At 56.2% G+C, this 57,671-nt stretch carries 50 protein-coding genes and 2 tRNA genes (1 of these 52 running past the window's edge); 24 read left to right on the plus strand and 28 right to left on the minus strand.

Annotated elements, in window-relative coordinates; translation table 11 throughout:
* Positions 1-467: 467 nt before the first annotated feature.
* Complete coding sequence (tyrS, locus tag A6R74_RS12970; RefSeq protein WP_064234891.1) at positions 468-1,667, minus strand: tyrosine--tRNA ligase; 1,200 nt, start codon at positions 1,665-1,667, stop codon at positions 468-470.
* A 152-nt stretch (positions 1,668-1,819) separates the two neighbouring features.
* On the opposite strand from tyrS, the gene A6R74_RS12975 reads away from it, so the two are divergent.
* The gene (locus tag A6R74_RS12975; RefSeq protein WP_064234892.1) at positions 1,820-2,959 is read left to right on the plus strand and encodes an anhydro-N-acetylmuramic acid kinase; all 1,140 of its coding nucleotides are present in this window, start codon (positions 1,820-1,822) and stop codon (positions 2,957-2,959) included.
* Between the two features lie 46 nt (positions 2,960-3,005).
* Here the strand turns inward: A6R74_RS12975 and A6R74_RS12980 are convergent, their stop codons facing one another.
* A complete protein-coding gene (locus A6R74_RS12980; protein ID WP_064234893.1) occupies positions 3,006-4,040 on the minus strand; it encodes a type IV pilus twitching motility protein PilT in 1,035 nt (344 codons plus the stop codon).
* A 32-nt stretch (positions 4,041-4,072) separates the two neighbouring features.
* Here A6R74_RS12980 and A6R74_RS12985 point away from each other — a divergent pair, with 32 nt between their 5' ends.
* The 6 genes from A6R74_RS12985 to A6R74_RS13010 all read left to right on the plus strand — a co-directional run bounded on the left by A6R74_RS12985 (position 4,073) and on the right by A6R74_RS13010 (position 8,723).
* Positions 4,073-4,789, plus strand: a complete 717-nt coding sequence (locus A6R74_RS12985; protein ID WP_064234894.1) for a YggS family pyridoxal phosphate-dependent enzyme — start codon at positions 4,073-4,075, stop codon at positions 4,787-4,789.
* A 64-nt stretch (positions 4,790-4,853) separates the two neighbouring features.
* A complete protein-coding gene (gene proC / locus A6R74_RS12990; protein WP_064234895.1) occupies positions 4,854-5,678 on the plus strand; it encodes a pyrroline-5-carboxylate reductase in 825 nt (274 codons plus the stop codon).
* Positions 5,679-5,734: 56 nt separating this feature from the next.
* A complete protein-coding gene (locus A6R74_RS12995) occupies positions 5,735-6,328 on the plus strand; it encodes a YggT family protein (protein ID WP_064234896.1) in 594 nt (197 codons plus the stop codon).
* 86 nt (positions 6,329-6,414) lie between these two features.
* Positions 6,415-7,641 (plus strand): homoserine O-succinyltransferase MetX, encoded by a 1,227-nt coding sequence (gene metX / locus A6R74_RS13000; RefSeq protein ID WP_064234897.1) that lies wholly within the window; start codon positions 6,415-6,417, stop codon positions 7,639-7,641.
* Positions 7,641-8,234, plus strand: a complete 594-nt coding sequence (gene metW, locus A6R74_RS13005; protein ID WP_064235091.1) for a methionine biosynthesis protein MetW — start codon at positions 7,641-7,643, stop codon at positions 8,232-8,234. The genes metX and metW overlap by 1 nt, the downstream gene beginning before the upstream one ends.
* A gap of 27 nt (positions 8,235-8,261) precedes the next feature.
* Positions 8,262-8,723 carry a DUF4426 domain-containing protein gene (locus tag A6R74_RS13010; protein ID WP_064234898.1) on the plus strand — a complete coding sequence of 154 codons (462 nt, stop codon included), beginning with the start codon at positions 8,262-8,264 and terminating at the stop codon, positions 8,721-8,723.
* A 7-nt stretch (positions 8,724-8,730) separates the two neighbouring features.
* On the opposite strand, the gene sfsA is transcribed toward A6R74_RS13010, so the two are convergent.
* Both sfsA and A6R74_RS13020 read right to left on the minus strand, forming a co-directional pair.
* Positions 8,731-9,474 (minus strand): DNA/RNA nuclease SfsA, encoded by a 744-nt coding sequence (sfsA, locus tag A6R74_RS13015; protein ID WP_064234899.1) that lies wholly within the window; start codon positions 9,472-9,474, stop codon positions 8,731-8,733.
* Positions 9,474-10,634 carry an aminotransferase class I/II-fold pyridoxal phosphate-dependent enzyme gene (locus A6R74_RS13020; RefSeq protein WP_064234900.1) on the minus strand — a complete coding sequence of 387 codons (1,161 nt, stop codon included), beginning with the start codon at positions 10,632-10,634 and terminating at the stop codon, positions 9,474-9,476. The genes sfsA and A6R74_RS13020 overlap by 1 nt, the downstream gene beginning before the upstream one ends.
* Before the next feature lie 231 nt (positions 10,635-10,865).
* Here A6R74_RS13020 and dksA point away from each other — a divergent pair, with 231 nt between their 5' ends.
* The 11 genes from dksA to A6R74_RS13070 all read left to right on the plus strand — a co-directional run bounded on the left by dksA (position 10,866) and on the right by A6R74_RS13070 (position 23,313).
* The gene (dksA, locus tag A6R74_RS13025; protein ID WP_007111809.1) at positions 10,866-11,303 is read left to right on the plus strand and encodes an RNA polymerase-binding protein DksA; all 438 of its coding nucleotides are present in this window, start codon (positions 10,866-10,868) and stop codon (positions 11,301-11,303) included.
* Positions 11,304-11,390: 87 nt separating this feature from the next.
* Positions 11,391-12,302, plus strand: a complete 912-nt coding sequence (gene gluQRS, locus A6R74_RS13030) for a tRNA glutamyl-Q(34) synthetase GluQRS (RefSeq protein WP_064234901.1) — start codon at positions 11,391-11,393, stop codon at positions 12,300-12,302.
* A 1-nt stretch (position 12,303) separates the two neighbouring features.
* The gene (locus A6R74_RS22805) at positions 12,304-12,480 is read left to right on the plus strand and encodes a hypothetical protein (protein WP_165603383.1); all 177 of its coding nucleotides are present in this window, start codon (positions 12,304-12,306) and stop codon (positions 12,478-12,480) included.
* A gap of 1 nt (position 12,481) precedes the next feature.
* Entirely contained in the window at positions 12,482-15,430 is a 2,949-nt protein-coding gene (locus A6R74_RS13035) for an ATP-binding protein (RefSeq protein ID WP_064235092.1), read from the plus strand.
* Positions 15,408-16,796, plus strand: coding sequence for a sigma-54-dependent transcriptional regulator (locus A6R74_RS13040; RefSeq protein WP_064234902.1), 1,389 nt, complete (start codon positions 15,408-15,410; stop codon positions 16,794-16,796). Before A6R74_RS13035 ends, A6R74_RS13040 begins: the two co-directional genes overlap by 23 nt.
* An 895-nt stretch (positions 16,797-17,691) precedes the next feature.
* On the plus strand, positions 17,692-19,074 hold the full coding sequence (gene pcnB, locus A6R74_RS13045; RefSeq protein ID WP_064234903.1) for a polynucleotide adenylyltransferase PcnB: 1,383 nt from the start codon (positions 17,692-17,694) through the stop codon (positions 19,072-19,074).
* A complete protein-coding gene (gene folK / locus A6R74_RS13050) occupies positions 19,074-19,568 on the plus strand; it encodes a 2-amino-4-hydroxy-6-hydroxymethyldihydropteridine diphosphokinase (RefSeq protein ID WP_064234904.1) in 495 nt (164 codons plus the stop codon). The genes pcnB and folK overlap by 1 nt, the downstream gene beginning before the upstream one ends.
* A gap of 158 nt (positions 19,569-19,726) precedes the next feature.
* Entirely contained in the window at positions 19,727-20,518 is a 792-nt protein-coding gene (panB, locus tag A6R74_RS13055; protein WP_064234905.1) for a 3-methyl-2-oxobutanoate hydroxymethyltransferase, read from the plus strand.
* 98 nt (positions 20,519-20,616) lie between these two features.
* Entirely contained in the window at positions 20,617-21,489 is an 873-nt protein-coding gene (gene panC / locus A6R74_RS13060) for a pantoate--beta-alanine ligase (protein WP_064234906.1), read from the plus strand.
* 29 nt (positions 21,490-21,518) lie between these two features.
* Positions 21,519-21,899, plus strand: a complete 381-nt coding sequence (gene panD / locus A6R74_RS13065) for an aspartate 1-decarboxylase (protein ID WP_064234907.1) — start codon at positions 21,519-21,521, stop codon at positions 21,897-21,899.
* 235 nt (positions 21,900-22,134) lie between these two features.
* Complete coding sequence (locus A6R74_RS13070; protein ID WP_064234908.1) at positions 22,135-23,313, plus strand: acetyl-CoA C-acetyltransferase; 1,179 nt, start codon at positions 22,135-22,137, stop codon at positions 23,311-23,313.
* Positions 23,314-23,383: 70 nt separating this feature from the next.
* Here the strand turns inward: A6R74_RS13070 and A6R74_RS13075 are convergent, their stop codons facing one another.
* From A6R74_RS13075 to rlmE, 16 genes are all read right to left on the minus strand, one after another.
* On the minus strand, positions 23,384-24,553 hold the full coding sequence (locus A6R74_RS13075; RefSeq protein WP_064234910.1) for an MFS transporter: 1,170 nt from the start codon (positions 24,551-24,553) through the stop codon (positions 23,384-23,386).
* A 122-nt stretch (positions 24,554-24,675) separates the two neighbouring features.
* Positions 24,676-26,844, minus strand: coding sequence for a polyribonucleotide nucleotidyltransferase (gene pnp, locus A6R74_RS13080; RefSeq protein WP_064234913.1), 2,169 nt, complete (start codon positions 26,842-26,844; stop codon positions 24,676-24,678).
* Between the two features lie 177 nt (positions 26,845-27,021).
* A complete protein-coding gene (gene rpsO, locus A6R74_RS13085) occupies positions 27,022-27,291 on the minus strand; it encodes a 30S ribosomal protein S15 (RefSeq protein WP_007111823.1) in 270 nt (89 codons plus the stop codon).
* A gap of 158 nt (positions 27,292-27,449) precedes the next feature.
* Complete coding sequence (gene truB / locus A6R74_RS13090) at positions 27,450-28,370, minus strand: tRNA pseudouridine(55) synthase TruB (RefSeq protein ID WP_064234915.1); 921 nt, start codon at positions 28,368-28,370, stop codon at positions 27,450-27,452.
* On the minus strand, positions 28,370-28,831 hold the full coding sequence (gene rbfA, locus A6R74_RS13095) for a 30S ribosome-binding factor RbfA (protein ID WP_064234918.1): 462 nt from the start codon (positions 28,829-28,831) through the stop codon (positions 28,370-28,372). The genes truB and rbfA overlap by 1 nt, the downstream gene beginning before the upstream one ends.
* Before the next feature lie 18 nt (positions 28,832-28,849).
* On the minus strand, positions 28,850-31,444 hold the full coding sequence (gene infB / locus A6R74_RS13100) for a translation initiation factor IF-2 (RefSeq protein ID WP_064234919.1): 2,595 nt from the start codon (positions 31,442-31,444) through the stop codon (positions 28,850-28,852).
* A 27-nt stretch (positions 31,445-31,471) separates the two neighbouring features.
* Positions 31,472-32,986, minus strand: a complete 1,515-nt coding sequence (gene nusA, locus A6R74_RS13105) for a transcription termination factor NusA (RefSeq protein WP_064234921.1) — start codon at positions 32,984-32,986, stop codon at positions 31,472-31,474.
* 72 nt (positions 32,987-33,058) lie between these two features.
* Entirely contained in the window at positions 33,059-33,520 is a 462-nt protein-coding gene (gene rimP / locus A6R74_RS13110) for a ribosome maturation factor RimP (protein ID WP_007111828.1), read from the minus strand.
* 316 nt (positions 33,521-33,836) lie between these two features.
* Positions 33,837-33,913 (minus strand) — tRNA-Met (locus A6R74_RS13115).
* A gap of 193 nt (positions 33,914-34,106) precedes the next feature.
* Positions 34,107-34,193 (minus strand) — tRNA-Leu (locus tag A6R74_RS13120).
* Positions 34,194-34,240: 47 nt separating this feature from the next.
* On the minus strand, positions 34,241-34,600 hold the full coding sequence (gene secG, locus A6R74_RS13125; RefSeq protein ID WP_064234924.1) for a preprotein translocase subunit SecG: 360 nt from the start codon (positions 34,598-34,600) through the stop codon (positions 34,241-34,243).
* A 4-nt stretch (positions 34,601-34,604) separates the two neighbouring features.
* Positions 34,605-35,354 carry a triose-phosphate isomerase gene (gene tpiA, locus A6R74_RS13130; RefSeq protein WP_064234926.1) on the minus strand — a complete coding sequence of 250 codons (750 nt, stop codon included), beginning with the start codon at positions 35,352-35,354 and terminating at the stop codon, positions 34,605-34,607.
* 121 nt (positions 35,355-35,475) lie between these two features.
* Complete coding sequence (gene glmM, locus A6R74_RS13135) at positions 35,476-36,825, minus strand: phosphoglucosamine mutase (protein WP_064234928.1); 1,350 nt, start codon at positions 36,823-36,825, stop codon at positions 35,476-35,478.
* Positions 36,822-37,736, minus strand: coding sequence for a dihydropteroate synthase (gene folP / locus A6R74_RS13140; protein ID WP_064234931.1), 915 nt, complete (start codon positions 37,734-37,736; stop codon positions 36,822-36,824). The genes glmM and folP overlap by 4 nt, the downstream gene beginning before the upstream one ends.
* A gap of 105 nt (positions 37,737-37,841) precedes the next feature.
* Positions 37,842-39,842 (minus strand): ATP-dependent zinc metalloprotease FtsH, encoded by a 2,001-nt coding sequence (gene ftsH / locus A6R74_RS13145; RefSeq protein WP_064234933.1) that lies wholly within the window; start codon positions 39,840-39,842, stop codon positions 37,842-37,844.
* A gap of 257 nt (positions 39,843-40,099) precedes the next feature.
* Positions 40,100-40,747 carry a 23S rRNA (uridine(2552)-2'-O)-methyltransferase RlmE gene (gene rlmE, locus A6R74_RS13150; RefSeq protein ID WP_035582941.1) on the minus strand — a complete coding sequence of 216 codons (648 nt, stop codon included), beginning with the start codon at positions 40,745-40,747 and terminating at the stop codon, positions 40,100-40,102.
* Between the two features lie 114 nt (positions 40,748-40,861).
* Here rlmE and yhbY point away from each other — a divergent pair, with 114 nt between their 5' ends.
* The gene (gene yhbY, locus A6R74_RS13155; RefSeq protein WP_064234936.1) at positions 40,862-41,188 is read left to right on the plus strand and encodes a ribosome assembly RNA-binding protein YhbY; all 327 of its coding nucleotides are present in this window, start codon (positions 40,862-40,864) and stop codon (positions 41,186-41,188) included.
* 94 nt (positions 41,189-41,282) lie between these two features.
* Here the strand turns inward: yhbY and greA are convergent, their stop codons facing one another.
* From greA to carA, 3 genes are all read right to left on the minus strand, one after another.
* Positions 41,283-41,759 carry a transcription elongation factor GreA gene (greA, locus tag A6R74_RS13160; RefSeq protein WP_064234938.1) on the minus strand — a complete coding sequence of 159 codons (477 nt, stop codon included), beginning with the start codon at positions 41,757-41,759 and terminating at the stop codon, positions 41,283-41,285.
* Complete coding sequence (gene carB / locus A6R74_RS13165; RefSeq protein WP_064234940.1) at positions 41,756-44,986, minus strand: carbamoyl-phosphate synthase large subunit; 3,231 nt, start codon at positions 44,984-44,986, stop codon at positions 41,756-41,758. Before carB ends, greA begins: the two co-directional genes overlap by 4 nt.
* A 69-nt stretch (positions 44,987-45,055) precedes the next feature.
* Complete coding sequence (gene carA / locus A6R74_RS13170; protein ID WP_205634193.1) at positions 45,056-46,201, minus strand: glutamine-hydrolyzing carbamoyl-phosphate synthase small subunit; 1,146 nt, start codon at positions 46,199-46,201, stop codon at positions 45,056-45,058.
* Positions 46,202-46,629: 428 nt separating this feature from the next.
* Between carA and A6R74_RS13175 the strand changes: the two genes are divergently transcribed.
* Positions 46,630-48,042 (plus strand): DNA cytosine methyltransferase, encoded by a 1,413-nt coding sequence (locus A6R74_RS13175; protein ID WP_064234945.1) that lies wholly within the window; start codon positions 46,630-46,632, stop codon positions 48,040-48,042.
* A gap of 83 nt (positions 48,043-48,125) precedes the next feature.
* Here A6R74_RS13175 and dapB read toward each other — a convergent pair whose 3' ends face one another.
* Both dapB and A6R74_RS13185 read right to left on the minus strand, forming a co-directional pair.
* On the minus strand, positions 48,126-48,932 hold the full coding sequence (gene dapB, locus A6R74_RS13180) for a 4-hydroxy-tetrahydrodipicolinate reductase (RefSeq protein WP_064234947.1): 807 nt from the start codon (positions 48,930-48,932) through the stop codon (positions 48,126-48,128).
* 121 nt (positions 48,933-49,053) lie between these two features.
* Positions 49,054-49,335 (minus strand): DUF2218 domain-containing protein, encoded by a 282-nt coding sequence (locus tag A6R74_RS13185; protein WP_064234949.1) that lies wholly within the window; start codon positions 49,333-49,335, stop codon positions 49,054-49,056.
* A gap of 264 nt (positions 49,336-49,599) precedes the next feature.
* On the opposite strand from A6R74_RS13185, the gene A6R74_RS13190 reads away from it, so the two are divergent.
* Genes A6R74_RS13190 through A6R74_RS13200 form a run of 3 tightly spaced genes read left to right on the plus strand, consistent with a single transcriptional unit; the run spans position 49,600 to position 52,566 of the window.
* Entirely contained in the window at positions 49,600-50,733 is a 1,134-nt protein-coding gene (locus A6R74_RS13190; RefSeq protein WP_064234951.1) for an ABC transporter substrate-binding protein, read from the plus strand.
* Positions 50,723-51,823, plus strand: a complete 1,101-nt coding sequence (locus A6R74_RS13195) for a FecCD family ABC transporter permease (RefSeq protein ID WP_240488230.1) — start codon at positions 50,723-50,725, stop codon at positions 51,821-51,823. The genes A6R74_RS13190 and A6R74_RS13195 overlap by 11 nt, the downstream gene beginning before the upstream one ends.
* Complete coding sequence (locus A6R74_RS13200; RefSeq protein WP_064234953.1) at positions 51,817-52,566, plus strand: ABC transporter ATP-binding protein; 750 nt, start codon at positions 51,817-51,819, stop codon at positions 52,564-52,566. The genes A6R74_RS13195 and A6R74_RS13200 overlap by 7 nt, the downstream gene beginning before the upstream one ends.
* Here the strand turns inward: A6R74_RS13200 and A6R74_RS13205 are convergent.
* Positions 52,544-53,455, minus strand: a complete 912-nt coding sequence (locus A6R74_RS13205) for a DMT family transporter (protein WP_064234955.1) — start codon at positions 53,453-53,455, stop codon at positions 52,544-52,546. The two genes, A6R74_RS13200 and A6R74_RS13205, sit on opposite strands and share 23 nt — an antisense overlap.
* Positions 53,456-53,650: 195 nt before the next feature.
* Between A6R74_RS13205 and A6R74_RS13210 the strand changes: the two genes are divergently transcribed.
* Positions 53,651-54,598, plus strand: coding sequence for an HNH endonuclease (locus tag A6R74_RS13210; RefSeq protein ID WP_064234958.1), 948 nt, complete (start codon positions 53,651-53,653; stop codon positions 54,596-54,598).
* Positions 54,599-54,670: 72 nt separating this feature from the next.
* Here the strand turns inward: A6R74_RS13210 and dnaJ are convergent, their stop codons facing one another.
* Entirely contained in the window at positions 54,671-55,816 is a 1,146-nt protein-coding gene (gene dnaJ / locus A6R74_RS13215; RefSeq protein ID WP_007111846.1) for a molecular chaperone DnaJ, read from the minus strand.
* A gap of 163 nt (positions 55,817-55,979) precedes the next feature.
* A protein-coding gene (gene dnaK / locus A6R74_RS13220) for a molecular chaperone DnaK (protein WP_064234960.1) crosses the window boundary here: on the minus strand, positions 55,980-57,671 show its 3' portion. 240 nt of this gene lie beyond the right edge of the window; the window shows 1,692 of its 1,932 coding nt (coding positions 241-1,932); the start codon falls outside the window, past its right edge — the gene reads right to left on this strand; the stop codon is at positions 55,980-55,982.

Raw genomic sequence — 57,671 nt, forward strand, 5'->3', positions numbered from 1 at the left:
ATGATCAAACTCTTCAGTTTAATATCTATGCGGTTCTTACCCGCCACCCGAAAGTGACAGAAGCGAACCAAACTTGGCTCAAGGTTCAAACGAATTCATTTCAATTTACATTGTCATGACCGCTTGCCTTGATATTTGGTGATTTGTCACCAACGTCAGCAAGCGCCCACATGAATTACCTGATCAAATTGTTAAAGAGCTGTTTCGCTGCGATGACTGCTTGAGCCACCTTACAAACCGTTGAACTGGCTTGCCTCAGCGAGGAAGGCGTATTCTACGCATTTCCTGGTGTTTGTCAACCGCTGTTTTCTTTAGCGAGTGAAGCGAGCGATACAGACTACTCTAACCTCCTGACAAACCTAGGCTTTTACACCTTATGCACCGCTGGTAACGCTTGGCGCCCCCGGCAGCGGATGCGTACTTTACGGATTCGCTACCGAGTTGGCAAGAGCTTTTTGACAGAAAATTCAAATAAGTGTCACACGGGCGTAACGTTTCTTACCCGCTTGGATAACGTAGCTCTTACCTGTCGCCAGCATGGTGTCTTTGGCAACGACGTCGCCGTCGACTTTGACCCGGCCATTACCCAGCATATCTTTGGCCTGGGCGCTGTTGTTCGCAAGCTCAGCTCGATTGAGCACGGCCGCAATGGGTGCTTGTTCACTGCCTTCAAAATCGACCGTGACTTCCGGCAGGTCTTCCGGCAGTTCGCCATCGGCCAGCTGGTTACCCGCTGACTTGTGCGCATTGGCCGCCGCTTCATCGCCGTGGTAGCGGGCGATAAGTTCCCGCGCCAGCTCCATTTTGACGTCGCGCGGGTTGGCGCCCTGCTCAACGCTTTGCTTGAGCGCTTCGATCTCTTCGTTCGATTTCAAAGAGAGCAGCTCAAAGTAGCGCCACATTAAGCTATCCGGCATGGAGACCAGCTTGTTGAACATGGAACCCGGTGCTTCATCGACACCAATGTAGTTACCCAAGGACTTCGACATCTTCTGCACGCCGTCTAATCCTTCCAGCAGCGGCATGGTTATGACCACCTGGGGCTCTTGGCCGAAGTGCTTTTGGATTTCGCGCCCCATTAGCAGGTTGAACTTCTGGTCGGTGCCGCCCAGCTCCACATCTGCTTCAAGCGCTACCGAGTCGTAGCCCTGGACCAGCGGGTAGAGAAATTCGTGGATGGCAATGGACTGATTGGCTTTGTAGCGCTTTTCAAAGTCGTCCCGTTCCAGCATGCGTGCGACGGTACTTTGGGCGGCCAGCTCAATCATTTTGGCGGCGGAGAGCTCGCCAAACCATTCGGCGTTAAAGCGCACCTCGGTTTTTTCAGGGTCGAGGATTTTAAACACCTGTTCCTTATAGGTTTCGGCGTTGGCTTTAACATCCTCTTCAGTGAGCGGCTTACGCGTTACGTTTTTACCGGTGGGGTCGCCAATACGACCGGTAAAGTCACCGATCAGAAAGATAACCGTATGCCCTAAGTCCTGAAACTGGCGCATTTTGGTGAGCAACACGCTGTGCCCCAAGTGCAGGTCGGGGGCCGTGGGATCAAAACCCGCTTTAATACGCAGCTTGCGGCCTGAAGCAAGCTTCTTTTTTAACTCATCCTCTACCAGGATTTCATGCGTACCCCGCGACAGCAGCGCTAAAGCCTGATCCACCTCACTCATTGCCTCTCTCCACTATAATAAGAACCGCCCATACCGGGCTCAGGTGATAAATAGTCGACGATGTTACCATGCTCGTTCGCCCTGGTTGAGCCTTGGTTTAGCCTTGTTTTAGCCCTGGCTGGATATTAGCCACGCTTTGTACGAGTTTGCTTATGAAATCACCGACCGCTTCGCCGCTTTATTATATTGGCTTGATGTCCGGCACTAGCCTGGACGGTATTGATGCGGCGCTTATCGCTATCGAAGATGACTTACCACCGCGACTATTAGCAACCCACGCCGAACCGATGCCCGATGAGCTGCATCACCTACTGTTTAAACTGTGCCATGCAGAGCAGGTAAGTTTTGCGCAGCTCGCAGCCGCGGAGCACGCATTCTGCCAATGCCAAGCCCAAGCCGTGCACCAGTTATTAGCGCCGCTCTCAGTGGGTATAGAGCAGGTCAGCGCGATAGGCAGTCATGGCCAGACTATCGAGCACGCCCCCAAAGGCCACGAGGGCGGCCCGGCCTATACCCTTCAGTTGGATAACCCTAGCTTGCTGGCAGAACTTACCGGCTGCACGGTGGTGGCCGATTTCCGTCGCCGCGACCTAGCGGCGGGAGGCCAAGCTGCACCGCTGGCACCGGCGTTCCATCAGGCGCTATTTGGTCGAGCAGACGCGCATCAACTAGTGCTTAATTTGGGTGGCTTTGCCAATCTGACCTGGCTTTCGAGCCAATCAAGCGACCCAGTGATTGGTTTTGATACCGGGCCCGCGAATGTTTTATTGGATAGCTGGTTTGCCTTGCACCAGGGCGGCCGCTTTGACCAGGATGGCGATTGGGCCGCTAGCGGAAAGATAGATGACGGGCTGTTAGCTCGGTTGTTATCAGAGCCTTTTTTCCAGCAGCCGCCGCCAAGAAGCACAGGGCGCGAGTTATTCCACCTAGAGTGGCTACGACAACACCTCCGCGGCCAGGAAGCGGCTGCCGATGTGCAGGCGACGCTTGCCGAACTCACCGCCATCAGTGTTGCTCAAGGCGTAGAACAACTGCAGATCAATGACAGCCCCCTCACGCTGATCACCGCTGGCGGCGGCGCCCACAACAGCTACTTAATGCAGCGCCTTGCCTGCCACATTCCCTACGCAACGTTCACTTCGCCCGCGGCCCACGGCTGGCCTGAAGATTGGATTGAGGCAGGGGCTTTCGCCTGGCTAGCTCACCAGCGCCTGCATCACCTGCCCGGCAACCTGCCCTCGGTCACCGGCGCACAGGGCCCGCGGGTGCTGGGCGGCATTTATGCCAGCTAAAAGAAGAACCTGTTACCGTATATGGCGCGTTAAGGATTACTCATCCTTAAAGCGCCAGCGTGCCCTTCGCACTTAGCTGCGCCTCTTCTAAACTCACTGTGCCCTCTTTGACTAGCTGGGTGAGCGCAGCATCGAGGGTTTGCATACCCAAACTGCCGCCAGTTTGAATGGCCGAGTACATCTGCGCCACTTTGTCCTCACGAATCAAGTTACGTACCGCCGAGGTCGCAATCAGTACTTCGTGCGCCGCTACCCGGCCACCACTCTCACGCTTTAGCAGCGTCTGCGACACCACCGCCTGGAGTGATTCCGACAGCATTGAGCGCACCATGGCTTTTTCTTCGCCGGGAAACACATCAATAATCCGATCCACTGTTTTCGCCGCTGAAGTGGTGTGCAGCGTTCCCAGCACCAAATGACCGGTTTCAGCCGCGGTCAGCGCTAGACGAATGGTCTCCAAGTCACGCAGCTCGCCAACCAGAATCACATCTGGGTCTTCGCGCAGGGCGCTTCGCAGTGCATCGGCAAAGCTATGGGTGTCGCGGTGCACTTCGCGCTGGTTAATCAAGCAGCGCTTGCTCGCGTGAACAAACTCAACAGGATCTTCAATGGTGAGAATGTGCTCATATCGATGGTCGTTAATATAGTCGATCATCGCCGCGAGCGTGGTGCTCTTGCCTGAACCCGTCGGCCCTGTCACCAGCACCAGGCCCCGCGGCAACATCGCCAGACGCTCAAACACCTCACCCAGACCCAGCGTTTGCATGGAAAGAACCTGACTGGGAATGGTACGAAACACCGCCCCCGCGCCGCGCGTTTGGGTAAAGGCGTTGACACGAAAGCGCGCCACCCCCGGCACTTCAAAGGAAAAATCAATTTCCAGACGCTCTTCGTAGTCGCGCCGCTGACGATCATTCATGATGGCGTAGATCAATTTGCGCACATCGTTATTATCGATAGCGGGCACATTGAGCCGACGAATATCGCCATCAACACGTATCATGGGCGGCAAACCTGCCGAAAGGTGCAAGTCAGAGGCATTCTGCTTTGCCGAGAATGCTAGCAGTTCGGTAATATCCATCTCTCTTCCCAGCTGCGGTAAGGTGCTTGAGTATGACAGACATCGCGCTTAACGAGTCACTCGCCCGTTCATACGATCAGGCGCGTGAACGCTTACGTAATGCATTAAAAAGCGCGGGGCGCGCCCAGGATGCAGCCCAGCTACTGGCGGTCAGCAAAACCAAACCCGCGGCGATGATTCGCCAGGCTTGGCAGTTGGGTCAGCGTGAATTTGGTGAAAACTATCTGCAAGAAGCGCTGGAGAAGCAGACTGAGCTCGCTAATCTTGATGGCATTGTATGGCATTTCATCGGGCCGCTGCAGTCCAACAAAACCCGCTCTGCGGCCGAACACTTTGACTGGGTGCACAGCGTTGATCGGCTAAAAATTGCCAAGCGGCTAAGCGAACAGCGCCCAGCGCACCTTGCCCCACTGAATATCTGCCTGCAGGTTAATATCAGCCGCGAAGAGAGCAAAGCGGGTGTGCCGCCCGAGGAGCTGGAGATATTGGCCAGGGAAGTTGCCACACTGCCTAACCTGCGCCTGCGCGGTTTAATGGCGATACCCGCCCCGGCAGAAGGTGTGGAGGCGCAGCGCCAGCCATTAGCCGCCCTGCGCGAGGCGTTTAATGCGCTGCAAAACGCCCTCCCCGAGGCGCCGCTTGATACGCTCTCGATGGGCATGAGCGACGACTTGGAAGCGGCGATACTCGAAGGCGCCACGCTGGTGCGCTTAGGTACCGCAATTTTCGGCGCCCGCCAGACGGCATAGACAAATAACGCTATGCTGCAGCCCATACATTACTGAGCCAACGTTTACTAAAGGGACACCTATCATGGCGAACAAGATTACTTTCATTGGGGCCGGCAATATGGCCAGCGCCATTATCGGCGGCCTGATCAGCAGCGGCGTTGAACCCTCGACGATTACCGCCACCGCGCCAAACGACAGCGAACTGGCAGCGATTAAACAGCGCTTAGGCATTAATACCGACACCGACAACAACGCGGCGGTGGCTGAGGCCGACGTGGTGGTGCTCGCGGTGAAGCCGCAAATTATGCGCAGCGTATGCGAAGCCCTGCGCGACAGCGTTCAGCGCCAGCAGCCGCTGGTGATTTCGATTGCGGCAGGTCTGGATGCTGACACTATCGACCAGTGGCTAGGTGGTCAAAACGCCATGGTGCGCTGCATGCCTAATACGCCTTCGCTGGTCGGTTACGGCGCCAGCGGCCTCTACGCCAATGCCAAGGTTAGCGACGCCCAGCGCGACGTGGCCACCCAGTTGATGGAAGCGGTCGGCATTGTCGAATGGGTGGAAGAGGAAGCCCTGTTAGATGCAGTGACCGCCGTTTCCGGCAGTGCCCCGGCCTACTTCTTTTTAATGTTTGAGGCCATGGAAGAAGCGGCAGTTAAGCTCGGCCTACCTGCCGCCACTGCTCGTCGTCTGGCGATTCAAACCGCGCTGGGCGCCGCCACCATGGCGCAACAAAGTGAGAAAGACCCGGCCACGCTAAAACAGAACGTCATGTCACCGGGTGGCACCACAGAACGTGCCATTCACCACATGGAAGAGGCACAATTGCGCACCACGATTGCCGACGCCATGCAGGCCTGCGCTGATCGCGCCCAGGCAATGGCCAAGGAACTAAGCGGCAAATAATACAGCCATTCAGCTAGCGCAGCCGTTAAGCTACGAATCATCAAGGAGACATAATAATGGGCAATGAATTGGGCAGTGCAGGGTTAATGCTGGTCAACACCCTGATCAATATTTATCTGTTTTTACTTATGCTGCGCTTCCTGCTGCAGGCCTCGCGGGCGGATTACTACAACCCGTTAAGCCAATCGGTGGTGAAGATTACTCAACCGTTGGTGGGCTTGTTTCAAAGCTTTTTAGGCCCCGTTGCGGGCCGCTTCGACCTTGCCACGCTGGCGGCAGGCTTTGTATTGAAAGTGGTCAGCATCATCGCCATCTTTATGGTGATTGGCGTTGGCATGCCACCCATTCCTGGCCTGCTCATCGCGGGGGTAGCGGCGTTGGCGAATGCGATTTTAAAAATCTACTTCTTCGCCATGATTGTGATGATCATCTTAAGCTGGGTAGCACCCAACGCCAGCCATCCAGGTGCATTGCTGGTGATGCAGTTGGTGGAGCCAATTATGGCCCCCGTGCGTAAGGTGATTCCACCCCTGGGCATGATTGATCTCTCGCCTATCGTGGTATTTATCGCCATTAATCTGGTCGATGGCTTGGTGGTCGGCGCGCTGATCCGCGCAGCGGGCATCTCCGGCGCGCTGGTCGGTCTGTAATGCCGACTGTCTGCCAGCTCTTTGTTGAATTGATGTCTTCATATTGATTCATTTAGTTGCACTTTTTAGCAGGACTAGCGCCTTCAATGCCTGATTCAGATACGCTTGCGTTTGCAGACCGGCCGGCGGGCTCCGTCGGCTTGGTTACCCCGCACGTAGCCCGCTTCGACACGCCGCTCGCCCTTGCCTGCGGCAAAGTGCTACCTGCCTACGAGCTGATTTACGAAACCTACGGCACGCTGAACGCTGAGCGCAGCAACGCAGTGCTAATTTGCCACGCGCTTTCCGGCCATCACCACGCGGCAGGCTACCACAGCGAAGAAGATCGTAAGCCTGGCTGGTGGGATGCCCATATCGGCCCCGGCAAAGCGATCGACACTAATCGCTTTTTTGTGGTTTCGCTGAACAACCTGGGTGGCTGCCACGGCAGCACCGGGCCAGTCAGCCACAACCCTGACACCGGCCGCCAGTGGGGGCCCGAGTTTCCCATGGTCACGGTAAGCGACTGGGTGGCAAGTCAAGCACGCCTTGCCGACCACTTAGGGATTGAGCGCTGGGCCGCGGCTGTAGGCGGCAGTCTAGGCGGCATGCAGGTAATGCAGTGGACGATGACTTACCCAGAGCGGGTCGCCAACGCGGTAGTGATTGCCGCCACGCCCCGGCTCTCGGCGCAAAATATCGCCTTTAATGAAGTAGCCCGCCAGGCGATTCGCTCTGACCCAGAGTTCTTCGACGGCAGGTACGCCGAGCACGACACCGTGCCCAAGCGCGGGCTTAAGCTTGCGCGCATGGTGGGGCATATCACCTACCTGTCAGAAGACGCTATGGGCAGCAAATTTGGCCGCGATCTGCGCAGCGACGACCTTAACTTCGGCTTCGACGTTGAGTTCCAGGTCGAGTCCTATTTGCGCTATCAGGGCGACACTTTTTCCACTGCCTTTGACGCCAATACCTATCTGTTGATGACCAAGGCGCTGGACTACTTTGACCCTTCCGCCACCCAAGGTGGCGATCTTGCCAACGCCCTAGCCCCAGCGCAGTGCCCGTTTTTGATTGTCAGCTTCACCACCGACTGGCGCTTCCCCCCCTCGCGTTCCCGCGAGCTGGTCGATGCGCTCACCCGCGCGGGTAAAGCGGTTAGCTACGCCAACATTGACTCGCCCCATGGGCACGATGCTTTCTTACTTTCTGAACCGCGCTACGACGCTATCTTCAGCGCCTTTATGAACCGCGCCGCCCGTGAGCTTAACCTCACCGAAGCGGGTGGAGATGGCGCAGATAAAGACGAACCGAGCACGGAGGAATCGCTATGATGCGCGCCGATCTTGAGCTGATTTACGACTGGGTGCCCGAAGGCGCGCACGTACTCGACCTCGCCTGCGGCGACGGCGAACTGCTGGAGACGCTGGCACGCAATAAAGGTGTGACTGGCTACGGCTTGGAAATCGACCATGAAGGGATCAATGCCTGCGTCGCCCGTGGCGTCAACGTGATTGAGCACAACCTGGATGACGGTTTAAGCAGCTTCTGCGATAACAGCTACGATCAGGTGATCATGACCCAGGCGCTACAGGCGCTTCGCCGCCCGGACAAAATGCTTGATGAAATGCTGCGCGTCGCCGAAGAGGGCATCATCACCTTCCCCAACTTCGCCTACTGGCGTCACCGCGTGCATTTGGGTCTGCGCGGCTATATGCCGGTCTCCAAATCTCTGCCCCATGCCTGGTACGACACCCCCAACATCCACCTCTCGACGTTCAACGACTTTGAGCACCTATGCCGTGAGAAGGGCTTGATGATTGTTGATCGCGCGGTAGGCGTGGGGGATCATCAAGGTCACTGGAAATCGCGGCTATGGCCCAATCTGTTTGGTGAGATTGCCATTTTCCGCGTTCGCCGCCGCTAAGCTTTACGCTAATCAGGAGGTACGACCATGCTACGCCGCCTAATGATGAGTGCCGCCCTTATCGGCATGCTCTTCGCCACTACTTTCGCCACGACGGCTGCCTATGCGGAGCAGTTTGTCAGCGTGGGTGATTACGAGATTCACTACAGCGCAGTGAACAGCAGCTTTTTAACCCCGGAGGTGGCTCAAGCGAACAATCTTCAACGCAGCGCTACCCGCGGCTTGGTCAATGTGAGTGTTCGCGAGCGCCAGGACGATGGCAGCACCCGTCCGGTTAACGCCAGCGTGCAAGGCCACGTTAGCGGCTTAACCGGCGTTCAAGAGTCGCTCAGCTTTCGCACTGTGCATGACGGCGATGCCACCTACCACCTAGCGCCTTTTACCATGCGCGAAGATGAAGGCATGCGCTTTGAGCTAAGTGTTCGCTACGACCGCAACGCGGCTCCCGAAACGGTCAACTTTATTCAGCGTTTTTATATTGATCGCTAGGCACTATTTATATAAAACTCGCGTGCCGCACCGGCAGACTGCGGTTTAACCGTACGCCAATGGGGCGCCCCTGCTCCCGCACCACCTCAATACCGTAGGCCAGCACTTCCACACCGCTGGCCGCAGCTTCCCCCAGAGCCGCTGCGTACGTCGCGTCAATATGCGCAGCGGCGGCCACGTCAGCAATGCCCTCGTGGGCGACACAAAACAGCAGCACCGCTCGCTCGCCCTGCTCCGCCAGCGCCTGAAGTGAACGCAAGTGCTTGGTGCCACGCACGCTGACCGAATCGGGGAAGTAGCCGTGGCCATCCTGCTCTTTGAGGGTGACCTGCTTCACCTCGATATACACCCGCCCCTGCTCTGGATCGTCCAGCCTAAAATCGAGCCGGGCATCGGCGACTTTCACCTCCCGGCGCAGCGTGGCGTAGCCTGCCAAGGGTGCCAACGCTCCCGCCTCCAGCGCTGCCTCCACAATGCGATTCGCGCGGCCGGTATGCACCGAGGCAAGCGCCACCGGCCCATCCGCCTGCGGCAGCTCGATAAACTCCCACGTCCAGGCAAGCTTACGCTTGGGGTTATCGCTGGGAGACAGCCACACTCGGCAGCCTGGTACATTCACCGCTTTCATCGAACCGGTATTGGGGCAATGGGCGACCACCTCGCGCCCATCGTCCAAGCGCACATCGGCCAGAAAGCGCTTGTAGCGTTTGAGTAGCGTGCCCGGCACAAGCTCGGGATAGCCGCCCAGCATCAAAGCCTGCCCACAAAGCGGGCAATCCGCGCCACCGCCTCTTCCAGACGCGCCACCTCATTGGTGAAGGCAATACGCACATGGTGCTCGCCCCCGCGCACGGCGAAATCGATACCGGGGGTAATCGCCACGTTCTCTTCCTGCAACAGGCGTTCACAGAAGGCCTGGCTATTGTGGCTGTAGCGGGAGATATCCAGCCACAGATAGAACGCCCCCTGGGGCGGCAGATCCGGCGCCAGCCCTAGGCTCGCCAAGCCTTCCAACAGCACCTGACGGCGCTCTTTGAGCGTTTCGCGGCGCTGTTCAAGAATTGCCCAGCATTCAGGCGTGAACGCCGCCAATGCCGCATGCTGTGAAGGCGTCGGCGCGGCAAGGAACATATTCTGCGCCAGTCGCGTTAACGGCTCCACCGCATGCTCAGGCGCCACCAGCCAGCCCAAGCGCCAGCCGGTCATACCAAAATACTTTGAGAAGCTGTTGACCACAAAAGCGTTGGCTGAGAGCGAGGTTGCCGATAGCGGCGCATCGTCGTAGTTGAGGCCCTGATAGATCTCATCAACGATCACCTCGCCTTCACGCTCGGCAACTGCGGCTAACACGGCAGAGAGCTGATCAACGCTCAAAGTGTGGCCGGTAGGATTAGAGGGCGATGCCAGCATGGCAAGGCTGGTATCCTCGCGCCAATACTTAGCCACCAGGTCAGCATCCAGCTGCCAGCCGCTCTCACGCCCCACAGAGATCGCATCAATCTCAGCGCCCGCCAGGGCCATAAAGTGACGGTTGCAGGGATAGTTCGGGTCAGCCATCAGCACCCGCGAGCCGCTGGCGACTAACAGCTGACTGGCCAGCAGCAGCGCCCCCGAGGCCCCTGGCGTTACTAAAATACGCGCCGGATCCACCGTGGCGTTAAAGTGCTCCGCGTAATGCCCGGCAATCGCCTCGCGCAGTGCAGGCAAGCCAGCCGCGGGCGTGTAGCGGGTATGGCCTTGAGTAAGCGCCTGTTGCCCGGCCGCGATAACCGGCGCCGGGGTGGCAAAATCCGGCTCGCCCACTTCCAGATGAATCACATCGTGGCCGGCGGCTTCCCGCGCCTGGGCCATTTCCAGCAAATGCATGACCCGAAAAGGGGCAACGTGGTCGACACGCGAATTCCAGGCCATAACGGCTCCTGTATCTAGTCATTATTGAAACTGAGCTATCAGTAAAACTGGGAAATGATTAAAAGTTAACTAAAACATGGCCCTAGTCATATTCGAGGCAAGACCATCATCGAAAAGGCACCATTATGCTTGCAACCCAGCCAATTTTCAGCTAAACAAGCATCCCTTTGGCGTGAGATCGTGACAGTTGCTCATGGTCGATCAGTAGTCACATATGTAAGGGGCAGTCCCATGCCAGTAGCAGAAAAGAAACCGGAAGCGTCCAAGTCCTTCACCCCGTATGAGCCAGCGCCGGGTGAAGAGTATATGAACGAGCAGCAGTTAGCGCACTTCCGGCAGCTGCTGTTGGATTGGAAACAGGATCTCATGGAAGAGGTGGATCGTACCGTACGCCACCTGCAGGAAGATGCGAACAACTACGCCGACCCCGCCGATCGTGCTACCCAGGAAGAGGGCTTTAGCCTGGAACTGCGCACCCGGGATCGTGAGCGTAAGCTGCTCAAGAAAATTAACGAGACGTTGGATAACATTGACGACGACGATTACGGCTTCTGCGAAGCCTGCGGCGTTGAAATCGGCATCCGGCGTTTAGAAGCTCGCCCCACCGCCACCCTCTGCGTGGATTGCAAAACCCTGGCGGAACTCAAAGAGAAACAGCTGGGCGGCTGAGCGCTAAACGCACGTTCTAATGGAACGCGGGCACCTTAGGGTGCCCGTTTTTGTTAACGAATAGGCACTTACTTGCCCGATGCCCCTATGAATGAACCTGCTCACTACCGTGGTCGCTTTGCCCCTACGCCCTCAGGCCCGCTGCACTTTGGCTCGCTGGTTGCCGCACTCGGCAGCTATTTAGATGCCCGCGCGGCCGATGGGCAGTGGCTGGTACGCATTGAAGATATCGACCCACCCCGCTGCCCTGAAGGGGCGGCGAGTACTATCCTGCACCAACTGGAAACCTTCGGCCTGGAGTGGGACGAAGCGGTTATGTGGCAGCACACCCGCGGCGATGCTTACCAGCACGCCTTAGACCAGCTTATTCAGCTAGGCCTTGCTTACCCGTGCAGCTGTTCCCGTAAGCAGTGGCAGGCGTTTGATATCTACCCCGGCTGGTGCCGCGATGACGTTTGCGATGCGAATAAACCGCTGGCCTGGCGGCTGCGCAGCGACCGTGGAGAACGCCCTATCCGCTGGCAAGACCGGCTATTCGGCGCGCAGCAGTTTGACCCCGCTGAACTGGGCGATGTGGTATTAAAGCGCAAAGATGACCTCTGGGCGTATCAGCTCGCCGTGGTAGTGGATGACGCCGAGCAACAGATTACCGATGTGGTACGTGGGCTCGATTTGCTCGATAACACCCCTTGGCAGCGCCAACTGCAGGGTGCGCTTCAGCTACCGCAGCCGCGTTACCTGCACTTGCCGCTCATCGTTACCGCTGAAGGCCAGAAACTCTCGAAGCAGAACCTCGCCCCCGCCCTGGCGGAAGATGACCACGGTGTACGCCAGCAGCTCTATCAGGCCTTGGAAGCACTAGATCAATCGCCCCCCCAAGACCTTGCAACAGAGCCACCGGCGACTCAGCTACACTGGGCATTAGCGAACTGGTCACTGGCACGGCTAAGCCCAACACCACACCGGTTAACACCCCTCTTACATCCACCAGGAGATTGATATGTACGTCTATCGCATCATGCTGTTTTTGGTGTTTGGCGGTTACCTGCTCTCTCCGCTGCTGATGAATGGCTGGAGCGATCCTGACGCCGCCTGGTATCGGCCGTTTGCGATTTGGGGTGGCTTGATTGCGCTAACCCTCTGGTTAGAGCAGAAGAGGAAGCTTGATGAACGTTGAGATGTCCGTTGAGATAGTCGGCGTCCTGCTGCTGGGACTAGGCTACTTGGCGCTACTGTTTGGCTGTGGTTTTGCGGTAGAGCGCGGCTGGGTACCGGTGCACATTACCCGCCACCCGATTGTTTACACCCTTGCACTGGGCGTTTACGCCAGCGCCTGGGCGATTTACGGCAGCGTGGAAATGGCTGCCCACGCCGGGTTTGGCTACCTGGCTTACTACCTGGGCGCAGCGGGGGCGTTCTTGCTCGCCCCGGTTCTGCTGGTGCCGATCCAACGCATTACCCGCACCTATCAGTTAACTTCGCTTGCGGATCTATTTGCCTTTCGCTTTCGCTCGCGGTGGGCGGGTACGCTAGTCACCATGGTTAGTCTACTGGCGGTGCTGCCACTGCTCGGCATTCAAGTCCAAACCCTCAGCGAAGCTATCGACATACTCACCGTCAGCCAAGCGGGAGGCAGCATTGCGCTGCTCTTTTGTGCCGTTATTGCCGCCTTTGCAGTGATTTTCGGCGCCCGCCACAGTCAGGCTCATGGCCGCCACGACACCCTGCTGAGTGCTATCGCATTTGAATCCATCGTTAAGCTATTGGCCATGCTGGGGCTGGGTGCTGTAGCTCTATGGATGGTGTTTGACGGCCCTGGCGATCTACAGCTGTGGCTAGAAGGCCCCGGCGCTATCCTCCAGCAGCAAACACCCAAGCTTGACCCAGCGCAGTGGCGAACCCTGCTGCTACTGTTTTTTGCTGCAGCCTTTATGATGCCGCACCTCTTCCATATTAGCTTTGCCGAAAGCCTGTCACGGCATACCCTGCTACAAGCCAGTTGGGCACTGCCGCTGTTTCTACTCTTAATGGCGCTGCCGGTGCCGCTGATCTGGTGGGCCGCTCAGTCGGTTAATCCCGACATCCCCATCGCCGCTTATGCCGCCTACCTGATGACCGAGCACTGGTGGGTGGGGGCGCTGGCGTTTATCGGCGGATTGGCCGCCGCCAGCGGCACCATGATTATGATTGCGCTAGCCCTTTCCGGCATGGTGTTGAACCATATTGTACTGGTAGCGAGGCCCCCCGAGGCGCGCAGTGACCTCTACGGCTGGCTGCTATGGCTACGCCGTGGCTTAGTCGTTGCGGTGATTATCGGTGGCTGGTTATTTTACCAGTGGGTAGGGCGCCACCACGGCTTGATCGGCCTAGGGCTTGCCGCGTTTGTCGGCATGGCCCAATGTCTGCCCGGTCTGCTGGCGCTACTCTACTGGCCCGGCGCTAACCGTAAAGGCATGATTATTGGCCTGATCGCAGGCGTCGGCGTATGGCTGTGGGGTCTATGGCTACCGCTGATGCTGTCGCTCCCCGTACCGACGCTACCCTTTACCCCGTTTATGCCCGCCAATGCGCCGGTTTGGTATAACGTCACGCTGCTTTCGTTAGCGGTCAATATCCTGCTGCTGATTGTGATATCGCTGTTCACGCGAATTTCTGAAGGAGAGCAGTCCGCCGCGGAAGCGTGTTCGGTAGATGCGGTGATCCGCTCGAAGCGTTTTCCACTGGAAGCCGCGACGGCGAGTGATTTTTCTAACCATTTAGCCCAAGCGCTGGGCGATGAAGCTGCTCAGCGTGAAGTCGCCCGCGCCTTAAAGGCGCTCAACTTAACGCCCCAGGAGCGCCGCCCCTACGCATTGCGCCGCCTGCGCGACCGCATTCAAGCCAATCTCTCGGGTTTAATGGGGCCTTCGGTAGCACGGGATATCGTGGATCGCTACCTACCTTACCGCCACGACGACGCCCCGGAAACCGACGATATTCACTTTGTTGAAAGTCGCCTGGAAGCCTACCGTTCGCGGTTAACGGGACTAGCCCGGGAACTCGACGGCTTGCGCCGCCACCACCGCCAAACCCTGGCCTATTTGCCCGTGGGCCTATGCGTGCTAGGCGATGACGATGAATTGCTGATGTGGAATCAGGCGCTCTCGCAGCTCTCGGGGATTAGCGGTGAAAGCGTGATCGGCTCACGCCGCGATAGCCTGCCAGCTCCCTGGCCTAGCCTGCTGGGCAGCGTGTTAGACGCGACGCCAGGCCCGCTCTATAAACAAGCAGTGACGCTGCATGGCAAGGATTACTTTCTGACCCTGCACAAAGCGATTCTCAGCGGCCACGACAGCCGTGGCGGCAGCGTGATTCTGATTGAAGACCATACCGAAATGAAGTGGCTGGAAGACGAACTGGTGCATGCGGCGCGTCTCGCCTCCATCGGCCAGTTGGCCGCTGGTGTTGCTCATGAAATTGGCAATCCAATTACTGGCATCTCATCGCTGGCACAAAATCTTCGTTACGACACCAACGACCCTGTGCTGCTGGAAACCGCCGATCAGATCCAGCAGTTGACCCAGCGGGTGACTAAAATCGTCAATTCATTGGTCGGCTTTGCCCACGGAGGCCGACAAACGGTGCCGCTACCGGCCTCGCCCGTGGCGCTTGCATCGATTAGTGAAGATGCACTGCACTTGATCCACCTCGCCCGCTCGGGAGAGGATGTCACCTTAACCAATGAGACGCCCGATGACTTGGTCGTGCGTGGCGATGCTCAACGGTTAACCCAAGTGATGGTCAACCTGCTGAGTAACGCCCGGGATGCCTGCGATCAGGGGGGAGAAGTTCATATAACCGCTGGGTGCCACCAGCAGCTCGCTTGGTGGCGGATAACCGATAATGGTCAGGGTATCGATCCACGGGTACGCGACCACCTGTTTGAGCCCTTTACCACCACTAAGCCAGCAGGCGAAGGCACTGGCCTGGGCCTTTCACTGGCTTATCAGATTATCAATGAGCACCAAGGTAAAATAGAGGTGGCCTCGCCACCGCCCGGACAGCCTCGCGGCACAGCCATTACCTTATGGCTGCCGCTTTACCAACAGGATGATCAGCCAGCCTATGCCCAGGATTCTGATTGTTGAAGATGAAGCGATTATTCGCAGCGCGTTAAAGCGCCTGCTGGAACGCCACGACTATGCGGTCAGTGAAGCAGGCAGCGCTGAGGAGGCCAGCCAGCTTGAACTCAAAGGGTTCGACCTCATCATCAGCGACCTGCGCCTGCCGGGTGAGCCAGGCACCATGCTGATCGCGGCTTCAAGCCCCGTGCCGGTGCTGATCATGACCAGCTACGCCAGCATGCGCTCTGCCGTGGAGTCGCTCAAACAGGGCGCCGTGGACTATGTTGCCAAACCCTTCGACCACGCCGAGCTGTTGGAAACCGTTGAGCGAATTCTGCACAAGCAGTCAATGCAGCAGATCCCACCGCCGGATATCACCGACGCAGGCGGTGGCCGCCAGACCATGATCGGCAACTGCGTTGCCATGCAGCAGGTCTACACCCGTATTAGTAAAACCGCCCCCGCCGATGTCACCGTGCTGGTACTTGGCGAGTCGGGCACCGGTAAGGAGCTGGTGGCACGCGCTATTCACCAGCAGAGCAAGCGCGCCAAGGCACCGCTGATCTGTGTCAACTGCGCAGCGATTCCTGAAACACTGATCGAATCCGAACTGTTTGGCCATGAGAAAGGCGCTTTTACCGGCGCCAGCGCCGCGCGCACCGGGTTAGTTGAAGCTGCCGACGGCGGGACGCTGTTTTTGGATGAAATTGGCGAACTGCCGTTGGACGCCCAAGCACGGCTGCTACGTGTGCTCCAAGAGGGCGAAATCCGTAAAATTGGTTCAGTGGAAACCCGCCACGTGAATGTCAGGCTGATTGCAGCCACCCATCGCGATCTGCGTGCGCTGTCAAAAACCGGCGAGTTCCGCCTTGATCTCTACTATCGCCTGAACGTGATGCAGATCGAGCTGCCGCCTTTGCGCGAGCGCGAGGATGACGTGCTTGAGATCGCCGATATTCTGCTCGATAAAGCATGTAAGCGTCATGAACGACCCGGTCTACGTTTATCACGTGCTGCCCGTCAAGATTTGCGCGACTACCCTTGGCCAGGCAACGTGCGCGAGTTGGAGAATGCGTTGGAACGCGGGGTCATCCTTGCCGAAGGACATCTCATCCACCCGGACGATTTAGGTCTAGCACCCATTACCGCTCGTCCTCATGCACCCTCAGCGAACACTCCCGCCACCTCTGGCAGTGCGGATAATGCCGCTGAAGACAATGAAGACGACCTTTCCTTAGAGGACTACTTTCAACATTTTGTGCTTGAGCACCAAGATCAAATGAGTGAAACCGAACTGGCTCAAAAATTGGGTATTAGCCGTAAAAATCTGTGGGAACGCCGCCAACGACTTGGCATACCACGCAAAAAGACTGCCCGGCGCCCAGGCTAAGCGCCTGGGCGCGCCCGGCTGACCCGGCCCCACGGCGACCTCTACGACCATTGTCTAATACACTGATTTAAATAAGAAATATCCCACTCTCCGCCACCCTGACACTGTTACCTTCCCACACAAAGCCGCGCACAAACGGACGCAGAAGAGGTAACACTTTCTGTGCTGCAAAGTTCCACCGCGTCCAAAAAAACGCCAACCTTCTGAAATTTATAATGTATTAAATAGGTGGCACAGCGTCTGCAGTATTACTGGGTAAGAAAAACAAACTGGGCATAGCGGTAGGTCACCAACAAAAACAACACGACCTCACCCCACCTGAGCCACAACAAAAACAACAGGGCCAGGTAGAGATAACAGTACTAACAATAACAACAGGCTTGAGTCTCATTACTTGCTTGCGTAGGCAGCACAGGCGCAGCGAACAATAACAAAAGCAGCAAGTGGCCCGATAAGGACGCGACGTACAACGTGACTTGGCATCCTAACAAAAATAATAGCTGTCAGTGTGTACACCCCGGCGCTAATAATAATTCCCCGGGGGGAGAAAAGTTCGCGGTTGGATTATTGTTTTGAATACGAGGCGGTCGGAACGATTGCGATCCTTACGCCTACCGACTGCGGTGCGTATTCAGGGCGATGTGCCATCATGAAGAAAAACAGCAGCATGGACGCTGATTAATCGCTTAACAGGGGAGGCTCTCTTAGCCTCCCCTTTCCGTGTCTGGTCACTTGAGTTTACGCAAACCAGCGTCAAATGCTTTGCAAGCCTTAGGGGGTCGGATACACTCAGGGATTAACTGTCTATGTTAGGTACTCATTTGACGCGCTTTTCACATAGCCATGTTACGCACTTGTTGATTTTTTTATGTACCCTGCGAGTTGAAATCGTCGCATGTTTAAAGGATTTACCCGTTTCCTACACAGCCCGGGGGAGCAATTGAAAACCTTGCTTGATCCCCAAGAGAACACCACCAGCGCCCTCACTCCGCGCAACATCCCTCGGTCAGAGCACCCTGTTTCTCGCCAGCATATCAGCGATGCCGCGTTAAAAGTGCTTTATCGCCTTAGCGGTGCGGGCTTCGACGCTTATTTGGTCGGTGGCTGCATCCGCGATGCGCTGCTTGGCAAAATGCCCAAAGATTTTGATGTGGCCACCAACGCCACTCCCGAGCAGGTGCGCGATCTATTTCGTAACTCGCGCCTGATTGGTCGGCGTTTTCGGATTGTCCATGTGCGCTTTGGCCGTGAGGTCATTGAGGTCACCACCTTCCGCGGCAAACCCCAAGACGAGCATGGCGATCACATTGCCCACCAGTCCGATGAAGGGTTACTGCTGCGCGACAACGTATGGGGCAATATTGAAGAGGATGCGCTACGACGCGATTTCACCGTAAATGCGCTCTACTACAATATCGCCGACTTCAGCATCACCGATTTTGCCAATGGTGCCGAGGATATTAAGACCCGCACCCTGCGCCTGATTGGCGACCCGGCGACGCGCTATCGCGAAGACCCGGTAAGGATGCTGCGGGCGGTGCGCTTTGCGGCTAAGCTCGACTTCACCCTAGACCCCGCCACCGAAGCGCCGATGTACGACCAGGCGCCATTGCTGCTGCAGATTCCGCCTGCGCGGCTATTCGATGAAGTGCTCAAGCTATTTATGTCGGGCCACGGTTTGGTCACCTTCCGGCTACTCAGCCACTACGGCCTGTTCGGCATGCTGTTTCCCGAGGCTGAAGAAGCCATGGCCGACGCTGCCTGGGCCGAAGAGCTGATTGAGCAAGCGCTTACCAATACCGACAAGCGCATCGCAGAAGAGCGTCCGGTCACTCCGGCGTTCCTGCTGGCGGCGTTCTTATGGGCACCCGTCAAACATCGCCAGGAAGCATTGGAGCAGGAGGGCATGCCCCCCATTCCCGCGCTTCAAGCGGCGGCTCAGCAGGTGGTTTCGCGTCAGTTAGAGTTCACCTCAATTCCCAAGCGTTTCGGCATCCCCATGCGGGAAATTTGGGAGCTCCAGCAGCGCCTGCCCCAGCGGCGCGGTAAAAAAGCCTTTCAAACCCGTGAACATTCGCGCTTCCGGGCGGGCTATGACCTGCTCCTGCTCCGCGAGCAGGCGGGTGAGATACCCAGTGGTTTAGGCGAGTGGTGGACGGCGTTTCAGCGCGGCGATGAGCACGAACAGCGGCGTTTGCTACAAAAAGTGGGCGGCGACCCCGCCAGCCAGGGTGATCGCCGTCGCAAGCGGCGGCGTAAACCAAGCGCGCCAGAGTAGTGAGTGCTCCTCCCCAGCTCGCCTATATCGGCTTGGGTAGCAATCTTGAGTCGCCTATTGAGCAGGTTCGCGAGGCGCTTAATGAACTGGCAATGCTGCCGCTAAGTCGACTAGTGGCAGCGTCCTCGCTCTACGCCAGCCGCCCCGTTGGGCCGCAGGATCAGCCAGACTTTATTAACGCCGTGGCGGCACTGGAAACCCGACTCTCACCGCTGGCGCTACTCGACCAACTCCAGGCGTTAGAACAGCAGCATCGCCGCCGCCGCCAGCGCCACTGGGGCCCGCGCACACTCGATCTAGACCTGCTGCTGTACGCCAACGACCTTATCGATACTCCCCGTTTACGCGTACCCCACCCGCACATGACTGCCCGGGCCTTTGTTTTAGTCCCGCTTGCTGAGATTGCCCCCTCGCTCACGCTTCTCCAACAGCCGCTATCCACCTGGCTTGAACGTGTTCAGAACCAAGGTCTGGAACGCTTACCTAACGCCTAGTGTGCGGCTAACGCTACCATTTGACACAAATCTCGACACTGACACCCCATTCAGGTAACAATTGCCGGTTAAGCCACTTCGCGCCTGCAGGGATGCAGCTTTAATAATGGTCGGCTGCCTATGTCGCAGCGGCCTCACGTAAAACATGAGAGCACGCCATGAAAACCGTCACCCTAAGCACGCTGCGGGCCTATAAGCAGGCTGGCGAGACGTTTAGCTGCCTGACCGCGTATGATGCCTCCTTTGCCCACGCGGCAAGCCAAGCAGGCATTGATGTCCTACTGGTCGGTGATTCGCTGGGCATGGTGCTACAAGGCCATAGCAGCACCCTCCCCGTCACCATTGACGATATCGTTTATCACACCCGCTGCGCGGCGCGTGGTAAAGGCCATAGCCTGCTGATGGTCGATCTGCCGTTTATGAGCAATGCCACCACCGAGCGCCTACTTGAGGATGCCGGTGCCGTGATGCGCGCGGGGGCGGAACTGGTCAAGCTGGAAGGCGAAGCGTGGATGGCCGACGGCATTCGCGAATTGACCCGCCGCGGCGTACCGGTATGTGCACACTTGGGGTTAACCCCGCAGACCGTTCATCAGCTAGGTGGCTATAAAGTGCAAGGCCGTGACGCCGCCCAGGCTGAGCGGATCATCAATGATGCCAAAGTGCTGGTGGACGCGGGTGCCTCGGTGATTCTGCTTGAGTGCGTGCCCGCTAGCCTAGGCAAAGCGGTCACCGAAGCGCTGGAGGTGCCGGTGATTGGCATTGGCGCCGGCCCGGATACCGATGGCCAGATTCTGGTGATGCACGATGTGCTGGGCGTTACACACGGCCGCACGCCGCGCTTTGTGAAAAACTTTATGGTTGAGGCGGACAGCATTCAAACTGCTTTTCAGCGCTACCATGACGCTGTCAAAACCCGCGCTTTCCCGGCTCAAGAGCATTGTTTTTAAAATCGGTTTTTAACATCGGTTTTTAAGCCCGGTTTTTAAAAACCGTTTTTAAGACAGCTCGACTATCGCCCATTTTTTGTTATTGGCACGAAACGACTATGCGCACTTTGCGAGACATTGATGAGCTACGCAGCATGCTGCGAGATTACCGCCAACGCGGCCAGCGTATTGCCCTGGTGCCCACCATGGGCAACCTGCATGCCGGGCACCTAGCGCTGGTCGCCTGCGCGCGCCAGCACGCCGATATCGTGGTCTCGAGCCTGTTCGTCAATCCCATGCAGTTTGGCCCAGGTGAAGATTTAGACGGCTATCCGCGTACCTTTGATGCCGACCAAGCGCAGCTTATCGAGGCTGGCTGCGACATCCTATTTGCTCCGGCGGTAAGCTCGCTCTACCCCAACGGCTTAGACGCCCAGACCCGCGTGCATGTGCCCGTGGTGGGCGAAGGACTGTGTGGCGGCTCGCGCCCCGGTCATTTTGACGGTGTCTCCACCGTAGTCAGCATGCTGTTTAACCTAGTGCAGCCAGACGTCGCCTGCTTTGGGGAAAAGGATTATCAGCAGCTTGCGGTGATTCGTAAGCTGGTGCGCGATCTGCACATGCCCATCGATATTATCGGCGTGCCTATCGTGCGTGCAGAGGATGGCCTGGCACTATCATCGCGTAACGGCTATTTAAGCACCGAGGAGCGCGCTACTGCCCCTGTACTTTACCAAACGCTGTGTACGTTGCGCGATGCACTGGAGCGCGGCGACGCTATCGAAAAGGTACTACACCAGGGCAAAACCGCACTGTATGATGCGGGCTTTACGCCGGATTACCTGGAGCTACGTGATGCGACGCTCGCCTCGGTCAGCCCAGCGACTCGTCAGGCGGTACTGCTAGCCGCCGCCAAGTTAGGCCCTGCGCGACTAATCGACAACCTCACGATTCAGCTCCCGGCCAGCGCTACTAATGCTATTGGCGAATAAACAAACAACGGGTAATACAGGAACTCACAATGCACACCATTATGCTCAAAGCCAAGCTGCACATGGCGCGCGTCACTCACGCGGTACTCAATTACGAAGGCTCTTGCGCCATCGACGGTGACCTGCTGGATATGGCGGGTATTCGTGAAAATGAGCAGATCCAGATTTACAACGTCGAGAATGGCGAACGCTTCACCACTTACGCTATTCGCGGCGAGGAGGGCTCCAAGCTCATCTCGATCAATGGCGCTGCCGCTCATCTTGCCTCGCCGGGCCATCGCATCATTATCTGCAGCTACGCCCACTACTCAGAGGCAGAACTGGAACACCAGCAGCCTGCGCTGGTGTATCTCCAGGAAGGTAACCACGTCAGCCATACCAGTAATATTATCCCGGTGCAGTTGGCCTAATCTTAGTTTTCCTAATCATAGTTGGCCTAGTCTTAGCGCCTCTACCACTTTCTCCTGATGGGCCACATGTTGGCCCGTTTTTATTTGCCCATAAAGGTTTATTGCCGCAACGCATCACCTTCCCCTATGCTGAAGAGACGGCTGACAGAGCTCGAATAAAAGAGAACGGCTGACAGAGCACGCCTATCGGGCATCTGGCATCAGACTGTCTGTTAATCACTTCAGGAGTCATTTTATGCAAGAAGTAGTCATTGTTGCGGCGCGCCGCACCGCTGTGGGCGCTTTCGGTGGATCCCTCGCAGGTATTCCCGCGAGCGATCTCGGCGCTTTGGTAATCAAAGATATCCTCGCTTCCACCGGCGTTTCTCCCGATCAAGTTGACGAAGTACTGCTGGGCCAGGTGCTCACCGCAGGCGTTGGCCAAAACCCAGCGCGCCAAGCGGCCATCAAAGGCGGCCTGCCAGACTCGGTACCGGCCATGACCATCAACAAAGTGTGTGGCTCAGGTCTTAAAGCGCTACATCTCGCCACTCAGGCCATTCGCTGCGGCGATGCCGAGCTGATTCTGGCAGGCGGTCAGGAAAATATGTCCGCTTCGCCGCACGTACTTCCCAACTCCCGTAACGGCCAGCGTATGGGCGATTGGAAAGCGATTGACTCCATGGTGCATGACGGCTTATGGGACGCTTTCAATAACTACCATATGGGCATCACTGCCGAGAACTTAGCAGAGAAATACGGCATCACCCGAGAAGAGATGGACGAGTTCGCTGCGGCATCGCAGCAAAAAGCCGCGGCGGCGATTAAAGAGGGCAAATTCAAAGGCCAGATCGTGCCGGTTGAAATTCCCCAGCGCAAAGGCGACCCGGTGGTGTTTGATACCGACGAGAATCCTCGCGAAGTTACCGCTGAAAAACTCGGCGGCATGCGCCCCGCGTTTAAGAAAGACGGCACTGTTACCGCCGGTAATGCCTCGGCACTCAACGACGGTGCGGCGATCGTCATGCTCTGCTCCGCCGAGAAAGCCAAACAGTTGGGGCTAGAGCCGCTGGCCCGTATCGCCGCTTATTCCAACGCAGGCGTTGATCCCGCCATCATGGGTATCGGCCCCGCACCGGCTACACGCCGCTGCCTGGAAAAAGCGGGCTGGAGCCTGGACGATCTTGATCTGGTGGAAGCCAATGAAGCGTTTGCCGCCCAGGCGTTGTCAGTTAACAAAGAACTCGGCTGGGATGTCAGCAAGGTCAACGTCAACGGCGGCGCCATTGCCATTGGTCACCCCATCGGTGCCTCCGGCTGTCGCGTACTGGTCACCCTGCTCCACGAAATGATCGCCCGTGATGCTAAAAAAGGCCTCGCCACGCTGTGTATCGGCGGCGGCCAGGGTGTCGCGCTAGCGATTGAGCGTCCTTAATACCCATTGAGGTTGACGCCTAATCAGTGCCCCCGTTACTTACGGGGGCATTTTTTTGACCTGTATTGGGTTAACGTGACTTTTCACCAACGACCTTGGCTGGCGTACTTAGTACCAGCAGCGCGCCCAGCAGGAACAAGCCCGATGCCGCCCACATGGCGATAGGCAGGCTAGTGCTATCAACGATACGCCCGCCGACCATGGCTCCCAGTCCAATCGACATATTGAAGGTAAACGCCATCAACGCCGTGGCGGCTTCGGTATTGGGTGCGGTACGCAAAATCCAGGTTTGAATGCTCACGGATACACTGCCGAACACGGCACCCCAAGCCATGAGCAGCAACACGCCGCTGCTCGGCTGAACGCCCAGTAGTGGGAACACGGCCACAACAATAAGCAGCAGGCTGGGAATCGCCAATACCGCGCGATAGGGGTGCCGTCCGGCGAACATACCCGCCGCAATATTGCCCATAATGCCTGCCGCCCCATAAAGCAGCAGCAGGCTGCCTACATGGCGTTGGGAAATACCGCTGATCTCTTGCAGGATAGGGCTAATAAAGGTGTAGGCAGCAAAGTGCCCCACCACGACAAAGGCTGTGGTTAGCACCGCGACGCGCACCCCACGATTGCTAAACTGCTGCGCCAACACCCGCAGCCGCACCGGCTCCCGAGGGTGCAACGGCGGCAACCAACGCCACAACGCGATGGCCGTTAACAGACTTAGGCCACCCAATGCTCCAAAGGCCACCCGCCAGTTGCTAAGATCCCCCAGCAGCGTGCCCAATGGCACACCCAGTACCGAGGCCGCCGCAACGCCACCGAAAATCATCGTCATGGCTTTAGGCACTTGTGCCTCCGGCACCAGGCGCGGGGCAATGCTGCCCGCCACCGCCCAAAAACCACCAATACTAAGCCCCACTAACACGCGGGCGGCAAGCAACAGGATAAAGCTGCTCGCCAATGCTGAGAGCACACTTCCTGCCACCATCACGGCCATCAATACCGTGAGCATGATGCGCCTATCCAAGCGCCCCACCGCGACCGGTAACAGCGGGGCTGAGAAAGCCGCAACAACGCCGGGCACAGTCACCATTAAGCCCGCCATGCCAGGGGTAACGCCCATCGATGAGGCCACCTGAGACAATAAGCCAATCGGCAGTTGTTCTGCGGTTACCAGTAAAAAAATGCCGATCATCACGGCCACCACCGCCCACCAGCGCGGCGCTTGCTCCTGCTCCATCGCGATTTACTCCCTGATTCTTTAAAGTCCCGACGATCAAACCTTACAAACAACACCGCCCTCGCAGCCATAGGCGACGAGGGCGGTATCAGAAACCTGACTAACGCTTTAAATCATTCTGTTTAAATCGTAGCTTCGGCTTCCGCTGCTTCTGCAGAAAAAGCAGTCTTCTCTTCTTCAGTAATCTCTTTCATCGACAGCTTCACGCGGTTGCGGTTGTCGATATCCAGCACCTTAACGATCACGTCATCGCCTTCGTTCAAGAAGTCGCGAACGTTGTTAACACGCTCGGCAACGATTTGCGAGATATGCACCAGGCCATCGGTACCCGGCATGATATTAACAAACGCGCCGAAGTCAGCAATGCGTACCACTTTACCCATATACAGCTTGCCAATTTCCGCTTCAGCGGTAATCGACAGTACGGTGTCAATGGCGCGCTTGGCGGCGGCTTTATCTTCCGCGTAAATGCGAACGGTGCCGTCATCGTCGAGATCGATTGAAGCGCCGGTGTCTTCGCAGATTTTACGAATCATCGCGCCGCCTTTACCGATCACATCGCGGATCTTGTCGGGATCGATTTTGATCGTCGCCATTGAGGGGGCGTTGTCAGAAACATCGCTACGGCTCTGGCTGATCACGACATTCATTTGCTCAAGAATACTCAGTCGCGCGGTCAGTGCTTGCTGCAGCGCGAGCTCCATAATCTCTTCGTTGATGCCTTCGATCTTGATGTCCATCTGCAGGGCGGTAACACCCTCTTCGGAACCGGCAACTTTAAAGTCCATATCGCCAAGGTGGTCTTCATCACCCAGGATATCGGTCAGTACCGCAAAGCCGTCCGGGTCTTTGACCAGACCCATAGCGATACCGGCAACCGGTGCTTTTAGCGGCACGCCCGCATCCATCAACGCCAGCGAAGAACCACACACAGAGGCCATCGAGCTTGAGCCGTTAGACTCGGTGATTTCCGAAACCACGCGGATGGTGTAGGGGAAAGCGTCTTCAGACGGCAGCATCGCCTGCACGCCACGACGCGCTAAGCGGCCATGGCCGATTTCGCGACGCTTCGGGCCACCCATAAAGCCCGCTTCACCTACCGAATAGGGAGGGAAGTTGTAGTGCAGCATAAAGCGGTCTTTACGCTCGCCTTCGAGTGATTCGATGAGCTGTGAATCACGCAGCGTGCCCAGCGTAGCTACAGCAATCGCCTGGGTCTCACCACGCGTGAAAATCGCGGAGCCATGCGCTTTCGGCAGCACACCAACTTCGATGGCCAGCGGACGAACGGTCTGGTTGTCACGACCATCAATACGCGGCTCGCCTTTAACGACCCGTGAACGTACAACGCGTTTTTCCAGGCCAGCAAAGGCACCTTTCACGTCATCTTTACTGAACTTATCGTTAACCGGTTCGCCTTCATCGGCGGCCAGTTGCTCAATTGCTTGGGCTTTCAATTCAGCTAGTGCGTCTTGGCGAGCCATTTTGTCGGTGATGCGGTAAGCATCGCCCACTTTAGCTTCGAAGGCATCGGCCATAGCGGCTTTAAGCGCCTGGTTCTCTTCGGCGGCCTGCCACTCCCAGCGCGGCTTACCGGCTTCAGCAACCAGTTCGTTAATCGCGCTGATCGCTACCTGCATCTCCTGGTGGCCAAACAGTACGGCACCCAGCATTTCGTCTTCGAGCAGCTCTTTGGCTTCAGACTCAACCATCAGCACGGCTTTTTCAGTACCGGCGACGACCATGTCCAGTTCAGAGGTGGCCAGTTCTTCAACCGTAGGGTTGAGGAAATAGCCTTTCTCTTCGTTAAAACCAACGCGGGCCGCGCCAATCGGGCCACTAAACGGCACGCCAGAGATGCTCAGCGCCGCAGAGGTGCCTAGCAGAGCGGCGATATCCGGATCGTGGTTACGGTCGGTGGAGAGAACGGTACAGACGACCTGCACTTCGTTCATAAAGCCTTTAGGAAAAAGCGGACGGATCGGGCGATCAATCAGCCGCGAGGTCAGCGTCTCTTTCTCAGTAGGGCGCCCTTCGCGCTTGAAGAAGCCGCCAGGAATCTTGCCGACTGCGTAGGTTTTCTCTTGGTAGTGAACCGAGAGAGGGAAAAAGGGTTGGCTCGGATTTGCGTCTTTTCGAGCGACAACGGTACACAGCACGACGGTGTCATCCATGGTAACCATGACAGCGCCGGTAGCTTGGCGAGCAATACGCCCGGTTTCGAGCGTGACGGTACTACGACCGTACTGGAACGTTTTCTTTACCGGATTCACAGCGACTTCCTTCAGCATTATCAATATCTACTTGTCTATTCGTTTAGGTCGTTTTGACTCGTTACCATTCTAGGCGCTGGAGCGCGATAGGGCTACCTGTTCCTTCTTGCCCCCAGCACTATTGAAGTAAACTCGAAACAAAAAAAACGGGCAGCTCACAAGGAGCTGCCCGTTTCGAATCGTTGCCGTTAACGCTTAACGACGCAGACCTAAACGCTGAATCAGGGACTGATAGCGTTCGAAATCTTTACGCTTTAGGTAGTCCAGCAGCTTACGACGCTGGTTAACCATGCGGATCAGACCACGACGAGAGTGGTGATCCTGTTTGTTGGTCTTGAAGTGATCCTGCAGGCCATTAATGTTGGCGCTCAGCAGTGCAACTTGCACTTCAGGGGAACCGGTATCGTTATCGCCGCGGCCGTATTCGGTGACGATCTCGGCCTTCTTCTCAGCGGTTAAAGCCATCTGTCTCTCCAGTAAGCAATATGCCTAAAAATGAATGGTTGAGACCACGCATATTTGCAGTCTCAGGCTACTATTTTTCACTAGCTAGTTTCTTTCCACTAACTATTTTCTTTCCACCAGCTAGTTTCACGCAGACGGCTGCATCCTTGCAACGCGGTTTACGAGATAGCGACGGTACTTAACAGTCGCTTAGGCGCCACTTCCTGGGCACCTTTCACTACGCCAAGGCCGATAAACGTCTCGGCGTAATAAAGTCTAGCTAACGCATCCGGCGCTAACGTGCCGGTCGTCAGATTGGCAGACTGACCATGGGCCAAACGGTTGTGGGCAGCATCGTCTACCGTCAACGACGGTAAATGATCTACCAACACGTCCGCTGGCATTAGCTCAGCTTCCAGTGCCGCTTGGTCGGCCAATGCTTCCAAGGCCTCTAGCGTCCACATCGCGTCAGCTAAAAAGGGCCCCGTTTTGAGCCTTCTTAGTTGACTGATATGCGCGCCACAGCCAAGCACTCGACCAATATCTTCAGCTAACGTGCGGATGTAAGTGCCTTTACTGCAGCTTACTTCCAGCTCAAAAGCAGTGCCTTCAAAAGATAGCAGGCGCGCATCATACACGCTTACTCGCCGGGCTGCACGCTCTACGTGCTTGCCTTCGCGGGCCAACTCGTAAAGTTTTTTACCCTGATGCTTGAGGGCCGAATACATCGGCGGCACTTGGTCAATCTCACCGCGAAAGCGAGTGAGCACCGCTTCCACGTCATCGACGCTTAGGCTGGGAACCGCATGCTGCTCAATCATCGTGCCTTCTGCATCGCCGGTATCGGTGATCACCCCTAGCTCTATCCGGGTGCGATACACCTTGTCGGCTTCCAGCAAGTGCGACGAGAACTTGGTCGCTTCGCCTAGGCAGATCGGCAATAAGCCGGTGGCCATAGGATCTAGCGTGCCGGTGTGCCCAGCTTTTTGAGCCTGGAACAGCCGACGCACACGCTGCAGCGCATGGTTGCTGGAAACGCCCTTGGGTTTATCCAGCAGCAGTACGCCATTGACCGGCAAACCGCGACGTTGACGCGCCACTAGCGAGTTTCCTCACTTTGCTGGGCGTCGCCGTCTTGGTCACTACTGCCTTGGTCACTGTCTTGGCCAGCGCCTTGATAATCGTCATCGTCTTGATAGCGTGCACGATCCGTCGTCACCGCTTCATCAATCAGTGAAGACAGATGTTGACCGCGCACCACGCTTTCATCGAAATGAAAACGTAGCTCCGGCACATGACGTAACTTAATGCGCTTAGCAATCTGGCTTCTTAGAAAACCGGCAGCGCGCTTAAGCACCTGCAGGTTCTCTTTAATACGCTCAGGCTCTTGCTCACCCAACAGCGTGACATAGACGTCGGAGTAGCCAAGATCACGGCTAACAGTGACACCGCTGACCGTGACCATGCCCAAACGTGGGTCTTTCACTTCGCGTTGGATCAGCACCGCCAGCTCCTTTTGGAGCTGGTCGGCTACCCGGTCGGTACGCTTAAATTCGCGCATGTTTAGCTCCTCGCAGCCTTACAGGCTACGCTCGACCTTCACTTGGTCGAAGACTTCGATCTTATCGCCGACTTGGACATCGTTGTAGTTCTTCACGCCGATGCCACACTCCATGCCGTTGCGCACTTCTTGCACATCGTCTTTGAAGCGGCGCAGCGATTCGAGCTCGCCTTCATAGATCACCACGTCATCACGCAACACGCGGATCTTCTTATTACGATGCACGCTGCCTTCAATGACCATACAGCCGGCGATCGCACCAATCTTCGGCGCCCGGAAGACATCGCGCACTTCGGCAATACCGACGATTTCTTCTTTCCACTCAGGTGCGAGCATACCGCTCATCGCCTGTTTGACCTCGTCGATCAGCTGGTAAATAACGCTGTAGTAGCGCAGATCCAGACCTTCACGTTCGATGATTTCACGGGCTGCGGCGTCAGCGCGGACGTTAAAGCCAACCACGATGGCTTCAGAAGCAAGCGCCAAGTTGGCGTCGGTTCCGGTGATACCACCCACGCCGGAGGAAACAACAGCCACTTCCACTTCATCAGTGGAAAGCTCTTCCAGGGCGCCTTTGATCGCTTCCAGCGAGCCTTGCACGTCGGCTTTGAGGACGATGTTGACCTTGGCCACTTCGTCTTGGCCCATCTGGCTGAACATGTTCTCCAGCTTGGCCTTCTGCTGACGCGCCAGGCGCACTTCGCGGTATTTGCCTTGACGGAAGTTGGCCACTTCGCGGGCTTTCTTCTCGTCGGCCACGACCATAAAGTCGTCACCGGCATCCGGCGTACCGCCCAAGCCTTGAATCTCGACCGGCATCGCCGGGCCAACCGCATCGACTTGCTGGGCAAGTTCGTTAGTCAGCGCACGCACGCGGCCGTAGTGCAGGCCAGCAAGGACAATATCGCCCTTTCTCAGCGTACCGTTCTGAACCAGTACGGTAGCGACCGGGCCACGGCCTTTATCAAGGCGTGATTCAACCACAACACCTTTACCCGGCGCGGAAGGCACGGCTTTCAGCTCAAGCACTTCGGAGGCCAGCTGGATCGCTTCCAGCAGCTCTTCCATACCTTCACCTGTCTTAGCAGACACGTGAACAAACTGGGTATCACCGCCCCACTCTTCAGAGATCACGCCGTGCTGGGAAAGCTCATTCTTGATGCGGTCAAGATCGATGCCATCTTTATCAATCTTGTTAACCGCTACCACCATGGGCACTTCGGCAGCTTTAGAGTGCTCAATCGCCTCGATGGTTTGCGGCATAACGCCGTCATCCGCCGCGACGACCAGGATGACCACGTCGGTCGCCTTGGCACCGCGGGCACGCATGGCGGTAAACGCCGCGTGGCCAGGGGTATCCAGGAAGGTAACGCCACCGTGGTTATCTTCCACGTGGTAGGCACCGATATGCTGGGTAATACCACCCGCTTCACCGGTTGCCACCTTCGCTTTACGGATGTAATCGAGCAGCGAGGTCTTACCGTGGTCGACGTGACCCATTACCGTGACAACCGGTGAACGGGTAATCTCTTCGCCTTCGTAGGAGATGCCTTCGAGCATTTCCGTTTCCAGCGCGTCATCTTTAACCAGCTTCGGCGTATGGCCCATCTCTTCCACCACGATCGCAGCCGTATCCTGATCGATGGTTTGGTTGATGGTCACTGCCGCGCCCATGTTAAACATGGCTTTGATCACTTCATTGGCCTTGATCGACATTTTGTCGGCCAATTCCGCCACGCTGATAGATTCAGGGATCGACACTTCACGCACGATCGGCTGAGTCGGCTTCTGGAAAGCGTGCTTGCCATTGCCGGTCTGGTTGCCACCACGGCGACCACCGCGACGCTGCTCGGCACGTTTTACCTTCTTACCGGCGCCACCGCGCTTACGCTCTTCGCGATCACCACGATCGTCATCGTCACGACGGCCCTTGGCCTTCGCCGCAGCAGCCTTCTTAGGCGGCGCAGTACGACGGTCAGAGCGGCCTTCTTTAGGCGGCGCTGGCGGCATATCGTCACCGGACGGCGTATCGTCGATTTCAAGATTCGGCACCGCGACATCAGCTGTCGCTGGCGCTTTGGCTGTTCTAGGCCTTGAATCAATCTCTTTTTTACTACGCGCTGCTTCAGCTTCTTTATTACTACGCTCGGTGGCTTCAGCTACCTGTGCCGCGCGGGCTTTCTTCGCAGCGGCTTTTTCTTCAGCTTCACGCGCATCCGTTACTTTGCGCTCGGCTTCAGCTTCCGCCATATCGCCAACTAACTGACGTGGGCCAGTGTAACTAGGCTCTGCGGCTTTCGGCTTCTCATCTTCAGCGCTTTTGACGTACGTTTTCTTTTTACGTACCTGCACTTCGATGGTTTTGCCACGTTCGCCGGTATTGATACGGCTACGGGTTTTGCGCGTCAACGTGATGCGATTTTTACCCGCTTCAGGGGCATCGCTACCACCATGGCTCTTCTTCAAGAAGCTCAGCAGCTTCTGCTTATCTTCTTCAGATACCGCATCGCTTTCAGAAGCGTGCTTTAAACCAGCTTCTTTCATTTGCTCTAGTAGGCGAGGCACATCACGGCCCACCTTTCCTGCGAAATCTTTAACTGTCATATCTGACATATTGACCCTCCTCAGCCCGTGACCTGTTTACTGTGTGTTCGAATCCGATGCGTCATCGACTTCAAACCAGGGCGCACGGGCAGTCATGATCAGTGCCGCTGCGCGCGCTTCATCCAACTCCTCGATATCGACCAGATCGTCGACAGACTGCTCGGCGAGATCTTCCATGGTGACAATGCCGCGACTGGCCAGAATGAAGGCCAGGTGGCGCTCCATGCCATCCATCTCCAGCAGATCAGCTGCTGGCTGGGCACCGTCTAGCGCTTCTTCCGAGGCAATTGCCATCGTCAGCAGCTCGTCTTTCGCCCGTGCGCGTAGCTGCTCTACTAAATCTTCATCAAACTCTTCGATTTCGAGCATCTCTTCCATCGGCACGTAGGCGACTTCTTCCAGGGTAGTGAACCCCTCTTCCACCAACAGGCGAGCGACGTCTTCATCCACTTCAAGGTGCTGGATGAAGGAGTCCACCAGGCTATCAATCTCTTGATCGCGCTTAGACTCCGCTTCCTCTTCGGTCATTACATTAATGCGCCAGCCGGTGAGTTCAGAGGCCAAACGCACGTTCTGACCGCTCCGACCAATCGCCTGAGCAAGGTTATCTTGCGCCACCGCCACATCCATTGCGTGGGCGTCTTCGTCCACTAGGATAGACCCAACATCGGCAGGCGCCATGGCGTTAATCACCAACTGAGCAGGATTGTCATCCCACAGCACAATATCAACACGCTCGTTTTGCAGCTCCGAAGAGACGGCTTGAACGCGTGAACCGCGCATGCCCACACAGGCACCGACAGGGTCGATGCGGCGGTCATTGGTTTTAACGGCAATTTTAGCCCGTGAACCGGGATCACGAGCAGCACCTTTGATCTCAATCAACTGCTCAGCGATCTCGGGCACTTCAATTTTAAATAGCTCGATGATTAGTTCGGGACACGTCCGCGATAGCTGAAGCTGGGCACCGCGTGCGTCGGGATCCACTTTGACTAGCAGGGCACGTACCCGCTCGTTCATGCGGTAACGCTCACCATGAATCATTTCATTGCGCGGTAAAAACGCCTCGGCGTTTTCGCCCAAATCAATGATCAAGCCATCGCGTGTGGTCTTTTTAACAATGCCAGCCACCAGCTCGCCTTCGCGATCGGCATATTGACGTACCACTTCGGCCCGCTCAGCTTCGCGTACTTTCTGTACGATCACCTGCTTAGCGGTTTGTGCCGCGATACGGCCAAACGACGCATTTTCGATGCTTTTTTCTACCACATCGCCCAATTTAAGCGGTGGATCGCGCTGCTCGGCGATGCTCTCTTTAATTTCATAATCTGGCGTTTCGAATTCGTCATCTTCCACAACCGTCCAGGTGCGGAAAGTTTCGTATTCGCCAGTGCGACGGTCAATATGCACGCGCACATTGGCTTCTTCTCTTTCAAAACGCTTGCGTGACGCGCTCGCAAGAGCGGCTTCGACCGCTTCGAAGATGACATCACGCGGGACGCCCTTCTCATTGGAGATCGCGTCAACGACCATTAATATTTCTTTACTCATGCGTATGCCTCGCCAGAAAACCTATCCTTATGTGCATCACCCCGGCAGCCTGCCGGCAGCGCCGCCACTCGGTCAATCGTCGAACTGCGGTACAATGTGAGCAGAATCAATACTCTCAATTGGAAAGCAGTACTCTTCGCCATCCAGTTGCAGCAGTACTTCATCCCCCTCAACACCGACCAGAAGCCCTTGATACTTGCGCCGCCCGTCAAAGGCTGTACGCAGTTTCAGCGCGACGTGATGACCTTGAAAGCGGGTAAACTGATCCAGGGAATACAAGGGACGTGCCATGCCCGGCGAGGAGACTTCCAACCGGTACTCACCGGCGATGGGGTCTTCTACATCCATGACAGCACTGACTTGGCGACTAATATCTGCGCAGTCTTCCACGCTGACACCACTCTCGCGCTCGATATAGATCACCAGCCGCGAATTTTTGCCCTGGGAAAGATGGTCGATGCCCCATAGCTCAAAGCCCATGGCAGCAACAACAGGTTCGATCAGCGCGTGAAGCGCAGCGTGTTTAGTGGCCACAGACAAAGCTCCTATAGCCGTTGCATCAGGCACCTGGCCAGGAGTTATTAGAAAAGCTAGGTGGCTGATTGGCGTTACTCGGGAATGTGTCTCCGGTTATCCGGACGACATCCGCTATTAAGATATTCTTGCTAGCCAAAAGCTGCTAACAAAAAGCCCCTTCACTGGAAGGGGCTTTTTAAAAGAAACCTTGGTTACCTTTTCTTAAGTACCATTACAAGTACAATATTAGCAACATGTAGCAGGCTGCACCTGTAAAACTGGTTATTTTCTGACTCTCATCAAAGAAAACAATCCATCACATGCTACTAAAAAATGGTAGCGGGGACCGGATTTGAACCGATGACCTTCGGGTTATGAGCCCGACGAGCTACCAGACTGCTCCACCCCGCATCAATCTAGGTCGACGATAATAGACACTAAAGCTACTTACGTCAAGAACTACTTGCTTCAAGAACTACTGGCTTCAGAAACGACTTACTGAAAAAAGCCACTTACTTAAAGCTGTCTTTTTCGTCTCAGGTGCCAAACTTGGCATTCTGGTAACAAAAAACACTCTGGGAAGCTGGCAAGCCAGCAAAACAGATGGTGCCGAAGGCGGGACTTGAACCCGCACGACCATACGGTCACTACCCCCTCAAGATAGCGTGTCTACCAATTCCACCACTTCGGCATCAGGGGAGGCTAAAGAAACGTTATCTGTCTAAACAACGAGACTACTTACTCGCTGCTTTCCTCTAGCACTGGCGCGGTATTATCCACATCCGCAGGCCTGTCGTCAAGCGTAGGGATGCTTTGCTGCTGCTCGATCAGACGCGAATCGGGGATGCCCGCTTCGGGTGCCTGGCCTGCCTGGGTGGCAAAATAAGCCAGCGCCATCGAGGTGACGAAAAAACCCGCCGCCAAAATAGCTGTTGTACGCGACAAAAAGTTACCACTGCCCCGCGATCCAAACACTGTTTGTGATGCACCACCCCCGAAAGCCGCACCGGCTTCGGCACCTTTACCCTGCTGAAGCAGGATGAGTACCACCAGGGCGACCGCAATCACCACATGAATCATAAGAATTGCAACTTGCATGGCGTTATCCTGCTGACTGACAAATGGCATAAAAATCATCGATCTTGAGTGAGGCTCCGCCCACTAGACCGCCGTCGATATCTGGCTGAGCGAGCAGCTCAGCCGCATTGCTTGCGTTCATACTGCCGCCGTAAAGCAAACGCAGTTGTTCAGCGAGCCCCTTATCGAAACCCGCCTGATAGGCGCGAATGCCTGCCATAACGTCCTGGGCTTGCTCAGGACTAGCCGTGCGCCCAGTGCCAATTGCCCAAACGGGCTCATAGGCAATCACAACTTGCTTGCGCTGATCGGGCTCTAAGCGGGACATTACATAGCCCACTTGACGAAGCACCACATCCATCGTGCGACCTGCGTCACGCTCTTCAAGAGACTCACCCACACACAGGATCGGTTTGAGATCGACACTTAACGCTGCCAATAGACGCGCGAAAATTTGTTCATCGCTCTCTTTATAGAGCTGGCGTCGTTCGGAGTGGCCCACCAATACATAAGAGACCGCAAACTCTTTTAGCATGCGGCCACTTACTTCACCGGTATGCGCCCCAGAGTGAATGGGATTCAACGTTTGTGCGCCTAATGACAGCACCGTACCTTCAAACGCATGGCGCGCCGCATCCAAATAAGGGAACGGCGGAATAATAACCACATCCACGTTCGCTGGCGATACGGCGGCGGAGAAGGCTTGGCCGAATTCATTGATCAATGCCACGGAACCGTTCATTTTCCAGTTACCGGCAATTAAAGGCGTACGCATCGACTCTCCTCACTCAAGGTGGAGCGAAATGGTATAGGAGCGGCCTTGTCAAGACAACCGCTGTTGTAAATACACGTCTAGTTTAATGAACCGGCTTACGATGCCAATTCGTTGTGTCCACTTATTGAATTAATGCCTGGACCTGATCTGCCAAACCACGCGCTAATTGATCGACATCTAAATGGGCACGCCCCTCCACCATCACACGAATCAATGGTTCAGTGCCTGACGGGCGTAGCAACACTCGGCCCTCATCGCCCAACTCATGCTCTAACGCGGCGACTGCCTGCTGAAGTGGCGAAGATGCCATTACTTCTTTTGCGCTGGCGCTGGCAGGCAAACGCACATTTACCAGTGCCTGCGGTACTTTCTCAAGATCCCTCAACAGGATCGGAAGGCTCTTCTGCTCGCGCATCATCAGCGCGAGCACCTGCAGCGCAGAGACGACGCCGTCACCGGTGGTCTGCACATGGCCGCAAACAATATGCCCCGATGACTCGCCGCCTAGCTCCCAACCATTGGCAGCCATGCGCTCCATCACAAAGCGGTCACCCACTTTGGCTCGCTCAAAAGGAATCCCCAGCTTATCAAGCGCCATCGATAAGCCAAAATTGGACATTAGCGTGCCAACCACGCCGCCTTGCAGCAAACCACGTTCGTGGCGGTCGCGGGCAATCAGATACAGGATATCGTCGCCGTCGACTTCACGCCCATCGCCATCAACCAGCAGCACGCGGTCGCCATCGCCATCAAAGGCGATTCCCAAATCTGCATTTTGCTGAATAACGGCAGCACGCAGAGCCGCGGGGTGCGTTGAGCCCACCTGCTGGTTAATATTTAACCCATCAGGCGAGGCACCAATGGTCGTCACGTCAGCCCCCAGCTCGCGAAACACGTTGGGCGCAATATGGTAAGTAGCACCGTGAGCACAATCCAGCACGATTTTGAGGCCGTGCAGGCTCAGCCGATCAGGCAGTGTCGATTTGCAAAACTCAATATAACGGCCTGCGGCGTCGTCAATGCGGGTTGCTTTACCTAACTGTGCGGCTTCCGCGGTGGTCAGCGGCGCCTCTAACATTGCCTCGATACGGTCTTCCGTCTCATCGGGGAGCTTTTTGCCCTCGGCGGAGAAAAACTTGATGCCATTATCGTCAAACGGGTTATGCGATGCCGAAATGACGATGCCCGCATCGGCACGAAACGTCCGCGTTAAGTAGGCAATCCCAGGCGTGGGCATAGGCCCCAGCAATGATACATCGACACCCGCCGCGGAAAGCCCTGCCTCTAAGGCGGATTCAAACATATAGCCAGAGATCCGTGTATCTTTGCCGATCAACACTCGAGTCCGGCCTTTCTCACGGCGCAGCACCTGGCCCGCCGCCCAGCCCAGCTTGAGCATAAAGTCAGCGGTAATCGGTGACTTACCCACCGTGCCGCGAATCCCATCCGTCCCGAAATAGCGTCTTGTCATGCGTCAAACTCCTTGTTAAGCGGCGGCTCGCAGCCTTCTTGTAGTACCGCCCACGCCATATTGACTGCATCTACCGTTGCAGCCACATCATGCACGCGCAGAATATTCGCGCCACGCTCCACCGCCATGGCAGCGAGCGCTAAACCACCGCTAAGGCGCTCCTCCACTGGGCGGCCCAACACCTTGCCAATCATACTTTTACGCGACATACCCACTAACAATGGAAGCTCCAACGACTGTAGAGACTCCATATATTTAAGTAAGCGTAGATTGTGTTCGACGGTTTTGCCGAAGCCAAAGCCAGGGTCTATCAATAGGCGATTGCGGCGTAAACCGGCCGCCTCGCATTCGGCCACCCGACGCGCTAGATAGTCAGCCACCTCTTCCTCAATAGGGCGCTGATAGGCGGGCGATTGCTGCATATCTTGCGGCTCGCCCTGACGATGCATCAAACAGACGGGGAGACCACTGCCCACCGCGGCCAACAGCGCACCCTCCCGCTCAAGGGCGCGCACATCGTTAATCATTCCAGCACCCAGCTCACTCGCCTCGCGTATGACCGCCGGGCAGCTAGTATCCACCGACACTAACGCATCCAGCTCGCGCACCAAGACTTCCACCACCGGCGCCACCCGATCCAACTCTTCCTGGGGGCTAACCGGTGTCGCCCCGGGGCGGGTCGACTCGCCACCGACGTCTATCATCGCCGCCCCTTCAGCCAGCATCCGTTCGGCGTGGCGCAAAGCATCATCCAATGCCACGTGCTGTCCGCCATCGGAAAAAGAGTCCGGCGTCACATTAAGTATGCCCATCACCCGGGGAAAGGAGAGGTCTAGCAAATGGCGCCCGCAACGCAGCTGGAATGCATTTTCTGCGGTTCGTGTAGAGGACGTGTCCAGAATTGATTTCATGCTGCAGCCTGATCAAGAAAATAAACATTGCAGTGGTATGTACACAGCATAACAAAAAAGGCGCCCCTGACGGGGCGCCTTTTGCTCATTCGGCAGTGCTGGCTGTTATGGGCCTGCGGGACCGCCTAGCGGGTCTGAGGGGCGGCGACGCGGCTCATCGTCGTCCTCTTCACCATCATTTCCAGAAGCGTTAGAAGAAGCGTCATCTTCGGCCTTCACCTGCGGCTTGTCATCGTTGACAGGCGTGCCGCCACCGGGCGAGTCTCCATCATCCCAGCCTTCCGGCGGGCGTGGGTCACGGCCTTCCATGATGTCCTTCAGCTGCGCGGCATCAATGGTCTCGTACTTCATCAAGGCTTCTGCCATGGCATCAAGCTTATCGCGATTGTCGGTCAGGATTTGACGCGCCTGCTCGTAGCAATCGTCGATGATTTTGCGAACTTCCTTATCAAGGCGCGTGGTGGTATCACCTGACTTCATCTTGCCGCCACCCTGGCCCGGGCCGCCGAGGAACTGATGAGACTCGTCCTCGTCGTACATGATCGGGCCCATTTCGTCCGACAAGCCCCACTTGGCAACCATGTTGTGGGCCAGCTCGGTAGCACGCTTAATGTCGTTGGAGGCACCGGTAGTGACACCGTTAGGGCCTAGAGTCATCTCTTCCGCAATACGACCGCCAAACAGTGAGCAGATTTGCCCCAGAATTTGCTGCTTCGACAGGCTGTAACGATCCTCTTCCGGCAGGAACATGGTGACACCCAGCGCACGACCACGCGGAATAATCGTTACTTTATAGACCGGGTCATGGGAAGGCACGACCAAGCCGATAATGGCGTGACCAGACTCATGGTAAGCCGTGTTGAGCTTCTCTTTATCGGTCATGACCATCGATTTGCGCTCAGCGCCCATCATGATCTTGTCCTTCGCGAGCTCAAGCTCTTCCATGCTCACCAGACGCTTATTACGACGGGCTGCAAACAGTGCCGATTCGTTCACCAGATTGGCTAGATCCGCGCCGGAGAAGCCAGGCGTACCGCGCGCAATCAACTGCGGTTTGACGTCATCCGCCAGCGGCACTTTGCGCAGGTGAACACCCAAAATGTGCTCACGACCACGAATATCCGGCAAGCCGACCGTTACCTGACGGTCAAAACGGCCCGGACGCATCAGCGCTGGGTCGAGTACATCAGGACGGTTGGTCGCGGCGATAACAATGACACCTTCGTTGGCTTCAAAGCCATCCATCTCAACCAGCAGTTGGTTCAACGTCTGTTCGCGCTCGTCGTTACCACCGCCCATACCAGTGCCACGCGAGCGACCAACCGCGTCGATTTCATCAATAAAGATAATGCAAGGCGCCTGCTTCTTGGCCTGTTCGAACATATCGCGCACACGGGATGCACCGACACCGACAAACATTTCAACGAAATCAGAACCTGAAATCGAGAAGAACGGCACTTTAGCTTCGCCTGCAATCGACTTGGCTAACAGCGTTTTACCGGTACCTGGCGGCCCCACCATCAACACGCCGCGTGGGATGGTGCCACCCAAGCGTTGAAATTTGGTCGGATCACGTAGGAAGTCGACTAGCTCTTCTACTTCTTCCTTGGCTTCATCACAGCCCGCCACATCGGCAAACGTCGTTTTGATCTGATCTTGAGAGAGCAGCTTGGCCTTCGATTTACCAAAGCTCATCGGGCCGCCTTTACCACCACCGGCTCCGCCCTGCATTTGGCGCATGAAGAACATGAAGATGCCCAAAATTAGCAGAATCGGGAAACTGGCAATCAGCAGCCGCGTCCAGATACTTTGCTGTTCTGGCTCCTTGCCCACTACTGTCACGTTGTTGCTCAACAGATCGTCCATCAGCTTGGGATCTTCCGCCGAGGGGCGGATGGTCTGGAACTGAGAGCCGTCCGTGCGCTCACCCGTGATGGTATAGCCATCAATGGTCACGCTACGCACCTGTTGATTTTGCACCTGCTGCACAAACTGGGAATAGTTGGTGTTTTGCGGTGCACTTTCGGTACTGAAATTGTTGAACACTGTCAGTAGGACGGCCGCGATGACCAACCACAGAATCAGGTTCTTCGCCATATCGTTCAAGGGGCTACCCTCATTACAAGAATCTGTCAGTTAAACCCTGATGCTTAATAAAGCCTTCTACTAATTCGCTTAGTAATACGACATTACATCAGCATCAAGCGTTCAACCATTGCCAAAGCGTCTTATGCCTCGGGCCATCTGTGTCACGCGCACTTATGGCGACTAATGTGACACACGTTGCGCTTGCCTGTCTGGCAATCGCGCTGATAAATCTTGGCTATTAACCACGCCAGCAACTGCTGAACCAGCCTAACCAGTTACCCGCGAAACCCTTCGGCCAGGAAATAAACTTCCCGGGAGCGTGCCCGAGAAGCATCCGGCTTACGAGTCACCACTTTGCTAAAGCTGCCACGCAGCTCTTTCAAATAGGCGTCAAACCCTTCCCCCTGGAATACTTTAGCTAAAAATCGACCACCAGGTGACAACGTTTCGCGCGCGAGTTCTAACGCAAGCTCCACTAAGTACATCGCCTGAGGCTGATCAATCGCCGCCATACCACTCATATTGGGGGCCATATCCGACATCACAAGGTCTACACGGCGATTATCTAGGCGTTTCAGTATCGCCTCTAGCACTGCCTCTTCAGTGAAATCACCCTGGATAAAGTCTACACCGGCCAGCGCATCCATCTCTAAAATATCAGAGGCAATCACCACACCTTCAGGCCCCACCCTCTCCGCAGCGATTTGACTCCACCCGCCAGGCGCTGCGCCCAGATCAATCACCGTCATACCCGGGCGCAGCAGTTTATCCTTTTCATCCAACTCGATCAGCTTATAGCTGGCGCGGGAGCGGTAGCCATCTTGCCAGCTCTGCTTCACGTACTGGTCGTCGAAATGCTCTTTCTTCCAGTTATTGCTGGTCTTGCTGACGGAATGTTTTCGATTTGGGGGCTTTTGCTGCATGTAGGAATCTAACACTGGAATAAGAGATGGGCGCATTCACGCGATCGCTTTCACTCGGTGACGTTTCACCGTAAGATGGAGCGTTAAGCGCTAACCGGGATACCGCAAGATACCATGAGCTTGTCACAGGCACAAAAGAAAGCATTTCGTAGCATTGGCCACCATCTTAACCCAGTGGTCACCGTTTCTGAGAACGGCGTCTCCGAAAATTTGCTCGCAGAACTTAACCGCGCACTCACCGATCACGAACTGATCAAAGTGAAACTCGCCCTTCCTGAGCGTGACGATCGTGCGGCGATCATCGCCGAACTGACCGCCAACAGCCGTGCCGACCTGGTGCAAACCATTGGCAAAATGGCGCTGCTCTACCGTAGAAACCCGCAGGTGAACCCGAAGCTTTCTAATGTTACCCGCTTTGAGAACCACCACGGCCGGTACTAACCGCTAGACGGAACTCGCGTTAAATCGAGCGTCGCTAGACTAGAACGCCCCTTCAACCGACCTAATGCAGGCCAATTGAAGGGGTGTTTTTTTATCAAATGTACTCGACGCTACCTATTTCGTACTCAACATCGCCGCCGGGTGTTTTCACCACCACCACATCACCCTCTTCTTTGCCGATTAAAGCACGGGCGATGGGAGAAGTGACCGAGATACGGCCGGACTTAATATCCGCCTCATCTTCGCCGACGATACGATAAGTGACTTCCGCATCGGTATCCAGATTCATTAACGTCACGGTAACGCCAAAAATCACTTTGCCCGTTTTTGGCAGCTTGGTGACATCAATTACTTGGCAGACGGAGAGCTTACTTTCGATCTCCTGAATACGCCCTTCGATAAACCCCTGCTGCTCGCGAGCGGCGTGGTACTCGGCGTTCTCTTTGAGATCGCCGTGCTCACGCGCCTCGGCGATGGCCGCGATCACCTGCGGACGCGCTTCGCCTTTGAGATGATTCAACTCTTCGCGAAGACTTTTCTCTCCCGCAACCGTCATCGGGACCTTGTTCATTGACTTGCTCCTGCATGCAGATCCTGAAGGCGCCGCACCGTAATCTCCCTACCGTACTCAAGCGCCATGCAAACAGCATTAGCGCCCGCCAAGGTGGTCGCATAGGGCACCTTGCGCGCGAGAGCAGTACGGCGAATTACCGAAGAGTCGTTAATAGCCTGACGACCTTCAGTGGTGTTCACAATGTAGGCGATTTCGTCGTTCTTAAGCAGATCGACGATATGGGGACGACCTTCGTAGACTTTATTGACGTGCTCCACAGCAAGCCCAGCAGCTTCCAAAGCAGCCGCTGTCCCCTGTGTTGCACATAGCGTAAAGCCTAATGCTAACAGAGAACGACCCACTTCGATAATCCCCGCCTTGTCAGGTTCGCGCACAGACAAAAACGCTTTACGCTCCCCCGTTAGCGCAGGAATCGCCTCGCCAGCGCCTAATTGGGCTTTGAAAAAAGCCTCTGCGAAGGTGTCACCAGAGCCCATTACTTCGCCGGTCGACTTCATTTCCGGTGAGAGAATCGGATCGACACCGGGGAATTTATTGAACGGGAAGACCGCCTCTTTAACGCTATAGAAGTGCGGCACGATTTCGCGCTCAAAGCCCTGCTCGGCCAGGGTTTTACCGGCCATGCAGCGGGCAGCAACCTGCGCCAGCGAGGTACCAATGCATTTAGAGACAAAAGGCACTGTACGCGAAGCGCGGGGGTTCACCTCGATCACGTAAATTTCGCCATCCTGCCAGGCAAGCTGCACGTTCATTAGGCCTTTAACACCCAGCTCAACGGCCATCTGTTTCACCTGATGGCGCATTTCGTCCTGCACATCGGCAGGCAGCGAGTAAGGTGGCAATGCACAAGCGGAATCACCGGAGTGAACACCCGCCTGCTCGACGTGCTGCATGATGCCGCCAATCACCACCTGCTGACCGTCTGACACTGCATCGATATCGATCTCGATCGCCGCACTCAGGAAGTGATCCAGCAGCACCGGTGAGTCGTTGGAGACTTTCACCGCGTGGGTCATGTAATTTTCAAGCTCGGAGGCGTCGTAGACGATCTCCATGGCCCGACCACCCAGTACGTAGCTCGGGCGTACCACCAGCGGGTAGCCAATCGCTTCGGCTTTATCAAACGCTTCGGCAAAGCTGCGCGCGGTGGCGTTGGGCGGCTGCTTGAGACCCAGCTTGTCGATCATCACCTGGAAACGCTCGCGGTCTTCAGCCCGGTCGATAGCATCCGGGGTGGTGCCAATGATCGGTACACCGGCGGCCTCTAGCGCGCGAGCCAGTTTCAGCGGCGTTTGGCCACCGAACTGAACGATAACGCCTACCGGCTTCTCTTTATCAGCAATTTCGAGCACGTCTTCCAACGTCACCGGCTCAAAGTAGAGACGATCGGAAGTGTCGTAATCGGTAGAAACCGTTTCCGGGTTGCAGTTGACCATGATGGTTTCGTAGCCGTCGTCGCGCATGGCGAAGGCGGCGTGCACACAGCAGTAATCAAACTCAATACCCTGGCCGATTCGGTTCGGGCCACCGCCCAGCACCATAATTTTCTGGCGATCAGAGACATCCGCCTCGCACTCCTCTTCATAGGTGGAGTACATATAAGCGGTATCAGAAGCGAACTCAGCGGCACAGGTATCGACGCGCTTATAAACCGGGCGAATACCGGCGGCCTGACGGGTTTCGCGGAAGTCTTTTTCGCTGACGTTCAGCAGCTTAGCCAGGCGCGCATCGCCAAAGCCTTTGCGCTTGAGCTGATAGATCTCCTTGGCCGAGAAGTCAGCCAGCGAGCGCTTGGCAACGGCGTTTTCCGTCAGCACCAGATCTTCCAGCTGAACCAAGAACCAAGGGTCGATATTGGTGAGCGTAAACACATCCTCAACGCTCATGCCCGAACGCATGGCATCAGCGATATATAAAATACGCTCGGCACCGGCAGCCTGCAGCTCGCCCTGGATAATCGCCATGTTATCCGGGGTAAAGTCGGTAATGATCGGATCAAGGCCATCGTTACCCGTTTCCAGCCCACGCAGCGCTTTCTGCAACGACTCCTGGAACGTACGGCCAATGGCCATCACTTCACCCACCGACTTCATCTGCGTCGTCAGGCGGTCGTTGGCCTGAGGGAATTTCTCGAAGGTGAAGCGCGGAATTTTGGTAACCACGTAATCAATAGACGGCTCAAACGAAGCCGGGGTTTGACCACCGGTAATATCGTTTTGCAGCTCATCCAGGGTATAGCCCACCGCCAGCTTGGCGGCAATCTTGGCAATCGGGAAGCCAGTGGCTTTCGAAGCCAGCGCCGAGGAGCGCGACACCCGTGGGTTCATTTCGATGACCACTAGGCGCCCGGTTTTGGGATCCATGCCGAACTGGACATTGGAGCCACCGGTCTCTACACCAATCTCGCGCAGTACCGCGAGGCTGGCGTCACGCATGATCTGGTACTCTTTATCGGTCAGCGTTTGCGCCGGGGCCACGGTGATCGAGTCGCCGGTGTGCACCCCCATGGGGTCGAAGTTCTCAATCGCGCAGACGATGATGCAGTTGTCGTTTTTGTCACGCACGACCTCCATCTCGTACTCTTTCCAACCCAGCAGCGACTCGTCGATGAGCAGCTCGTGATTGTTGGAGAGCTCGAAACCGCGGGTACAGATCTCTTCGAACTCTTCCTTGTTGTACGCCACACCACCACCAGAGCCACCCATGGTGTAGGAAGGGCGAATAATAGTCGGGAAACCAAGTTCAGCCTGAATTTCCCAGGCCTCATCCATGGTGTGGGCGACTTTCGCTTTCGGGCACTCTAAACCAATCCGCTTCATGGCCTGATCAAACAGATCACGGTCTTCGGCCATGTTAATCGCATCGGCGTTGGCACCGATCATCTCCACACCGTACTTCTCCAGCACGCCATGTTTTTCAAGATCAAGGGCACAATTCAGCGCCGTCTGGCCACCCATCGTCGGCAAAATCGCATCGGGGCGCTCGGCTTCGATGATTTTTTCCACCGTCTGCCAAGTAATCGGCTCGATGTAAGTGGCATCGGCCATGGCCGGGTCGGTCATGATGGTGGCGGGGTTGGAGTTAACCAAAATAACCCGGTAACCCTCTTCGCGCAGCGCTTTACACGCCTGGGCGCCAGAGTAGTCGAATTCGCAGGCCTGGCCGATGACGATCGGGCCAGCGCCAATGATCAAAATACTGTTAATGTCGGTACGCTTAGGCATAACGGTTCCCGCAAAAAATGGTGACGATGAGCGACAAAAGACGGCGATACAGTGATGCGACTGAGCGCGTTAGCGACGCGCCTGCATCATCGCGACGAAGCGATCAAACAGCGGCGCCACGTCGCGCGGGCCGGGGCTCGCTTCCGGGTGGCCTTGAAAGCTGAACGCCGGTCGGTCGGTGAGCTCAATCCCTTGCAAGGTGCCGTCAAACAGCGAGCGGTGCGTGGCACGAACGTTGGCCGGCAACGTTGCTTCATCTGCCGCAAAGCCGTGGTTCTGGCTGGTGATCATTACCGTGCCGGTATCCAGATCCTGCACCGGGTGGTTGGCACCGTGGTGGCCGTGGCTCATTTTGACCGTCTTCGCACCGGAAGCCAGCGCCAGCAATTGGTGGCCCAGGCAGATACCGAATACCGGAATCTCAGTTTTCAGCACGTCCTGGATCGCTTTGATGGCGTAGTCGCAGGGCTCCGGGTCACCAGGGCCGTTAGCTAAAAATACCCCATCCGGGTTCATCGCCAGCACCTCAGCGGCAGGCGTTTGTGCGGGCACCACTGTCAGGCGACAGCCACGCGCGGCCAGCATACGCAGGATGTTGAATTTCACCCCGTAGTCGTACGCCACCACATGGTAGGGGCGCTCACTTTTAGACGCATCGGCGTAGCCTTCACCCAGCGTCCACTCACCTTCCGACCATTCGTAGGCTTGCTTACACGACACTTCTTTGGCCAGATCCATACCCTTCAGACCCGGGAAAGCCATGGCGGCTTCCAGCGCCCGAGTGACCGCGTCGTCACCTTCCGCATCAGCACCTGCCAAAATCGCCCCGTTCTGCGCACCTTTATCACGCAAAATGCGCGTTAGGCGACGGGTATCGATATCGGCAATGCCCAGCACGTTTTGGCTTTTCAGGTAGTCCGAGAGCGACTGCTCAGAGCGGAAGCTGCTGGCCATTAGCGGTAAATCGCGAATCACCAAGCCTGCTGCGGCAATAGAAGCTGACTCAATGTCTTCAGCGTTAATGCCAGTATTGCCGATATGGGGATAGGTGAGCGTAACGATTTGGCGGGTGTAGGAGGGGTCGGTGAGGATCTCTTGGTAGCCGGTCATGGCCGTATTGAACACCACCTCACCGCTGGTTAATCCGTCCGCGCCAATGGCGATGCCGTGGAACACGCTGCCATCTTCCAGGGCCAATATTGCGGGTTTGCTCAATGCGGGGTTATTCAAAACAAGATCCTCCCATGCTGGTGGGAGCCTGTGGGGCGCAGGCTCAGCAATTTCTTGATTAATCCACGACGCTAGCTATCAAAACTGTCTGTTTCAAAAGTAGGGTCGTAAAAAAGCGGGACGAAGCCGATAAAAAGAATCGGTTTCATCCCGCTTGTTGTTCGATGCCTTTCTGAGTTGCTTCGCTTTTCGGTTAACACTTTTCGCTTAAGCACAGCAAACTCAAGGGCAGGCTTTGGGCTGGCCAACGCAACAAGCGCGCCGTCTAGAGATTTTTCCAGGCCACCCGGCCAAAATTTTTGAAATGTTACAGGATTTGATTGCCCAAAACTACCCCCTACAACACCTATTGACACCAATCAGCCAGGCATCGACCATAGGTACCTGCCTAACGTTTCGCAAGGGAAACAAAAGTGAGTCCCCACATCAGCATTGAAGATGCCGCGCTAAAGCTTGGGGTTAGCCCTCAGCACGCAAGAACCCTGTGCCGGAAACAGGCGCTAAAGGCAGAAAGAATCGGCAGCACTTGGGTGGTCAATGCCCAAAGTGTCAAACACTACCAACAAGCGTTAGAGCAGCGTATCGCAAAAGATCACCCAGCCTACTTTGACGCCTCGGGCGATACTGATAATGATAAGCCAATCGCCTTAAGTTTTTTCTCAGGTGCAATGGGGCTGGATCTTGGCATCGAAGAAGCCGGGTTTGATATCCGTTTAGCCTGCGAACTCGACAAATACTGCCGTCAAACGATTCTACTCAATCGCCCCAATACAGCCTTACTCGGCGACATCAATGACTACTCAGCCGCACAAATTTTAGCAGCGGCGCAGCTAGAGGCGAACGATGTTGACTTGATGGTAGGCGGCCCGCCCTGCCAAGCGTTTAGCACCGCGGGCAAGCGAAAGGCTTTCAATGATGATCGCGGCAACGCCTTTCTAACGTTTATTAATCTGGCCATTGAGATACAGCCACGCTTCCTCGTCATTGAGAACGTGCGTGGACTGCTTTCCTGCCCGATGGACCACCGGCCCCATAGCCAGCGCGGCCCCGGCTTCCCCGACCTCTCGCTGGACGAGATGAAAGGCGGAGCGCTTAATTTCGTATTGTGCCTACTGAAAAAAGCCGGTTACTCATGCACCTTTAATCTGTATAACTCGGCGAACTTTGGCACCCCACAAACCCGTGAAAGAGTCATCATCGTTTGCTCACGTGATGGCTGCGCCGCCCCTTTTTTACAGCCAACCCACTCCGAGCAAGGCAGCCACGGTCTCCCGAAGTGGAAAAACTTCAAAGACGCGGTTGCAGGCCTGACAAGCCACACGCACCTTAATTTTCCAGAAAAACGCTTGAAGTATTATCGTCAGCTAAAGGCCGGACAGAATTGGCGTGCGTTAGCCCCTGCTATGCAGCAAGAAGCCTTAGGAAAGTCTTATTTTTCCGGCGGCGGCAAAACAGGCTTTTTGAGACGCCTAAGCTGGGATAAACCCTCCCCGACCCTGGTGACCCACCCAGCCATGCCCGCGACAGATTTGGCGCACCCTGAAGAAGATCGGCCCTTATCCATAGAAGAGTACAAACGAATCCAAGAATTTCCCGATAGCTGGCAACTGGCAGGGCCGTTAGTGCAGCAATATAAACAAGTGGGCAACGCCGTACCCGCCAGCTTAGGTTACGCGGTCGGCAAACTGGTGAAAGACCTGCTCGAAAACAAAGCAACGACACCGCCTGAGGATTTTAAGTTCTCACGCTATCGGGAGACCTCTCACTACGAGTGGAGCCAAGCCTTTGAGCGGCAGCAAAAGGTACCGCAGCCCAGCCTGTTTTAAGGCACTTTTTTAAATACGCAGAAGGGGCTTTCACCCCTTCTCACGCACAAACGCTAACTGTGGTTTTATCAATCGCGTTCAAACTAGATAAGGCCCAACACATCCTGCATATCGTATCGGCCGTTCTGTTTGCCAGCGACCCAGCGCGCCGCTCGTACCGCCCCCTTGGCGAAGGTCATGCGACTGGAGGCTTTATGGGTGATTTCGATACGCTCGCCTTCAGTGGCAAACATCACCGTATGTTCGCCGACGATATCCCCCGCGCGCACGGTGGCAAAGCCGATCTCTTTATCGCTACGCGGGCCACACTGCCCTACTCGTTCGAACACGCCGTGCTCTTTCAGGCTGCGGCCCAGGCTATCGGCAATCACTTCGCCCATTTTGATCGCGGTGCCGGAAGGCGCATCGACCTTATGGCGATGGTGAGACTCGATCACTTCAATATCGTAGCCTTCATCGCCCAGTGCCTTGGCAGCGGTTTCAAGCAGCTTCAGGGTCAAATTAACCCCGACACTCATATTGGGCGCGAACACCATGGCCACCTTATCGCGGTAGCTATCAAGTTCGGCCAGCTCATCATCGCTCATGCCGGTGGTGCCAATCACAATACGCTTACCGTGTTCAGCGCAGAACGCCAGGTTGGCCAGCGTGACCTGCGGAGCAGTGAAGTCGATCAACACATCAAAGTCATCGACAATCGACGCCAGAGAATCCGCTGCGACAACGCCGCGCTTACCTACCCCGGCAAGTTCGCCAATGTCGGCGCCCGCCAAGGAGCTGCCTGGCTCCACAATCCCACCGGCTAGCGTCGCCTCAGCCTCTTGCTCTACAGCGTTTACCAATGTCCGGCCCATGCGGCCAGCCACGCCTACTATGGCAATTCGGGTCATGCGAACTCCTGCGCTCTGCGTTTCAGTTGCGTGCAAAAAAAGCGAGATCAAAATTTGCCGCGATTATAGCAGACACCCCCGAGCATTCGACGCTGGCCTTTTACAACTCGCAAAGGGCAACTCAGTTCTCCCAGACGATCGCCAGCTCTTCATCGCCTGCCATTCGGATCAAATGACGCTCGACCACGCCTTCAAGCTCATCCAAATGTTCCTCTTCGAGAGTTTCGAGGGCCACTACTAACTTATCGGCCTCAGCCACCATTAAACAGGTGCCGGTGGCAAACGTAATGGTAGCTTGCTGATCACTCTGCTCGACTTCCAACTTGTGCGCCCAGTGTTTGCAGAGTCGATTCATTAAACGTTCGGCGGAAGGCGTGGCGATTTCAACACGAGATAAAGGCATAGCGGCCTCTCCATAAATGTAAGTACTTGCTAACTAAAAAGCGTTAACAGCCCATTGCCGTTCAGAGCCCAAGACGTGAAGCCGTCGCCGAAGAATAAATGGCAAGAGCAAAGCTTAGCATGTGAACTATTAAGTCCTGTACCCCCAGTGATGCCGCACAAACGCTAATCAGTTACAATAGCAATTGCATCTCTATGCTATCAATCGTCATAACGCATCAGCGATGCCAGCCCTGTTAACCAATATCGACCAACGAGTAAAAAAATGCTCAGTTCTCCGCCTGTAAAAATTCTGCTTGGTACGCTTATCAGCTTTGCTTGCTGCGCCACTGCTGTGGCTGACGATATCACCATCACCGATGTCGCTGGCCGCCAGGTCACTCTGGACGCCCCTGCCGAACGGGTTATTTTAGGCGAAGGGCGGCAAATTTATCTGCTCGGGTTACTCGAACCTGAAGACCCTTTTGCCCATGTTGTGGGTTGGCGCGAAGACTTCTCTCAGGCGGACCCCGATAACTATGCTCGTTACGCCGAGCGCTTCCCAGAGATTGAAGACATCCCTACCTTTGGCGGTTTCAAAGACGGCACCTTCGATGTAGAGCAGGCCGCCGCGCTTAATCCCGACGTAGTGCTGATGAACATCGAGGCAAAAGCTGCCACCGAAGACGCCGCCTACGACGACAAATTGGCGCAATTGGGCATCCCCATCGTTTATGTGGATTTTCGTGAAGACCCACTTGAGCACACCATTCCCTCCATGCGCATCATCGGCCAAATCATGGACGATGAAGAGGCCGCAGAAGCGTTTATCGAATTTGCCGAGACTGAACTGGCACGGGTAACCGATGTGATTGCCGGGGCCAACCCAGAGCGCCCCAGCGTTTTTATCGACCGGGCAGGCGGCTACTCCGACGAGTGCTGCATGAGCTTTGGCCCTGCCAACTTTGGCGATTATGTCACCCTGGCAGGCGGCAGCAATATTGCTGAAGGCATTATTCCCAACAGCTTCGGCAACCTGAACCCTGAACAGATTATTGCCGCCAACCCCGATCACGTCGTTGTCACTGGCGGCAACTGGGATGCCTACGTACCTGGCGGCGACTGGGTCGGCGTGGGACCTGGGTCTGATATGCAACAGGCTCACGCCAAGCTGGAAGCGCTGACAGAGCGCACCGCGATGACCGGCATTAAGGCCGTTGAATCAGGCAACTTCCACGCCATTTGGCACCAGTTTTACAACAGCCCCTACTACTTCGTCGCCGTGCAGCAGCTAGCCAAGTGGCTACATCCTGAGCTGTTTGAAGACCTGGACCCCAACGCCACGATGGAAGAGTTGCACGAACGCTTCCTACCCATCGACTATGAACCCGGCTACTGGATATCGCTGCATGACGACTGATACGCAAGTCTCGGAAATGAAGGTATCGGAAACAGAGGTGTCAGAGAGCGTCTCACAGGGACGCGCCTTCTACCATAGCCAGGTTTTCCGCCGCCAAATGATATTGGTAGCACTGGTATTAGCACTGTTTTTTAGCCTCTGCGTTGACCTGGCACTAGGCCCTGCCCGTTATAGCCTGGGCGAGGTGATTGCGGCGCTGTTTACGCCGGGTAGCGTTAGTCAGCAAGCGCGGGTAATTCTTTGGGAAATCCGCATGCCGGTGGCGCTGATGGCACTGGTGGTCGGCGCCAGCCTGTCCGTGGCCGGGGCGCAGATGCAGACCATTTTGAGCAATCCGCTCGCTAGCCCATTTACCCTGGGGATTTCCGCCGGGGCCAGTTTTGGCGCTGCTCTGGGCCTGGCGTTTGGTGTGGCCATTGTGCCGGCAGCGATTGAGTTTGTGGTGCCCATCAATGCCTTTGTGATGGCCATGTTCACCGCCTTCTTAATTCATGCCTTGAGCCTTAAGCGCGGCGTGACGGTAGAGACCATTGTGCTGCTTGGCATCGCCATGGTGTTTATTTTCAACTCGCTAATGGCGCTGATTCAGTTCTTTGCCAGCCAAGAGGCAGTTTCCGCGGTGGTATTCTGGACCATGGGCAGTTTGACCAAAGCCACTTGGCCCAAGTTCTGGATCGCCCTCAGCATTCTCGCCTTGTCGATGCCGCTGCTTGCCCGCCATGGCTGGGCGCTGACGGCTATGCGCCTGGGCGATGCCAAAGCCGAAAGCATGGGCGTCAATCCCCGCGCGCTGCGCTTGGAAGTGCTGGTGCTGGTGTCGCTGCTCGCCGCTATCGCGGTGGCGTTTGTAGGCACTATTGGGTTTATTGGCTTGGTGGGGCCGCATATTGCGCGCATTCTGCTGGGTGAAGATCAGCGCTTCTTCCTGCCCGGCTCGGCGCTGTGCGGCGCGCTCATCCTCTCCGTTGGCTCGGTTATCTCCAAGATCATTATCCCCGGCACCATCATCCCCATTGGTATTATCACCTCGCTGGTGGGCATTCCCTTCTTCCTATTTCTGGTGCTTAACCACAAGAAGGCCTCATGGTAACGCTACAACTAAACCGCGTATCCGCCCGCTATGGGCGGCACCCTATTCTGCAAGAGATCACCACGCCCTGCTTTCACGGTGGCCAAGTGGTCGCGCTACTGGGCCCCAACGCAGCGGGTAAATCGACGCTTTTTCGGCGCGTGTTAGGGCTATTGAAAGGCGAAGGTGAGGTGATCATCAACGGCACCAGCGCCGAGCGGCCAGTCGGCTATATGCCACAGGACACTGGCGCCAAGGCGGTGCTCACGGTCTATGAATCGGTGCTTTTGGCGCGTATGCAGGGGCGCGGATTAAAAGTACAGCCAGAGGATTTGGCCCAAGTGGATCGCGCGCTGGAAGAACTGGCGATAACGGCCCTTGGCGAGCGCGATATCGGCGACCTCAGCGGCGGCCAGCGCCAACTGGTCAGCGCCGCTCAAGCGCTGGTGCAAGAGCCAGAGATTTTGATGCTGGACGAGCCAACTTCGGCGCTCGACCTCAACCGCCAGATCAGCCTGTTGACAGTGCTGCGTCGGTTGGCCGACGAGCGCCAGATGCTGATTCTGGTGGCGCTCCACGACCTGGGACATGCGCTACGCTTCGCCGACGCCGCCATGCTGCTGGATAATGGCCGCCTGATTGCCTGCGGCCCTACCGCTGAAGTGATTACGCCAGCGCTGTTGCAGCAAGTATATAAAGTCACGGCCCGAATTGAGCCGTGCTCGAAAGGCCAGCCGCAGCTTATCGTCGAAGCAGCCATTTAGCCGTTAACCTAAGCCGCCGCCCTTCCATCGCCGCTAGCGCTACCCCGCTTAACATCAGCGGTAGCGCTAGCAGGAAGCCGCTGGAGACCGGTATGCCAAACAGCACCCAATCGGTGAGCACAGGCCACACCAGGGCAATATATTCAAAAGGCGCCAAACGTGACGCCTCGGCGTAGCGCAGCGCTAATGTCATTGCGATATGGGCGGCGCCGCCAAACAGGCCCGAGAGCACCAACAGGGCAAACTCCGCCTGAGTGAGCGCGGCCCAGCCCAGCGGGAGCGTGGCAAGCCCAGCCAGCGCTGCCACCACAATAAAGTAGAAGGCGATAGAAGCTGCCGTCTCAGTACGCGAAATACGCCTCACGGTCAGTAGCGCCCCAGCGGTTAACAGGGCACCCAGCGCCCCTAACGCGTACCCGGTTATTTGCCCATTGCTGGAACTGGCATTGAGCCCAGGTAAGATCAGCACTGCCACTCCAGCAATCGCCAATATTATGCCGCCAGCGCGGTAGAGCGAGAAGCGCTCCCCCAACAGCAGCACACCGCCTATCGCCATAAACACCGGCGTTAGCTGGGCTAATAGCGTCGCCTCGGCGACGGGTAGCAGCGCCACCGCCGCAAAGGAGGCAAACATCGCCGCCGCCCCCATCCCCGAGCGCAGCGCATGCCCCAAGGGGCGCCGCGTAGCCAACCCGTGGGGAAACTCCCGCCGCAGTAGCAGAAAAATCACGATAGGCAGCAGCGCAAATAATGAACGAAAAAACACCGACTGCCCCACAGGCACCACGTCGCTCACGGCTTTAATGCACACCAGCATGCCAGTGAACAGAGCGCCTGAGAGCACCCGGAGCCAGATGCCCAACCCCGGGCGCGCGTCTTCATCCAGCATCGTTTCTCTTGTCCTTTGCACAAACAATCCACTTCTAAACAGAGCATTAAATAGCGAGTCAGGCTTGTGCAAATCACCAAGCTGATATTTGAGATACCAATAAAGACCTACCATTTTACATTATGTAGCACCCTGCTTTACCTAAAAGCCGTGCTAACCTTCGCAGCAACGTAAAGTACCGCCTAGAGACACAACATGATGGATGAAACGCTAAGCTGTCTGGCCAAGCTAAGGGTGGGTCACAGCCGTGGCCGCTTGGCCCCCAACAAGCCCTGCCTTTTGTTGGCGATTATTTGTGAAGTCCAGAGTGGGCATATCACAACGCCAACTATAGCTATTGATGACAGACTTATTTCTCGCTACTTCGACCTCTACGAGGCCATTACCGGGCAACGCCAGCCAGCGAATCCTCAGCTTCCCCTTTGGCACCTCAAAAGCGATCAAGGCCGGTCGGGGCCTCTTTGGCAACCACTGTTTGCCGCAAATATTGCCACTCTTGCACCGCGACTAGGCCAACCAAAATCCATCGCCGCCTTACGGGAGCTTTTCACCGAAGCCCTATTTGATCCCGAACTGTTTAAAATATTTCAGAACAGTCAGAAGGCTCACGACGCCAGCGCACTCCTGGTAACCAAATATCTCTATGACGAGCAATACCACCAGAAAGACATTCACCGCTACCTGACGAGGGCGTTAGACAGCAGTGAATATGAAAAACACCCTGAAACACTGATCGGCAATGTCATAGAAGAGCGCCAGCAACAGGCCCGCTCGGCCGCCTTTCGCTCCTTGGTACTTGAAGCCTATGATTATCGGTGCGCGGCCAGTCGACTGCGCTACATTACACCCGACTATCGTTACCTTGTAGAAGCTGCCCACCTTGTGCCTTTTTCGGAAAGCCAAGATGATCGCCCAACGAACGGCCTGGCACTTACACCAAACCTGCATTGGGCAATGGATAACCATCTCATTGCTCCTGGGCCAGACCTTCAATGGCATGTAAGCCCAGGCATTGACCGCTTCGTGACCGATAATAGCTGGCTTTGGGAGCTAGATGGGCAGTCGTTAGTACTACCCAGATCAGCTCGCTACCAGCCTGATCGCGAGGCACTTGTGTGGCGTATGGATCACCTGCAGCAATAAATCATCTACAAAAAAACGCCCCAGCACCTAAAAGATGCTGGGGCGTTTATCATGCAGCGAATTGCATCGCTGTTACGGCTTCATATCTTCAAAGAAGCTCTTCACACTGTCGAAGAAGCCGGTTTTCTTAGGCGAATGGTTGTGGCTGTTGCTGTCGTCAAAGCTCTTCTGGAGCTGGCGCAGTAGGTCGCGCTGCTCGTCGTTAAGCTTGACCGGCGTTTCCACTACCACCTTGCACAGCAAATCGCCGGGCATACCACCGCGCACGGGCTTGACACCTTTACCGCGCAGGCGGAACAGCTTACCTGTTTGGGTTTCCGGCGGAATTTTCAGCTTCACGCGGCCGTCTAGCGTAGGCACTTCAAGCTCGCCACCTAGCGCTGCGTCGACGAAGTTGATCGGCACATCGCACTGCAGGTGCTTTCCGTCACGCTGGAAGATGTGGTGCGGCTTGATCGCCACCTGCACGTACAGATCCCCAGGCGGGCCACCGTTAACGCCGCTCTCGCCTTCGCCATTCAAGCGGATACGATCGCCGGTATCCACGCCGGGCGGAATCTTAACAGACAGCGTGCGGGTCTCGCGTACGCGCCCTTCGCCATTACACTTATGGCACGGCACTTTAATGTGCTGGCCAGAGCCATGACAGGTCGGGCAAGTCTGCTGCACGGCGAAGAAACCCTGCTGCATACGCACTTGACCATGACCGTGACAGGTCGGGCAGGTCTCTTTCGAGGAGCCTGGCTCGGCGCCACCACCATCGCAGCGGTCACACTCGATATGCCGCGGCACGCGGATATCGACTGTGGTGCCGGCAACGGCATTCTCTAGATCCAGCTCTAGGTTATAGCGCAGGTCGGAGCCGCGTGCCGGGGCATTGGGCCCACGGCGACGACCACCGCCTCCGCCAAAAATATCGCCAAACACATCGCCGAAAATGTCGCTGAAATCGCCGGCACCTGCGCCGCCGAAACCACCGCCGCCACCTTGGCCATCAACGCCCGCATGGCCGAACTGGTCATAGGCAGCGCGTTTTTCGCCGTCGCTGAGCACTTCATACGCTTCGGACACTTCGCGGAATTTTTCCGCTGAGGTTTTATCGTCCGGGTTTCGATCAGGGTGGAATTTTTGCGCCAGACGGCGATAGGCCTTCTTGATCTCTTTCTGATCGGCCCCTTTTTCGACACCCAGGACTTCGTAATAATCGCGTTTGGACATAGGCCCTACGCCTCCTGGTTAGCTACGCACTCAACTGCACATTTAGCGATACTCATTTAGCTACATACCTAGCTATATACCTAACTACGTGCGTCTTGGTCTCGGAAACAGCAACGCGGGAGTAAGCTCCCGCGTCACCGCTTTCCTTGGCAGAAAGAGGATGTTACTGCTTTTTCTGATCGTCGTTGACTTCTTCGTACTCGGCGTCAACCACATCTTCTTCTGGCTTGGAGGTGCTTTCAGCACCTTCGCCGCCTTCTTGCTGCGCTGCTTCTGCCTGCTCGGCGTACATCTTCTGAGCAAGCTGGCCAGAGGCTTCGGTCAAGGCATCCAGTTTCTTCTGGATGTTATCGACGTCGTCGCCTTTAACCGCTTCTTCCAGTTCGCTGATGGCCGTCTCAATCGCCTGCTTCTCGTCGTCAGTGGCCTTGTCACCGGCCTCTTCCAACGTTTTGCGCGTGGCGTGAATCATGCCATCGGCTTGGTTACGCAGTTGCACCAGTGCTTCGAACTTTTTGTCTTCTTCAGCGTGCGCTTCCGCGTCACGTACCATTTGCTCAACTTCTTCGTCCGACAAGCCGCTAGAGGCTTTAATGACGATAGACTGCTCTTTGCCAGTGGCCTTGTCTTTCGCCGAAACGTTCAGGATGCCGTTGGCATCCAGATCGAAGGCAACTTCAATCTGCGGTACGCCGCGCGGTGCAGGCGGAATATCAGCGAGGTCAAAGCGACCCAGCGACTTATTCTGCGCGACTTGCTTACGCTCGCCCTGTACGGCGTGGATGGTAACCGCCGTTTGGTTGTCATCCGCAGTTGAGAAAGTTTGGGTCTTCTTGGTCGGGATGGTGGTGTTCTTGTCGATCAGCGGCGTCATGATGCCACCCAGGGTTTCGATGCCCAGGGTGAGCGGAGTAACGTCGAGCAGCAGTACGTCTTTAACGTCGCCACCCAGTACGCCGCCCTGAATCGCGGCACCCACGGCAACCGCTTCGTCCGGATTAACGTCTTTGCGGGCTTCTTTACCGAAGAAGTCAGCGGCTTTCTTCTGCACCATCGGCATACGTGTCTGGCCACCGACCAGGATCACTTCGTCGATTTCAGACGCAGAAAGGCCAGCGTCTTTCAGTGCCATTTTGCACGGCTCGAGCGAGCGCTGAACCAGCTCTTCTACCAGCGACTCCAGCTTGGCGCGCGTCACCTTAACGTTAAGGTGTTTCGGGCCAGTGTTATCGGCGGTGATGTAGGGCAGATTCACGTCGGTCTGCTGGGCGCTGGAAAGCTCAATTTTGGCTTTCTCGGCGGCTTCTTTCAGACGCTGCATGGCCAGGTTATCGCCGGAAAGATCAATGCCGCTGTCAGACTTGAACTGGTCAACCAGGTAGTTGATCAGCGCTAGGTCAAAGTCTTCGCCGCCCAGGAAGGTGTCGCCGTTGGTGGCCAACACTTCAAACTGGGTTTCACCGTCAACATCAGCAATTTCGATGATCGAAATATCGAAGGTACCGCCACCCAAGTCGTAAACCGCGATGGTTTTGTCGCCGCGGGATTTGTCCATACCGTAGGCCAGTGCGGCAGCGGTCGGCTCGTTAATAATGCGCTTAACGTCTAGACCCGCAATGCGGCCGGCGTCTTTGGTCGCCTGACGCTGACTGTCGTTGAAGTAGGCCGGTACGGTAATGACCGCTTCGGTAACCGCTTCGCCCAGATAGTCTTCGGCGGTTTTCTTCATTTTCTTCAGCACTTCCGCGCTTACCTGCGGCGGTGCCATTTTTTTGCCTTTTACTTCAACCCAGGCATCACCGTTGTCGGCTTCGGTGATTTTGTACGGCACCATTTTGATGTCTTTTTGGACAAC

It is taken from the genome of Halomonas sp. ALS9, assembly GCF_001651035.1.
Lineage (GTDB): Bacteria > Pseudomonadota > Gammaproteobacteria > Pseudomonadales > Halomonadaceae > Vreelandella.

Excerpts from the sequence above, each read along its gene's own strand:
- dnaJ (WP_007111846.1), bottom strand. The coding sequence starts at position 55,816 with ATGTCCAAACGCGATTATTACGAAGTCCTGGGTGTCGAAAAAGGGGCC.
- A6R74_RS13190 (WP_064234951.1), top strand. The coding sequence starts at position 49,600 with ATGCTCAGTTCTCCGCCTGTAAAAATTCTGCTTGGTACGCTTATCAGC.
- proC (WP_064234895.1), top strand. The coding sequence starts at position 4,854 with ATGGCGAACAAGATTACTTTCATTGGGGCCGGCAATATGGCCAGCGCC.
- tpiA (WP_064234926.1), bottom strand. The coding sequence starts at position 35,354 with ATGCGTACGCCTTTAATTGCCGGTAACTGGAAAATGAACGGTTCCGTG.
- dapB (WP_064234947.1), bottom strand. The coding sequence starts at position 48,932 with ATGACCCGAATTGCCATAGTAGGCGTGGCTGGCCGCATGGGCCGGACA.
- A6R74_RS12980 (WP_064234893.1), bottom strand. The coding sequence starts at position 4,040 with ATGGATATTACCGAACTGCTAGCATTCTCGGCAAAGCAGAATGCCTCT.
- A6R74_RS13210 (WP_064234958.1), top strand. The coding sequence starts at position 53,651 with ATGATGGATGAAACGCTAAGCTGTCTGGCCAAGCTAAGGGTGGGTCAC.
- panB (WP_064234905.1), top strand. The coding sequence starts at position 19,727 with ATGAAAACCGTCACCCTAAGCACGCTGCGGGCCTATAAGCAGGCTGGC.
- A6R74_RS13010 (WP_064234898.1), top strand. The coding sequence starts at position 8,262 with ATGCTACGCCGCCTAATGATGAGTGCCGCCCTTATCGGCATGCTCTTC.
- metW (WP_064235091.1), top strand. The coding sequence starts at position 7,641 with ATGCGCGCCGATCTTGAGCTGATTTACGACTGGGTGCCCGAAGGCGCG.
- panD (WP_064234907.1), top strand. The coding sequence starts at position 21,519 with ATGCACACCATTATGCTCAAAGCCAAGCTGCACATGGCGCGCGTCACT.
- glmM (WP_064234928.1), bottom strand. The coding sequence starts at position 36,825 with ATGACAAGACGCTATTTCGGGACGGATGGGATTCGCGGCACGGTGGGT.
- A6R74_RS12985 (WP_064234894.1), top strand. The coding sequence starts at position 4,073 with ATGACAGACATCGCGCTTAACGAGTCACTCGCCCGTTCATACGATCAG.
- secG (WP_064234924.1), bottom strand. The coding sequence starts at position 34,600 with ATGCAAGTTGCAATTCTTATGATTCATGTGGTGATTGCGGTCGCCCTG.
- A6R74_RS13200 (WP_064234953.1), top strand. The coding sequence starts at position 51,817 with ATGGTAACGCTACAACTAAACCGCGTATCCGCCCGCTATGGGCGGCAC.
- pnp (WP_064234913.1), bottom strand. The coding sequence starts at position 26,844 with ATGCTGAAGGAAGTCGCTGTGAATCCGGTAAAGAAAACGTTCCAGTAC.
- rbfA (WP_064234918.1), bottom strand. The coding sequence starts at position 28,831 with ATGCGCGAATTTAAGCGTACCGACCGGGTAGCCGACCAGCTCCAAAAG.
- greA (WP_064234938.1), bottom strand. The coding sequence starts at position 41,759 with ATGAACAAGGTCCCGATGACGGTTGCGGGAGAGAAAAGTCTTCGCGAA.
- gluQRS (WP_064234901.1), top strand. The coding sequence starts at position 11,391 with ATGAATGAACCTGCTCACTACCGTGGTCGCTTTGCCCCTACGCCCTCA.
- A6R74_RS13035 (WP_064235092.1), top strand. The coding sequence starts at position 12,482 with ATGTCCGTTGAGATAGTCGGCGTCCTGCTGCTGGGACTAGGCTACTTG.
- A6R74_RS13040 (WP_064234902.1), top strand. The coding sequence starts at position 15,408 with ATGCCCAGGATTCTGATTGTTGAAGATGAAGCGATTATTCGCAGCGCG.
- dksA (WP_007111809.1), top strand. The coding sequence starts at position 10,866 with ATGCCAGTAGCAGAAAAGAAACCGGAAGCGTCCAAGTCCTTCACCCCG.
- folP (WP_064234931.1), bottom strand. The coding sequence starts at position 37,736 with ATGAAATCAATTCTGGACACGTCCTCTACACGAACCGCAGAAAATGCA.
- A6R74_RS13205 (WP_064234955.1), bottom strand. The coding sequence starts at position 53,455 with ATGCTGGATGAAGACGCGCGCCCGGGGTTGGGCATCTGGCTCCGGGTG.
- A6R74_RS13075 (WP_064234910.1), bottom strand. The coding sequence starts at position 24,553 with ATGGAGCAGGAGCAAGCGCCGCGCTGGTGGGCGGTGGTGGCCGTGATG.
- carB (WP_064234940.1), bottom strand. The coding sequence starts at position 44,986 with ATGCCTAAGCGTACCGACATTAACAGTATTTTGATCATTGGCGCTGGC.
- A6R74_RS13020 (WP_064234900.1), bottom strand. The coding sequence starts at position 10,634 with ATGGCCTGGAATTCGCGTGTCGACCACGTTGCCCCTTTTCGGGTCATG.
- A6R74_RS12975 (WP_064234892.1), top strand. The coding sequence starts at position 1,820 with ATGAAATCACCGACCGCTTCGCCGCTTTATTATATTGGCTTGATGTCC.
- infB (WP_064234919.1), bottom strand. The coding sequence starts at position 31,444 with ATGTCAGATATGACAGTTAAAGATTTCGCAGGAAAGGTGGGCCGTGAT.
- A6R74_RS22805 (WP_165603383.1), top strand. The coding sequence starts at position 12,304 with ATGTACGTCTATCGCATCATGCTGTTTTTGGTGTTTGGCGGTTACCTG.
- A6R74_RS13070 (WP_064234908.1), top strand. The coding sequence starts at position 22,135 with ATGCAAGAAGTAGTCATTGTTGCGGCGCGCCGCACCGCTGTGGGCGCT.
- A6R74_RS13185 (WP_064234949.1), bottom strand. The coding sequence starts at position 49,335 with ATGCCTTTATCTCGTGTTGAAATCGCCACGCCTTCCGCCGAACGTTTA.
- pcnB (WP_064234903.1), top strand. The coding sequence starts at position 17,692 with ATGTTTAAAGGATTTACCCGTTTCCTACACAGCCCGGGGGAGCAATTG.
- yhbY (WP_064234936.1), top strand. The coding sequence starts at position 40,862 with ATGAGCTTGTCACAGGCACAAAAGAAAGCATTTCGTAGCATTGGCCAC.
- metX (WP_064234897.1), top strand. The coding sequence starts at position 6,415 with ATGCCTGATTCAGATACGCTTGCGTTTGCAGACCGGCCGGCGGGCTCC.
- tyrS (WP_064234891.1), bottom strand. The coding sequence starts at position 1,667 with ATGAGTGAGGTGGATCAGGCTTTAGCGCTGCTGTCGCGGGGTACGCAT.
- A6R74_RS13195 (WP_240488230.1), top strand. The coding sequence starts at position 50,723 with ATGACGACTGATACGCAAGTCTCGGAAATGAAGGTATCGGAAACAGAG.
- sfsA (WP_064234899.1), bottom strand. The coding sequence starts at position 9,474 with ATGCTGGGCGGCTATCCCGAGCTTGTGCCGGGCACGCTACTCAAACGC.
- A6R74_RS12995 (WP_064234896.1), top strand. The coding sequence starts at position 5,735 with ATGGGCAATGAATTGGGCAGTGCAGGGTTAATGCTGGTCAACACCCTG.
- rlmE (WP_035582941.1), bottom strand. The coding sequence starts at position 40,747 with ATGCAGCAAAAGCCCCCAAATCGAAAACATTCCGTCAGCAAGACCAGC.
- panC (WP_064234906.1), top strand. The coding sequence starts at position 20,617 with ATGCGCACTTTGCGAGACATTGATGAGCTACGCAGCATGCTGCGAGAT.
- rpsO (WP_007111823.1), bottom strand. The coding sequence starts at position 27,291 with ATGGCTTTAACCGCTGAGAAGAAGGCCGAGATCGTCACCGAATACGGC.
- nusA (WP_064234921.1), bottom strand. The coding sequence starts at position 32,986 with ATGAGTAAAGAAATATTAATGGTCGTTGACGCGATCTCCAATGAGAAG.